A 57671-nucleotide genomic window follows, 5' to 3' on the forward strand; every position below is an offset into this window, starting at 1 on the left:
TCCCCCGCATCATCAACCCCGCGGTTGCCCTGCGGAGGTGAATCATGTTCCTCAAATCGCGTCGAGGGCCGACTTCTTCAGCAACCTGCTAAAGGGGGTTGTCCTCGGGCGTGGCAGCCGCCGCGGCTGCCTCCGCCTCGGGGACCGTCTGCGGCGCCGGGCGCGTCACGCGGCGATAGGCGGCCCGCCGCGCGCCGGGCACGTCCAGCCCATAGGGATCCGGATGCAGCAGGACGCGCCCGGCCGGGTCCGGCCAGGCAGTCAGATAGGCGAGCGAGACCTGCACCTCCTGCGCCGGCACGAGTTCCAGCGTGCGCCCAGTGGCCAGCCGGGCCTGCACCGCCGCGGGGGTCTGGTCCAGCATCCAGGCCGTCAGCTCCCGGATTCGCTCCACACGCACGCAGCCATGCGAAATGGCCCGCGCCTGGCGGGCGAAGGCCGCGGGGCTATTCGTGCCATGCAGGAAGATGCCGTCGGAATCGTACAGCCCGATCCGGATCGGCCCCAGCGGGTTGGTCGGTCCCGGGGGCTGGATCAGCCGCCCGTTCACCACGCGAAAGCCGGTGATCCCGGTGGCCCGCACCTCCGGCTCGATGCTCGCAGGCACGTACCACGGAGGATTGCAGCGGGCCGAGGTGACGAAGGTGGCGAGCTGCGGCGTGGCCGTCCGCCGCGCCCCGACGATGACGCGCGACCGCATCACCTCCCGCCCGCTGTCATAGGCGATCAGCTCGGCGGCCGCGATGTTTACCAGGATCAGCCGCCCCGCCGAGAGGTCCACCGCCAGGTCGCCCAGCCGCTCCAGCGTGCGGTCGATGGCCACCCGCCCGGTCCGGTTCGCCGCCGGCAGCGCCAGCCGCGCGCGGCGCAGATGCTCGCGCATGTCGATGACCGGAGCCGCGACCATGCCCTGGGCGGAAGCCCTTCCCGGGCGAAGCAGGCCGAACGGGGCGGAGGCGAGGAGGAGGGCACGCGTCAGGGAACGGCGGGTCGGGTGCATGGTCGAGCCAAATGGAGAGGCGTTCATGTTAACAGATGACGATGAATGAACCGCTAGGTGCCGGCCCGGTTCCATGCCATCGCGGCCGAGCAAAATCCTGCGATCCCGCCCGTTTCCGGGCCCCCTGTCGCTAGGCCACCCCTTCCGGCATCATCGTCGCCCGGTTCCGCCCCGCCGCCTTCGATTGGTAGAGCGCCTTGTCCGCCGCATCCACGAGCCGGATGGGGGAGGTGTCCGCCTCCGGCACCGCCAGGGCGCCTCCGACGCTGATCGTGACATGCCCGGCCACCCGCGAGGCCAGATGCGGCACCCGCAGCCGCTCAATGCTCCGGCACAGGCCCGTTCCCAGCTCCTCCGTCCGCCCGGGCGTGGCATCGGCGAGCACCATGACGAACTCCTCGCCGCCGAAGCGCGCCGCGAGGTCGGAGGATTGGCGGCAATGCGCCTGGATAGCCTCCGCCACCGTCTTCAGCACCTCGTCCCCGGCCAGGTGGCCGTAATGGTCGTTGTAGCGCTTGAACTCGTCCACATCGATCATCATCACCGCAATCGGGCTACCCTCCCGCGCCGCCCGCGCCCATTCCGCGGCCAGGTACTCGTCGAAATAGCGGCGGTTGCTGAGGCCGGTGAGCCCGTCCACCTTCGTCAGCCGCTGCAGCTCGAGATTCGCCGCCATCAGGTGCCGCTGGCTCTCGCGCAGCGCGGCATAGGCCTCGTCGCGCTGCAGCTGGTTCAGATAGGCGCGGGAATGGTAGCGGACGCGGGCGATCAGCTCGAGCCGGTCGGGCAGCTTCACCAGGTAGTCGTTGGCGCCCACGGCGAAGGCCTCGCTCTTCACCGCCGCCTCCTCCTTGGTGGAGAGCACGATCACCGGGATGTCCCGCGTCGCCGGGGACTGGCGGTACTGCCGCACCAGGTCCAGCCCGTTCACGCCCGGCATGACAAGGTCCTGCAGGATCACCGTCGGCCGCACCTCCGCCGCCACCTTCAGCGCGGTGTTCGGATCGGAGCAGTAGTGGAACCCGATGCTCGGCTGGCTCGCCAGGATGCGGCGCAGCGCCTCGCCGATCATCAGCTGGTCGTCCACCAGCAGCACCATGATCGCATCCTCGTCCGGCGGGCGGGGGCCCATCGCGCCGTGCTGGAAATCGGTGTTCATCGCATCGGTTCCTTCCCGGCCTGGCGGGCCATGGCGGTCATCAATCCTGCGGCGATGTGGGGCAGGGGGAGGATCTCGGCGGCCGCGCCGATCTCGGCCGCCGCCTTCGGCATGCCGTAGACGGCGCTGGTCGCCCGATCCTGGGCGATGGTGTGCCAGCCCCTGCCGCGCATGGCCTTCAACCCTTGCGCCCCGTCGCGCCCCATGCCGGTGAGCAGCACGCCCACCGCATCGCCCTTCCAGCGTTCGGCGACGCTATGGAAGAACACGTCCACCGAGGGGCGGTAGACATAGTCTCGCGGCTCGGCCGCATAGCCGAGCTGCGCCGCCGCCTTCAGCAGCAGATGGTCCTCGCTCCCGGCCAGCAGCACCGTGCCGGGCCGCAGCGCGTCACCCTCCCGCGCCAGCCGCACGGGCATAGGCGCCTGCTCGGCCAGCCAGGCCGCCATCCCCTCCGCGAAGCGCTCGTCCACATGCTGGATCACCACGACGGGCGCCGGAAAATCCGCGGGCAGGCCGCGCAGCAGCGTCGCCAGCGCCGCCGGCCCACCCGCCGAGGCGCCGATCGCCACCAGGGGCTGCCGCAGCCCCGGCGCCGCCCCGGCCGGCCGCAGCGCCGCCGCGGCCCCGCCCGGCTCCCGCACCAGGCGCCCGATCGCCGTGATCTTGCGCAGGAGCGGCGCCGCCCCCTCGCGCGGGTCGCCCAGGCCGAGATGCGGCGTGTCCACCGCATCGAGCGCGCCATGTCCCATCGCCTCGAACACGCGGGAGACATTGGCATCCACGCTCGCCGTCACCAGCAGGATGGCGCAGGGCGTCTCGGCCATGATCCGCCGCGTGGCCTCCACCCCGTCCATGCCTGGCATGACCAGGTCCATCAGCACCAGGTCCGGCAGGTCGGTCCGGCAGAGCGCCACCGCCTCCGCCCCGCCCGGCGCAGTCCATGCCACGCGGTGCTCGGGCGCCAGAGCCAGCACCCGGCGCAACACCTCCGCCGCCATGGGCATGTCGTTGACGATCCCTATCCGCAAGGTGGCATCCCCGCTTCGCGCCCCGCTCATGGCGGCCGATCCGCCATCACGGCTGGGCCTCGCCGATCAGTTCGGCCACAGCCTGAACGAGGGTCTCGTCGTGAAAGCTTCCCTTGGTCAGATAGTAGTCGGCCCCCGCCTCCAGCCCGCGGCGCCGGTCTTCCTCGCGGTCCTTGTAGGAGACGATCATCACCGGCAGGTCGCGCAGCCGGGGGTCGCGGCGGATCATCGTGACCAGCTCCATCCCGTCCATCCGCGGCATGTCCACATCGGTCACGACCAGGTCGAACCCGCCGGAACGGGCGGCGTTCCAACCATCCATCCCGTCCACCGCCACCTCCACCTCGTAGCCGCGCTGGGTCAGTAGCTTTCGCTCCAGCTCGCGGATGGTCAGCGAATCATCCACCACCAGCACGCGCCGGCGCGGCCGCCCCGCCGCCGGGCCGGCGGCGGCAACCCGGCCCAGCCGCCCGGCCGCGACAAGCTTCTCCACGCCCCGGATGAGATCCTCCACGTCGAGGATCAGCACCGGCGCGCCATCCTCCATCACCGCCGCCGCCGCCACCCCCGGGATCTTGCCCAGCCGCGCATCCAGCGGCCGCACCACCAGCTCCCGCCGGGCGAGCAGGCGGTCCACCGCCAGCCCGTAGCTGCTCCGCTGGTCGCCGATGACGACGACCGACACCTCCTCCCCGCCCAGCGCGGCCTCCGCCCCGCCGAGGAGCTGCCGCGAGTCGACCAGCCCCACCCGCCGGCCGTCGAGGTCGAAATGCTGCTGCCCCTCCAGAACCTCGATGGCGGCGCGCGGCAGCTTCATCGCCCGCTCGATCCCTGCCAGCGGCAGCGCATAGGGCTCGCCTCCGATCTCCACCATCAGGGTGCGGATCACCGACAGGGTGAGCGGCAGCTCGAAGCGGAAGCGCGTGCCCTGCCCCGCCGCGGTGGCCACGCGGACATTCCCCCGCACCTGCCGCGCTGCCGCCTGCACCGCATCCAGCCCCACCCCGCGCCCGGAGATCTCGGTCACCTCCGCCTTCATGCTGAAGCCGGGCAGGAAGAGGAATTCCAGAAGCTCCGCCTCGCTCAGCTGCACCACCGTCTCCGCGGGGGCCAGCCCCCGCGCCCGGACCGCCGCCCGCAGCGCCTCCAGGTCGATCCCCCGGCCGTCATCGGCGACGACGATCTGCAGCATCCCGGCATGGTGGCGGGCCTCCAGGCGGATCACCCCCTCCTCCGGCTTGGCCGCCGCCCGCCGCTCCTCCGGCGTCTCGATCCCATGGTCGATGGCGTTGCGCAGAAGATGCCCGAGCGGCGCATCCAGCCGCTCCAGGATGTCCCGGTCCACCGGCGTTCCACCGCCCAGGATCTCCAGCCGCACCTGCTTGCCCAGCTCGCGCCCGAGGTCCCGCACGCTGCGCGCATAGCGCCGCACGCCATCCTCGAAGGGCCGCATCCGGCTGGCCAGCGCCTCGTCATACAGGCGGTGGGCGATCTGCAGCGCGCGGCGGTCGATCTCCTCGAATTCGGCCAGCCGCTCCGCCAGGCTCTCCTGGCAGGCCACCAGCCGCCCCCGCGCCGCTGCCAGGGCGGGCTGCACCGGCCCGGCCTCCTCCGGCGGCATCGCCTCGCGCAGCGCGTCGAAGGCACGGGCGGCGTCGAAATGCAGCCGGCGGAGCCGCATCAGCCGGTCGTTGAACGGCCGGAGCCGGCGCGCCTCCATCAGCGCCTCGCCCGCCAGCCCCAACAGCCGGCTGAGGCTCTCGGCCGTGATCCGCAGCATCCGCTCGGTGCCGTCGGTGCCCTCGGGCGCCGCGGGGCGCGTGGCGGCGGCAGGGGCGGGGGCGGCGCTCTCCTCCGGCGCAGGGGGAGCAGCGATGGGGGGAGGAGCCCCGGCAGGGGTTTCCCCCGCCACGCCCAGCGCGGCGAGCAGCGCATCCACCTCGGCCCGCGCCGACCTCCCGGCCGCCTCCGGGCTCTCGGTCGCGCGCGCCATCGTGCCCAGCAGGTCGACGCCGCGCAGCAGCAGGTCGATCTGCCCGCGCCGCAGCACCACCTTCCCGCGCTGGGCGGCGACGAAGAGGTCCTCCATCGCATGGGTGAGATCGACTGCCGGCGTCAGCTCGATGATCCGCGCCGCGCCCTTCAGCGAATGCGCGGCCCGCATGCAGGCCTCCAGCGGCGCCGCCGCCGAGGGGTCGCGCTCCAGCTCCAGCAGCCCCGCCGTCAGCGCCTGGCCATGCGTCTCCGCCTCCAGCCGGAACAGGTCCAGCAGCGAGAACTGGCTGTAATCCTCCCCGCCCCCGCTCATGCGATCCGCCGGTTCAGGCTGGCGAGCAGGAGCTCCCCATCGAGAAGCCCGACGCTCCGCCCCTCCCAGGACAGGACATGGCGCACATGGCTGGAGGCGGCCCGGGAAACCGTGTCGGGCGGCGGGGACAGCGCATCGGGCGCGTAGCGGTGCATCCCGTGCACCTCGTCCGCCGGAAAGACGAAGCGGCCCGCCTCGGGCCCGATCACCAGCAGGCGCCGCGTGCCCGTGCCGCCGCCCTGGGCCAGTGCCTCCAACCCCAGCAGCACCGAGAGGGAGACGCAGATCAGCAACGCGCCATGAATGTTCGTCACCCCGAGCACGACGCCGTCTCGCCGATGCGGCAGCGAATGCACCGGCCGCATCTCGGCCACCTCCTGCAGCATCCCCGTTGGCAGGGCCAGCCATTCAGCGCCGATGCGGAAGATCATCGCGGAACGCGCGGCCCTCGCCGCCTCCCGCCTGGCGAAGTCGAGCGAAAGACCGGACAGCGCGCTGCCCCGCGCGACATGCCCGGTCCACTCGGCCAGATACCCCTCGGGCGGCGGCCGGTCGAGCAGCGCCGCCGCGGCGCGGCCATGAGTGGGACAGTTGCGGCAATGCACATGCGCGCGCAACTCGGGGCAGGAGGCGTCCCCCGCGACTCCCACCCGCCCCCAGCAGGGATCGATCCCCGGATTCATCCCGGGCCCCATGCTCAGCCGGCGCTCCGCCGAGCGGCCCGGGCCATCCGGTCACGCAGCATCTGCGCCCCCGCATCGTCGCCGCCCTGTTCGAGCAGCAGGGCGAGATGCGCCAGCGCCTCCCCATGCTGCGGATCGAGGTAGAGCGCCTTGCGGTACTGCGCCACTGCCTCCGCCCGCCGCCCCTCGGCGTCGCGCAACAGGCCGAGCAGGTGGAAGGCATCGGCCGAGGGACCGCCCTCCCGGATGGCCGCCTCGCATTGCCGCACCGCCTCCGCCAGATGGCCGGCATCCGCCAGGCGCTGCGCCTCCGCGAGACCCGCGCGCGGGGCGGGAGCCGGCCTGGGTATCGTCGCGGGAAGCACTGGCAGGGGAGACACCGCCACGGGCGGCGCCGGGCGGAAGGCACGCAGCGCCGGGGCCTGCTGCGGCATGGGTGGCAGCGACGGGATCGGCCGCAGGCGGCGCGGTGCGGCCTCCACCGGGCTGGCAACGGCCTGGAGGGATGTCCCGGGCGCCTTGCGGAAGGCGAAGGCCATGGGCAGCTTCAGCCAGACGAAGTCTCTTCGCGAGGGAAGCGCCGTCTCGGACGGGCCGAGGAACAGGAACCCCTCGGGCGCCAGCAGGCCGTGCAGCACCCGCAGCGCCGCCTCCTGCGTCGGGCGGTCGAAATAGATGAGCAGGTTGCGGCAGAAGATCACGTCATGCCCGCCGCCGCCGGGCAGGAAGCCCGGCTCCAGCAGGTTCCCCCGCAGGAAGCGCACGGGCCTCCGCACGGCCTCGGAGGGGCGGAACCCGCCCTCCGCCGCCTCGAAATGCCGCTCACGGAACCCGGTCTCCGCGCCGCGGAAGGCGTGGCGGCCATAGATGGCATGCTGCGCCCGCGCGATGGAGCGCGCGCTGACATCCACCGCATCGATCGTGAAGCGGTCCAGCGGCACCCCGGCATCCAGCAGCGCCATGCTGATGGAATAGGGTTCCTCGCCCGTCGAGCAGGGCAGGCTCATCAGCCGGGTGCGCCGCCCGGAAGCGCTCCGCTCCCGCACCAGCCGGGCCATCACCTCGAAAGCGCCGGGGTCGCGGAAGAACCAGGTCTCCGGCACCACCACCGCCTCGACCAGCGCCTGCAGCTCCGCCGGGGATTGGCGCAGCAATGCGCCATAGGCCTCGACATCCTGCAGGTCGCAGGCTTCCTGCCGCGCCCGCACCGCGCGGCCGACGCCGGAGCCGCCGAGCGACGCGGCATCCAGCCCGATCCGTTCCTTCAGCAGGGCCTCGATGGCGGCGAGCATCAACCGGCCTCCGCCGCCTGCTGGAAGAGCAGGTCCTTAACCTCCGCCGACAGCAGGGCCCGCGGGTCGATCCACTGGATCATCCCATCCGGGTCGGGCCGCACGGGCCCGAGAAGGGGAGCCTCGCCGCCGCCCACGCCAGGGTCCACGAAATCACCAGGCTCGCAGCGCAGTGTCTCCGTCGCATGCTCCAGGATCAGCCCGAGCCAGCGCGGCGTCCCGTCCGGCGTCCCATCGCGCAGAAGGACGATGCGCGTGCTGAGGCGCGAGGCGGCCGGCCGCCCCTGGGCCAGCGCGCTGAGGTCGATGACCGGTACCGGGGCCCCCCGATGGTCGATAAGGCCCGCGACCCCGCGGGGCGCCCCGGGCAGCGCCTTGATGCGGACCATCGGCAGCACCTCGCCGATCCGGCCAGCCTCGATCGCGTAACGGTCCTCCCCCAGCCGGAACAGAAGGAACAGCATGCGCGCGCCGTCAGGACTGCAGCCGGAAGCGGGAGATGCTGCCCCGCAGGCCACCGGCCACCTGGTTCAGCTCGTCGATCGCCTGGCTGGACTGCTGCAGCGATTCCACCGTCTGCGTCACCGCCTCCCCGAGCTGGGAGAGCGCGTCGCTGATCTGCCCGGCCCCGACCGCCTGCGCCTGCATGCCCTCGCTCACATTCTCGAAGCGCGGCGCGAGGCCCTGCACCTGCTCGATGACGTTCGAAAGCTGCCCGCCCACGGCCTGCGCCTCCAGCACGCCGCGGCGCACCTCCTCGGAGAACTTGTCCATCCCCATCACGCCGGCCGAGACCGCGGACTGGATGTCCTTCACCATCTGCTCGATATCCGTGGTCGCGACCGCCGTCTGGTCCGCCAGGCGCCGGATCTCGGTCGCCACCACGCCGAAGCCCCGGCCATATTCCCCCGCCTTCTCCGCCTCGATCGCGGCATTCAGCGAGAGCAGGTTGGTCTGGTCCGCCACCTTCGTGATGGTGGTCACCACCTGGTTGATGTTGCCCGCCTTCTCGTTCAGCACGCCCAGCTTCGCGTTGATCGAACCGGCCGCCGCGGCGACCTGGCCGAGGATCTCCTCCATCCGCGCCAGCCCCGCCCGGCCCTCCCCGGCCATGGAGGCGGCGTGGTCGGACACGGCCGCCACATCCTCCATCGTCCGCACCAGCTCCTTGGAGGTGGCCGAGATCTCGCGCGAGGTCGCGCCAATCTCGCTCGTCGTGGCCGCGATCTCATTCGCCGTCGCCTGCTGCTGGCGCGAGGTCGCGGCGGTTTCGGTGATGGAGGTGCTGACCTGGATGCTGGAGCGCTGAACCTGCCCGATCAGCGCGGTGAGGTCGTCGATCATGCGGTTGAAGGCGCGCGCGAGCACGCCGAACTCGTCCCGCCGGGTGATCACGACGCGGCGGCTGAAGTCGCCCTCCCGCATCAGCTCCGCCGCCTCGACCAGCCGCCCTAAAGGCAGGGTGATGGCGCGCAGAAGGAAATAGCCGCAAATGGCCGCCAGCAGCACGGCCACCGCGAGGGTCAGCGACATGCCGAGCTGCGCCGCATCGCTTGAGGCGACGATCTGCCGGGTGGCCTTGTCCGCCTCGGTTTTGTTGACCTCCATGAGTGCCACGAGGGCGGCCTGGAAGTTCCGGTTCGCCGGTAACAGCCGGCCGGTCAGAGCCGCGCGAGCCTCGTCGTCGCGATCCTCCCGGCTGAAACGCAGCACCTCGGCCTCGGCCGCCACGAAGGCCGGCTCCTGCGCCTTCAGCGCGGCCAGCTGCTCCCGATCGGACTGATCCGCATGGAGGCCCTCGTAGAGCCTGGAAAGCGTCTCGATGGAGGCGCGGTTCGCCTGCATCCGGGCCTCCAGCTCCTGGCGCTCGGCCTGGCCGTCGAGCAGCACATGCCCCTCGATCATCGCGAAGCGCTGCGCCCAGGCCAGGGTCAGCTGGGAGCTGACATACAGGCCGGGGGTGGTCTCGCGCTCCACCAGCTCGGCCTCGCGCTCGATCTCGGCCAGGCGGAGATAGCCGATCGCCCCCATCGCCATCATCAGGGCGATCACCACCACGAAGCTGAGGGTGATCAGCCAGCGCACCGGGAGGTGGCCGGCGGCGCCGCGCGCCCCGGCCCGTCCCTGGCCCTCCGCTTGCCGCCGCGGCTCCGCGCCCTCCGGCGCCCCGCCCGCCGGAAGGCTGGAGCCCCCGAACCCGCCTGATCTGGACCGGTCCATCCGCCCACAACCCCGAATTGATGCTAAGCCCCGGGCAATCAATCAGGGATAGCAGCTCGATGCAAACCGCGGGCAGCCAGCCCCCGGTCGTCTCAGGGGCTGAGATAGAGCGAACGCAGGCCCAGCCGCCGGATGGTGTTGCGGGTCAGCGCCTCGATCTCCCGCCGGTCGGTCGTCTCGGGATGGACCGACAGCCAGGCGGCGACGAGGCGCTGCCAGAAGGTGGAGAGGTCGTGCAGCCGGTCACGCAGCCGGTCCTGCTCGGCGACGAGTTCCTGGATGTCCCCAAGGGCCCCGCCCCGCCGCAACACGGCCTCGGCCTGCCTTTGAAGCAGCTCGGCGGCCAGGCGGGGCCGGGCCAGGATCGGCTCGATGCCGACGAGCGCATGGGTCAGCAGGTCGCTCGCCCAGCGCCGGTCCGCCGCCAGGCTCCGCCGCGTCTGCCCGACGATCCGCTCCATGGAGGCATAGCCGGGCTGGCTGGCCACGGCCGCCAGCACCCGCGCATGCGCGTTGGTCAGGCGCTGCAAGCGCCGGGCGACCGGCGCGATCCACTCCATCGAGAGGCCATCGACCGTCACGCAATGCACCAGCGCGCGCTCGAACATGTCCCGCCCGGGCTGCACGCGCCGGATGGCGTCGGACAGCGCGCGGCCCTCCTCCCCGGTCTGGCGGGCCAGCGCCTCCATCAGCGAGGTAGTGGCGGCATAGAGGTGATGATCCGCCGGCATCACGGCCTCCGCGTCCCGCAGCAGCAGCGGCACGGGGTCGCCGGGCGTCACCACCTCCACGAAGCGCAGCGCCGCCGGCACCAGCCGCAGCAGGCGGAAGTCTCGGCCGCCCGGCGCCAGTTCCAGCATCCGGTGCGCCGCTTCGAAGGGCACGACCAGGCGCAGGTGCTCGAAGCGCCGCACGACGCACATCTCGCCCGAGGCATCGCGCTCGAAGGCGAGCTTGCCGCCGAGGATCCACGGGGCGGTGAAGTCGAAATGCGCGGGCGGCCAGGCCTCCCCCTCCGTCTGGCCCGGAAAGCTCACCGGGTCGAAGCTGCGCGGATCGGGCAAGGGGCGGGGCGAGTCGCGGGGCGAGTCGCGGGGCAAGGGGCCGGCCGGGGTTCCGGGCCTCCCGCCCGGCGGCGCGGCGGGAGAGGAGCCCTTCCGGGAGGCGGGTTTCGTCGCGGGCACGCCCGCAATCTGGGCGCCAATCCTTAACGGCTCATGGAACGGTGCGCGCCCGTTCCGCCCGCGGAATTCACGCCAGGCCTATGCCCCGCGCCCGCAACGCGCGAGAATAGGGAGGACAGCCCAATGTGACAGTTCGATGTCAGCGAACTTGCGATCACGCTCCGCCGCCCCGGCTGGAAACGCCGCTTCCAGGCCGGCGTTCGATGCGACCATGACGAGCCCGACAGAGCCCCGCCCCACGGAGCTGGAAATCAAGTTCCACCTTCCGGAGGGCGCCGAAGCGGCGCTCGGCGCCCACCCAGCCCTGAAGCCCGGCCGCGGCAAGGCCCCCCCTCCGAGGGAGGAGGTGACGACCTATTTCGACACGCCGGACCATGCCCTCGCACGGGCCGGCGCCAGCCTGCGCGTGCGCCGCAGCGGGGGCCGGCACGTGCAGACGCTCAAGCTGCGCGGCGGCGACACGCCCTTCGGGCGCGGGGAATGGGAATGGCCCGTCCCGGATAGCCGCCCCGACCTCTCCCGCCTCGCCGAGACCCCTTTCGCGAAGCTTGCGGAAGAGCAGGAGGCGCTGGCGCCGCTCTTCACCGCGGAGGTCACGCGCGCCGTCCGCCTCCTCCGGCGCGGCGACTCCCTGATCGAGATGACGATCGACCGCGGCCGCCTCCGGGCCGGCGAGGCGCAGGAGCCGATCGGCGAGATGGAGCTGGAGCTGAAGGAGGGCCGGCCCGCCTCGCTCTACCGGCTGGCGGAATCCCTGCTGACCGACCTGCCGCTGCGCCTCGGGACAGAAGCCAAGTCGGATCGCGGCTGGTGGCTGCTGACCGGCCAGCCGCGCAAGGCGCCCAAGCTCGCCGCGCCCGACTTCCCGCCCGACGTCAGCGCCGCCGAGGCATTCCGCCGCATGGCCGGCGCCACCCTCGCCACCCTTCTCGCCAACCAGCCCGCCGCGGCCTCCGGGGCCATGGAGGGCGTGCACCAGATGCGCGTCTCCATTCGCCGGCTGCGGGCGGGGCTGTCCCTCTTCCGCCCCTGCCTGCTGGAGGAGAAGGAAGCCCTCTTCACGGAATCCCTCCGCGGGCTCGGGCGCATGCTCGGCGAAGCGCGGGACTGGGACGTGTTCTGCGAGGAAACCCTGCCGCGCCTGGCCGGGGACGGCGTGCCCGCCCCCCTGCTGGACGCGCTGCGCGGCCCGGCCGGGGCCGAAAGGCGGGCCGCGCATGAGCGGCTCGCCGCCGAATTCGACGGCACCGGCCTGACCCGGCTCGTCCTCGGCCTCGCCGCCTGGGTCGAGGATCCCGCCGCCCTGTCCGGCCGGGAGGATGGGGGCGCCATGGCGGAGCCCCTGGCCGACCTGGCGCCGGAGCTGGAGGAGCGGCTGGACCGGCGCGTGCGGCGCCGCGGCCGCCGGATCCGCCATCGCTCGGACGAGGAGCTGCACGACCTCCGCAAGGCGCTGAAGAAGCTTCGCTACGCCGTCGAGTTCCTGGCCCCCCTGCACCGGAAGAAGCGGGTGGAAGCGTATCTCGACCGTTGCAAGGACCTGCAGGAGCAGCTTGGCGCTCTCAATGACGCCGCCATGGCGGTGCGCCTGACGGAACACCTCGCCGGCTCCGGCGCGGATCTCGACCCGTCGCTGGAGGCGGTGAAGGCCTGGGCCGGGGAGCGTCGGGGCGCGGCGCTGGAGAAGCTTCCCAAGGCCTGGCGCCGCTTCAAGGACGGCTCACTGCCGCGCCTGAAAGCCGACTGAAGCCGGGCCTTCCCCCCTTTCCCGCCCTGGGAACCGGGCGCGGGCGTCCCGGGGGCAGCCCTGGAACCGGCATGATCCCCATGCGATGTTGCCCCCGGCGCTCTGCCCGGGGCTCCATCCGAGGAGAGACATGGCTGCCCAGACCCCCGCCGCGACCGAGGAGACAGGCCGCCTTCCCCTGACGATCCAGGTCTCCCGCGACCTCCAGGCGCGGATCGGGCGCGGAGAGCTGCGGCCCGGCGACCGCCTGCCGACCGAGCGGGAGCTGATGGCCCGATACGGGGTCAGCCGCACCGTGGTGCGGGAGGCGATTTCCTCCCTCCGCGCCGGCGGGCAGATCGAGACGCAGCAGGGCCGCGGCGCCTTCGTGCTCTCCCCCGCGCCGCCCCCGCCCCGGCTGGATGCCTCCGAGATCGGGCCGCTCGAGGATGTGGTGAAGCTCGTGGAGATCCGGATCGCGCTGGAATCCGAGGCGGCGTCGCTGGCCGCCCAGCGCCACAGCGCCGCGCAGTTGGCGGAGCTGGATGCCATCTCCGCGGCCTTCGCCGAGGCGTTGGAGGAACCCGACCGCTCCGCCGCGCATGACCAGGACTTCCATCTCTGCGTCGCGCGGATGTCGGGCAACCTCTACTTCGCCGAGCTGCTCTCCGGCCTCTCGCCTAACCTGCTGCCCCGGGCGCGGGTGGACCTGCACCGGGGCGATGCGCGGGCGAAGGCCGACTATCTCCGGCGCCTGCTGCAGGAACATGCCCAGATCCGCGACGCGATCGCCCGCGCGGATGCCGATGAGGCGCGGGCCGCCATGCGGCTGCACCTCTCGAACAGCCGGGAGCGCCTGCGCCGGGCGCTGGAGGCCGCGCGGGGGCCCCATTGAGGCCGGCCTTCACCACTTGTCTGACAAGTTAGCCGCTTGTATGACCTCCCCTCCGGAGGAGCCAAGCCCATGCCCCAGTCCTTTACGCCCGAACAACTCAAGGCCGTCCTGCCGACCGGCCTTCTCTCCTTCCCGCTCACCGATTTCCACGCCAATGGCGACCTGAACCTGGAGGGCTACCGCGCCCGCCTGGAGTGGCTGGCGCCCTATGGCACCGCAACCCTCTTCGCGGCCGGCGGCACGGGCGAGTTCTTCTCCCTCACCCCGCGTGAGTTCTCCGATGTCGCCCGCGTGGCGGTGCAGACCTGCGAGGGGCAGACGCCCATCGTCGTCGGCGCCGGCCATGGAACGCGCATCGCGATCGAATACGCGCAGGAGGCGGAGAAGCAGGGCGCGGCCGGCATCCTGCTGATGCCGCCCTACCTCACCGAGACCTCCCAGGCCGGGCTGCGCGCGCATATCGCGGCGGTGTGCCGTTCCACGAAGCTCGGCGTCATCGTCTACAACCGCGCCAATTGCCGGCTGGCGCCGGACACCCTGGCCGCAGTGGCCGAGGAATGCCCGAACCTCATCGGCTTCAAGGACGGCGTCGGCGACATCGAGGCGATGGTCGCGGTGTACAACCGCATGGGCGACCGGCTGACCTATCTCGGCGGCCTGCCGACCGCGGAGGTCTATGCCCAGGCCTATCTCGCCATGGGCGTGCCCACCTACTCCTCCGCCGTCTTCAACTTCATCCCCAAGACCGCGAAGCAGTTCTACGACGCCGTCGTCAACAAGGATCGAGCGACGGTCGACCGCCTGCTGCGCGACTTCTTCTTCCCCTATCTCGCCATCCGCAACCGCCAGCCGGGCTATGCGGTCAGCATCGTCAAGGCGGGCGCCACCCTCGTCGGCCATTCCGCCGGCCCGGTGCGCTCGCCCCTGAGCGACCTGAACCAGGCCGAGCTCGACGCCCTGCGCCCGCTGATCGAGCAGCTCGGCCCGCAATAGCGGCCGAACCCCGCCAGTGCCGGGGCCTGCCCCGGCGCTGGTGGCGTGATCCCGGCCGCGGCCCTGCGCTGGATCAAGGCCACGCCGGCCGGGCCGCGCCATCCTCCCGCACCGGGAGGAGAAGCCGCCATGCAGGACCGTATCGCCGCCGAGATCATCCGCGACCAGAACCCGCTGACCCTGCCGCCGGATGCCACGGTGACGCAGGCCTGCGCCGCCATGCATGACCGGCGCGTCGGCGCCGTGCTCGTGGTGCAGGACCGGGACCGGCTCGCCGGCATCTTCACCGGGCGGGACGCGGTGCGCTGCCTCGCCCGAGGGCTCGACGGGACCAGCACGCTCCTCTCGGAGGTGATGACCCGCAACCCCGTCACCCTTTCGCCGGGCCAGGACGCGATGGACGCGCTGCGCCTGCTCCAGGATGCCGGCTTCCGCCACCTGCCGGTCTGCCAGGATGGGCGGGTGCGGGGCATCGTCTCCCGCTACGACCTCCGCGCCCGGGAATATGCCCGGCTGGATGACGAGACGCGCTTCTTCGAGATCCTGCGCTGAACGGTGCAGCGCCCTTCGGTGACGTGCCACCCGGTCCGCCGGGCGCGGCGGCAGGGCGCATGGACGCGCCGGCGTCCCTCAGCTCTGTACCCGGATCCCGTTCTCCTCCAGCACGCGCCAGGCACCTTCGGCATCGTCCGCGAAACCGGCCAGCTCCAGGTCGTCCGGCCCCACCATGCCGGCCTCGCGGAGCGCCTCCCAGTTCACCAGGCCACGCCAATAGGCCTGGTCCACCAGCAGGATGGGCACCTTCCCCATCCGCCCGCTCTGCCGCAGCGTCAGGATCTCGAACAGCTCGTCCAGCGTGCCGAAGCCGCCGGGGAACACCACCAGCGCCCGCGCCCGCATGGCCAGATGCAGCTTGCGGATAGCGAAATAGTGGAACTGGAAGGTGAGCTCCGGCGTGGTGTAGGCGTTTGGCGCCTGCTCATGCGGCAGCCGGATGTTGAAGCCGATGGCCGGGGCGCCCGCCTCATGCGCACCACGGCACGCCGCCTCCATGATGCCTGGCCCGCCGCCGGTCGCGATGACGTTGTCGCGGATGCCCGCCACCGGGTGCAGCGCACCGCCGCGCTCGGAGACGATGCGCCCGAACCGGCGCGCCTCCGCGTACCAGAAGGGCTGCCGCCCCGGCCCGTCCTCCCGCACGCGGGAACCGCCGAACACCACCACGGTCGAGCGCACGCCCCAGGCGCGCAGCCCCTCATCGGCCTTCGTGCACTCGATCTGCAGCCGCACGCCGCGCATGGCGGGGCTGAGCAGGAAGTCGCGGTCCAGCACGGCCAGGCGGTAGCTCGGCCGGTCCTTCGGCCGCGATGGCGTGGCTCGGCGCCGGCGCATGCGATCTCGCTCCGGAATGGGCGGTGGATGAAAACAACGGATCCGATGCGCCATGATGCCATGGACAGGCGCATCGCGGAACGCGGCCATGGCGGAGGGCGGAAATGACGGTGGGGCTTAAAGTCTGCGGCGCGGCCCGGACGGTCACGGGGCTCTGCCTCCTGTTCCAGGCGCCGGATGCGCGCTTCCTCGTCGATTGCGGCATGTTCCAGGGACCGAAGACGCTGAAGGGGCTGAACTACGAGCCCTTCCCCTTCGATCCGCGGAGCCTGGACTTCGTCCTGCTCACCCACGCGCATATCGACCATAGCGGCCTGCTGCCGAAGCTCGTGAAGGAGGGGTTCCGCGGCCGCATTCACGCCACCCCGGCGGCCATCGACCTTTGCTCCTGCATGCTGCCCGATGCCGGGCATGTGCAGGAAAGCGAGGTGGAAATCCTCAACCGCCGCAACCGGCGCCGCGGGCGCGAGACGGTGGAGCCGATCTACACCGCCCAGGATGCGGAGCGCGCCCTCTCGCATTTCAGCGCCGTGCGCTATGGCGAATGGCTCGCCCCCGGCGAGGGAATCCGCGCCCGCTGGTGGAATGCCGGCCATATGCTCGGCTCCGCCTCGATCGAGATCGAGTTCGCCCTACGCGGCCAGAGCATGCGCGTCCTTGTTTCCGGCGATATCGGCCCCGACGAAGGTGGCCTGCACGGCACGCCCCAGGGGCCCACGGGGGGCATCGACCATGTGATCGCCGAATCCACCTATGGCGACGAGGACCGCGCCGCGGTGGCGCCGGAAGCCCGCCGCGCCACGCTGCGGGCGCTCGCCCGCCGTGCCGCCGACCGGGGCGGCAACCTGCTCATCCCGACCTTCGCGGTCGAGCGCGCGCAGGAGGTCATCCTGGACCTCGTGCAGCTCATGCAGGCGGGCGAGATTCCGGAAGCCCCCATCCATCTCGATTCCCCGCTGGCGACGCGAGCCAGCCGCGTCTTCCGCCACCACGCCGGCGCACTCCAGGACGGTCAGGCGATGCGGGACGCGCTGGGCTCCCCGCGGCTGCGCCATGTCGCGGATGGCGAGGAGAGCCGGCGCCTCGCCCGGCAGGAGGGCTTTCAGATCATCCTCGCGGGCAGCGGCATGTGCGAGGCGGGGCGCATCCGCCAGCACCTGAAGGCTCGGCTGTGGGATCCCCGCACGGTCGTTGCCCTTGTCGGCTTCCAGGCCGCCGGCACGCTGGGCCGCCTGTTGCAGGACGGCGCCCGCCGCGTCCGAATCCAGGGCGAGACAATCCAGGTCGCGGCCACCATCCGCAGCATCCAGGGCTATTCCGCGCATGCCGATGGGCCCGAGCTGGGCCGCTGGCTCGCGGCGCGCGGTCCGGTCCATGGCGGCGTCTTCCTCGTCCATGGGGAGCCGGAAGCGATCGAGGGGCTGGCGAAGCGCGTGACCGGCCGCGGCATCGCGCCGGAGGAGGCGGTGATCCGCCCGCTGCTGGACGAGGCCTTCCTGCTGGAGCCCGGCGCCGTGCCGCGGCGGGACGATGCCGCGGCGCCCGGGCGCCGCGCGGCCGCGGAGTCGGTCGGCCAGCCCGACTGGCACAACGCCCGCGCCGCCCTCCTCCTCTCCATCGAGGAGGCGCTGGACAAGGCCCCGGACGACCGGACCCGCGAGGCGCTCCTCGAACGCCTTCGCCAGGCCCTCCACGCTCCCGGCACCCCGTGAGTCCGGGTGGTTGAGCCATCCACCCCCGCCCCCTAGTCTCCCCGCAACAACCAGGGGGAGGATGCGATGCGCGGCCATTGGTGGAACCGGATGCGGCGCTGGGGTGCCGGGCTGCTGGCGCCGCTGGCGCTGGCCCTGCCGGGCGCGGCCCTCGGGCAGGAGAGCTACCCCTCCCGCCCCGTCCAGCTCGTCGTTCCCTACCCGCCCGGCGGCAACACGGACCTGATGGCGCGCGCCCTGCAGCCCGCCCTGTCCCAGGCCCTCGGGCAGAGCGTGGTCATCGTCAACCGCGGCGGCGCCTCCGGCACCATCGGCGATGCCGAGATCGCCCGCGCGCGGCCGGATGGCTACACGATCGGCCTCTCGCCCAACACGCCGCTGACGGCGCAGCCGCATCTCGTGCCGCTCAGCTACTCGCTGGACAGCTTCCGCTTCCTCTGCCTCGTTTATGACAACCCGCAGGTGCTCGTCCTCGGGCGCGAGGCGCCCTTCCGCGACATCGCCGGCATGGTCGCCTTCGGCCGCAGCAAGAAGGAGGCGCTGGTCTATGGCTCGCCCGGCCAGGGCAGCACCCAGCACATCCTGATTGCCCGGCTGCTCCGCGCGGCGGGGGTGGAGGCGCTGCACGCGCCCTTCACCGGGGCGGGCCCGATGGCGCAGGCGGCGCTGGGCGGGCAGATCATGGCCTTCGTCGAAAGCCCCTCCATTCCCGTCTCCACCGGCCTGCCCGTCGCCGGCGTGTTCAACGCCGCGCGCCTCGCCGCCCTGCCAGATGCGCCGACCGTGACCGAGGCCGGCTACCCCATTGTCGGCAGCTCCGCCGGCGGCCTCATCGCCCCCGCCAGCCTGCCGGATGCCGCCGCCGCCGTGCTCCAGCGCGCCTGCGGGGAGGCGGTGGGCAGCGAGAGCTTCCGCACCGCCGCCACACGGCTGAACTCCGTGCCGAGCTATGCGAGCGGCGCCGAGTTCCGGGACCGCTTCGTCGCGGAAAGCGACAGCAACCGGCGCGTGCTGCAGGAAATGGGGATCGCCCGCGAGTAGTCCTTCGGCACGCAAGGTCCGGAGAGGGCGGCGCCCTCTCCGGGATCACGCGTCCGAGATCAGCGCCCGGATCCGGCTGGCCAGCTGGTCCATCTGGAAGGGCTTACTGAGCACGTGCATGCCTGGCTCCAGATGGCCGCTCCCGAGAACGGCGTTCTCGGCATAGCCCGTGATGAACAGCACCTTCAGCCCGGGACGCAGCACGCGCCCGGCATCGGCCAGCTGGCGCCCGTTCATGCCCCCGGGCAGGCCGACATCCGTGACCAGCAGGTCCACCCGCGCATCGGACTGCAGCACCTGCAGCCCGGCCGCCCCGTCGCCCACTTCGATCGCCGTGTAGCCCAGTTCCTCCAGGACCTCGGCCACCAGCATGCGGATGGTGGGCTCGTCATCCACCACCAGAACGGTCTCGCCCTGCTCCGCCCGCAGCGCCGTCGCCAGCTCCGGCGCCGCCTGATCGGCCTCCGCCTCGCCGAGGTGGCGGGGCAGGTAAACGCGCATGGTCGTGCCGCGGCCCACCGCCGAATGGATGCGGATCTGCCCGCCGGACTGCTTCGCGAAGCCATAGATCATGGAAAGGCCGAGCCCCGTGCCCTGTCCGATCGGCTTGGTCGTGAAGAAGGGGTCGAAGGCCCGGGCGACCACATCCGGCGGCATGCCCGTGCCCGTATCCGTGACGGAGATCGCGACATACTGGCCCGGCGCCATGTCCCGCTGCCGCGCGGTGCGGTCGTCCAGCCAGGCATTCCCCGTCTCGATGGTCAGGCGACCGCCATCGGGCATGGCATCCCGCGCATTGATGCACAGGTTGAGCAGGGCGTTCTCCAGCTGGTTCGGGTCGCACAGCGTGGGCCACAGCCCGGCCGCCAGCACCGTCTCCACCTGGATGGCGGGGCCCATGGTGCGCCGGACCAGCTCCTCCATCCCGGCGATGAGCCGGTTCGGCTGCGTCGGCTTGGGCGCGAGTGTCTGGCGGCGCGAGAAGGCGAGAAGCCGGTGCGTCAGCGCCGCGGCGCGGTTCGCGGCGCCCTGCGCGGCCGTTACGTAGCGGTCCACCTGCTCCAGCCGCCCCTGCGCCACCCGCGCCTTCAGCAGCTCCAGGCTGCCGATGATGCCGGTCAGCAGGTTGTTGAAGTCATGCGCCAGCCCGCCGGTCAGCTGGCCGACCGCCTCCATCTTCTGGGACTGGCGAAGCTGCTCCTCGGCCAGGCGCAGCGCCTCGGCCTGCTCCTTCTCCGCCGTCACGTCGCGGCCCACGGCGTTGATCAGCCCCTCGCCGGAGGCCGCGGACCAGCTGATCCAGCGATAGGTGCCGTCCCGCCCGCGCAGGCGGCTGTCGAAGCGCGCCAGCCTTTCCTCCTGCGAAAGGGTGGAAAGCTCCGCCCGCACGCGCCCGGCATCGTCCGGGTGCAGCAGGGTGAAGAGGTTCTGCCCGACCAGCTCGGCCTCCGACCAGCCCAGCGCCGCCTGCCAGGCCGGGTTCGTCGCCGTGATCTCCCCGTCGAAGCGCGAGACGAGGATGATCTCGGCCGAGAGCCGCCAGAGCCGGTTGCGGTCCGCCGTGCGCTCCGCGACGCGCGCCTCCAGCCCCTCGTTCAGCCGCCGCAGCGCCACCTCGGCACGCTTGGCGTCGGTGACGTCGTAGATGACGCCGATGAAGCGAAGGTCGGAGGTCTCGGTGTCGCGCTGGAATTCGCCGCGCCGCGTCAGCCAGCGCATCTCCCCCGTATCCGGGCGCGTGATGCGGAACTCGGCCTGGCTGACGGTCCCGATCCTCGGCTGTGCCGTGAGGTCGATCACCGGCGCGTCCTCCGGATGGACCACGGCGTTGATCGTGCGCAGCGGCAGGTCCTGCGCGGGCTGCAGCCCCAGCAGCTGGCAGAACTGCGAGGAGACGGAGGCGGTGCCGAAGCCCCTGACATACTCGAAGGTGCCCACCCCGCCCGCGGATTGCGCGATCCGCAGCCGCTCCTCCGCGCGCTTCTGGTCGGTCACGTCCACCAGCGTGCCCAGGAAGCGCCCGCCGGCCCCTGCCTCGCGGAAGCAGCGGCCGCGGGCATGCACCCAGCGGATCGCGCCATCGGGCAGGATGATCCGGTATTCCTTCGAGAAGACCTCCGCCCCGCGCAACACCCCGCCGACGGCCAGCCGGATGCGCATCTGGTCATCCGGATGGATGATGGAGAAGAAGGCGGCAGGCGCCACGCCGCGCTCCGCCTCCACCGGGCTCAGCCGGCAGAGCGCGGCGAAGCGCGCATCGCCGAAAATGCGGCGCTCCTCCGTGTGCCAGTCCCAGGAAGCCATCACGCCGGAGGTGGAGAGCGCGACCCGCAGCCGGTCATTCGCCTGGTCCAGCGCCTCCTGGCGCAGGCGCAGCTCCGCCTGCACGCCCGGCGCCTCCCGTGCGGCGCTGACATCCGCCTGGGTGCCGAGGAAATAGGCCAGCCGCCCAGCCTCGTCGCGCACCGGCACGATGACGAGGCTGTTCCAGAAGAGGCTGCCATCGCGGCGCCGGTTCAGCAGCTCGGCCTCGAAGGGCTGCCCCTGGCGCAGGGCTTCGCCAATGGCCGCACGGACCTGCCCATCCGTCCCGGGTGCCTGGAGCATGCGGCAGTTGCGCCCGATGATCTCGCCGGGCGCGTAGCCCGTCAGGCGCGTGAAGGCGGCGTTGACGAAGACGACGGGGGTATCGGCCTGGCGCGGGTCGCTGACCACGATGGACAGGCCAGACCGCGCCATTGCGTCCACGAGGGGCCCGGCCAGGCGCCGCAGTTCGGCAGGGACCTCCGACGGCGTTCCCGCCCCGGCCCCGCCGCCCGGCCCGGCAGGGGCATCCGCGCCCACGGTGGTGCCCCCGGTCGTGCTAGGCACCATGCTCCACCTCGTCGCGCATGACGCGGTCGATGAAGTCGCCCACCAGCTGCTTCAGCGCGCCGAGGGAGGGGAGATCCATCACCATGGCGATGTAGCCGCGGATGCTCCGGTCCCGGACGGAGAAGTTGATGTAGAGGAAGAGCACCAGCCCTTCCTCCGGTGAGAGCTCCGACGTCCCCAGGAGCTCCCCGCCATGGCCGCGCATCACCTGCGGCAACGACATGGTGAGCGAGCCCTGCAGCATGTTCGCCATGGTGGCCAGGCAGCTGTTGAGGATGACGTTGCCCGTCTCGGCCAGCGCCTCCTGCTCCATGTCCGCCACCTCTTCCGCCGGCATCGCCTCGCCCACCACGGCGCGCACCAGCTCCAGGCTGTTCGCCTGCGGGAAGATCAGCAGGGCACGGCCGCGGAAGGCGCCGGCGAAATCCTGCCAGACCGCCACCAGCTCCCCGCCCTCCCGCTCCCGGATGAGCGTGGCCGCCCGGCCGTGCCCGATCACCTCGATGGAGGGGACGGAAAGCAGCACCTCGCCGCCGACCATCTTGCGCAGGCTGGCCGCGGCGCGGCTGACGCCGATGTTCACCAGCTCGGTGAGGGCATCGCGCTCCAGCTCGTTGAGCACGATGTCCGGCATCTTCAACGCACGCCCGCGCGCAGCCGAAGCGTGGCGCCCGAGACGAAGCCGCGCAGCCCCTCCTCCGTTACCGGCTTGGCGACGAAGGTGGCGTTCACGGCCCGGGCGCGCGCGATCACCTCGTCCTGCACATTGGCCGTGATGATGGCCAGCGGCATGGAGGGGTGCAGCGCCCGCAGCTCCGCCGCCAGCGCCAGCCCGTCCTTGCCGGGCATGTTGAAGTCGAGCACCGCGACGTCCACGCCCCCGGCTGCGACCCGCGCCAGGGCCTCGTCGGCATTGCTCGCCTCCACGCGCTCCCAGCCCGGCTCGAGGGCCTGGATCGCCTTGCCCGCCACGATCCGTGCGAGCTTGCTGTCGTCGACGATCAGGACCGTGGTGGCCATGCCTATGCTCCAGGAGGGGTCGCGCCCGGGAGCGTCGCCCGTCCCCAATCCGCCTTACCGCCTGCATCCTAGCCCGGAGGCGGCCCTGCCAAAAGCGGGGCCAGCCAACGCTCCGTGAAAGGGTCGCCCGGTGGCCCGGCCAGCGGCGGGCGCAGGGCCAGCAGCACCTGGACGACCGCCGCGTGCAGCCCACCGGCGGCGGACAGGTCCACCACGCGCCCCGGCTCCTCTTGCAGGAAGGAGAGCAGGGGCTCGGCATCCTCCACCCGGCACGCCCCTTCCAGGCGAATGACCGGTCCATCCAGCCGCACGCTCATCCGATGAGCCCCGGCATGTCGAGCACCATCAGGACCTGGCCATCCCCCATCAGGGCCGTGCCCAGCAGGCCCGGCATGCCCGAGAGCAGCCCCGGAAGGGGCCGCAGCAGCACGTCGGCCCGCCCGGCGAAGCCATCCACCTCCACCCCCACGCGGGCGGCGCCGCTCCCCACCACCGCCATCCGCACCATCTCGCCGCGCGGGGTGCCCGGGAGGTCCAGAAGCGCCGAGAGCCGGACCAGCGGCACCGTCCGGTCCCGCAGCACGAAGGCCTCGCCCTGGCGCAGGGGCAGGATCCGCCCGGCGGGGATGCGCGCGGTCTCCGCCACGGCGTCGGATGGCAGGCCGAACACCTCCCCCCCCAGCCGCACCAGCAGCACGGTGGTGACGGCGGCCCCCTGGGGCAGCAGCAGGCGGATGGTGGAGCCCGCGCCCGGCCGGCTGGCCAGGGAAACCCGCCCGCCCAGCGCCTCCACCGCCGCCCGCACCGCGTCCATCCCCACCCCGCGCCCGGACAGGCTGGTGACCGCGGAGGCGGTGGAGAAGCCCGGCCGGAAGACGAGTTGCACGGCCTCCTCATCGCCAAGCGCGTCGATCGCGGCCTCGGGCATCAGGCCCCGTGCCTTCGCCGCCTGGCGGATCCGCGCCGGATCGATGCCACGCCCGTCATCCGCCACCTCGACGAGGATCCCCTCCCCCTCGCGCCGGGCCTCCAGCGTGATGCGCCCGGCCGCTGGCTTCCCGGCCCCGGCCCGCGCCTCCGGCGGCTCGATCCCGTGGTCCACGGCATTGCGCAGCAGGTGCAGCAGCGGATCGAACAGCCCGTCCACGATCGCCTTGTCGGCCTCCACCGCCTCGCCGCGGATGTCCAGCACCACCGTCTTGCCCAGCTCCGCCGCGGCGTCCCGGACCAGCCGCGGCAGGCGGTTGAAGCTGCGGGCCAGCGGCGTCATCCGCACGCCCAGCACGGTCCGGTGCATCTGCTCGGCCAGCGCCTCGATGCCCGCCTGGCTCTCGCCCAGGGCCCGGGCCAGGCGCGGATCGGCCTCGCCCAGCTGTGCCACGACCTGGGCCACGAGATGCGCCAAGCCGTTCTTGGCGACGATCATCTCGCCGACCAGATCCATCAGCGCATCGATCCGCGCCGCATCCACCCGCAGGCTGCGTCCGCCCAACCCGGGCGCGCCGCCCGGGGCGGAGGCCTCCTCCGAGGCAGAGGCGGGGGCCGAAGCGGGGGCGGAGGGAGCGATTGCGGCGGTGGCGATCTGGTCCGCCACGAAGCGGAAGGCCTGCCGAAGCTCCGCCTCCCCGGCCGTGCTCAGCAGCTCGATGACGAGATTGCAGGCGAAAGGGTCCATCGCCGCGCCGTCGGGCCAGGGCTGACGGGCGCCCAGGCGCAGGGCGATCATCTCCGGCACCGCGCGCAGGAGGGCCATGGGGTCGTCGCCGAGGAAGAAGCAATCGGCCGCCGGCACGTAGCGCAGCGCGGTCACCTCCTGTCCCGCCGCATGCGCAGCCGCGACCGCCGGGGCCTCCGCCGCGGCCAGGGCGATGGCCCAGGAGGCGTCGGATGGTGGTTCCGCGGATGCGGGCTGCGCTCCTGAGTCTTCCTGAAGGGGTGCCCGCAGCGCTTCCTCCAGCCCGCGCCCGCGCCCTGGCGCATCCGCCGGGAGGGTCCCCGTCCGGGCGAGCGCCTCGATCCAGGCCTCGCTCGCGCCGATGCAGTCCAGAAGCGCGTCGATCACCCCGCGCCCGACGCCGAGTCGCCCGGCACGCACGGCGTCCAGCAGGTCCTCCGCGGCATGCAGCGCGCGCTGCATCGGCTGCAGGTCGAACAGCGCCACCGAACCCTTCAGCGTGTGCACGGCGCGGAAGGCGCTATCGAGGCGCGCGGCGTCCGCCGGGTCGCGCTCCAGCGCCAGCAGGTCCTCGGTCGCCTGCTGCGCCAGCTCGCGCCCCTCGATCAGGAACTGTTCGAGCAGCTCGCTCATGCCGCCACCGGCGGTTGCTGCGGGCGCTGGTACACGACCGCGTCCTCGAATCGGCGCACGGCGAAGCGCCCGGAGATCCGCGCCATGGATTCCGAATGGCCAAGGCAGAGGAAGCCGCCCGGATTCAGCGCCTCGAACAGGTTGCGGGAGGCGGATTGCCGCGATTCGTCATCGAAGTAGATCAGCACGTTGCGGCAGAAGACCACATCGAACCGGCCCTGCGCGGCCATGCTGGCGGCATCCACCAGATTCGCGGCCGTGAAGCGCACGGATTCCCGCAGGTCCTGGATGATCCGCCGCTTGCCCTCACACGGCGGCTCGAAGTAGCGCTCCACGACGTCACGCGGCAGCCGCCCCAGAGCCCGCTCGCCATATTCGCCCTGCATCGCCGCGGCCAGCACCTCGGTATCCAGGTCGGAACCGATGATCTCGATGTTGTAGGCATCGACCATCGCCCAGTTCTCCAACAGCCAGATGGCGATGGAATAGGGCTCCTCCCCCGTGGAGCAGGGCACCGACCACAGCCGCACGAGGTCTCCCGGCCCGCGCCGGGAGACGACCTCCGGCAGCAGGGAGCGGCCGAGGCAGCGGAGCTGGTGCTCCTCGCGGTAGAAATAGGTCTCGTTGACGGTGAAGCTGTTGATCAGCTGCTCCGCCTCGGGCGGGCTCGCCCGCAGCAGGGCCATATAGGCCTGGAAGCCCCGCACGCCCGCCCGCTCCATGCCCTGCGCCAGGCGGCGCTCGATGTAGTAGCGCTTGCTCTCGCCATAGGAGATGCCGGTGCGGCGATAGAGGAAGTCGCAGAGCCTCCGGAGATCCTCGGCGCTCAGGGGCGCGGGCTCCTTCACGGCGCCCAGCCCATCAGCCGGTCCGCGATGGCGTCGAGCGGCAGCACGGCCTCCGCGCCGCCGGCATGCACCAGCGCCCCCGGCATGCCCCAGACCACGGCCGTCTCCTCCGCCTCCGCGATGGTCCGGCCGCCGCCGGCCCGCAGCCGCGCCATCGCGCCCGCGCCGTCATTCCCCATCCCCGTCATCAGCACACCGACAAGGCGCCCGGGGGGCAGGTGCTGCATCGCGCTCTCCACCAGCCGGTCCACGCTCGGGTGCCAGCGGTGCTCCGGCAGGGAAGGCGCGGCCATCACCACCAGCCCGCCGGGCCGCCGCCCCAGAATGATGTCCGCATCGCCCCGGCCGACATAGACCAGCCCGGGGCGCAGCGGCACGGGTTGCGTCACCTCCACCACCTCCAGGGCGCAGAGCTTGTCCAGCCGCCGGGCCAGCGGGCCGGTGAAGGCGGCGGGCATGTGCTGGGCCACCAGGATGGGCCAGGGAAAGGAAGCGGGCAAAGGCGCGAGCAGCGCATCCAGCGCCGGTGGCCCGCCGGTGGAGCAGCCGACCAGCACCACCTTCTCCGCGATCCCGAAGGCCTGCGCCGCGGCCGGCGGCCACGGGGCCTCCGGCGGCAATGCCTGCTGCGGGGCCTGCTGCGGGGCCTGCTGCTGGGCCGGCTGCTGAGGCGAGCGGTCCGGCACCGCCGGTCCGCGCGGCTCCGCCGCCGCCAGCCCGGCGCGCAGCCGCACGCGCTCGGTCAGGCGAAGGCTTCGCCGCAGCCGCGCGCCGGCTGCCGCCCGCACCTTCTCCACCAGCAGCGGCCCCAGCTCATCCATCGCGAGGGACACCGCGCCACCGGGCTTGGCCACGAAATCCACCGCACCCAGCTCCAGCGCCTGCAGCGTCTCCACGGCCCCCTTCTCGGTGACGGAGGAGACCATCACCACCGGGCAGGGCCGCTCCAGCATGATGCGGTCGAGGCAGGCGAGGCCGTTCATGCGCGGCATCTGCACGTCCAGCGTCACGACATCCGGGCGGAACTCGGGCAGCAGCTCCAGCGCCTCGGCGCCATCCCGCGCGAAGGCGATCTCGAAGTCGCCCTCCGCCCGGAACACCTGCCCCATCAGGCGGCGCATCAGGGCGGAATCATCCACGACGAGGAGGCGGATCACGAGGCGGGTGCGGCCCCGGATTCGCCCCTGGATCTGGCCCCGGATCTGCCGCCCGAACCGGCCCTCGCCTCCCCCGCGGCCGCCTTCGCGGCGATCGCGGCCAGCAGGTCGCGCTCCGCGGCGTCCAGCAGGGCCTTCGGCTCGATCAGCAGGATCATCCGGCCGTCCCGTTCCACCGTCGCGATCCGGTCAAACACCGTGGCTTCGCCCGCCGCCAGCTCCGGTGCCGGCGCCAGCGCGGCGACGGGCAGGGAGAGCACTTCGGTCACCGCATCCACCGCGAAGCCGGCACGCAGCCCCTCCAGCGTCACCACCACGATCCGCCGCCCGCGCCCCTCCGCCACGCCAGCCGTGCCGAAACGCCGCCGCTGGTCGATGACGGGCACCACGCTGCCGCGAAGATTCATCACCCCCTCCACGAAGGCCGGCGCGCGGGGAATGCGCGTCAGGCTTTCGGGCCGCCGCGCCACCTCGTCCACCGCGGCGATGGGCAGGCCGTAATGCTCCTCCCCCAGGCGGAACACGACGAACTGCTCGGCCGCCTCGCCCACCGTCCCGGCCATTCCCTCCGCCTCCCTCGCGTCCGCGAGGATGCGCGACGCCGTCTGGTCATCGAAAAGCCGGGCCGGCGAGAGGACGGAGACGAGGCGCCTGCCCCCGTCCAGCCGCCCGATCGCCTCCACCCGCGCCTCCCCCGCCCCGCGGGTCAGCACGGGTGGAACAGGGTCGATCGCGCTCTCCGGCAGGCGGAGGATGGCCGTCATCCGGTCCACCACCAGCCCCACCGCGGCCCGCCCCATCCGAACCACGAGCACCCGCCCGCGGCCGGCGTCCATCTCTCCTGCCGGCAGGCCGAGCAGGGCATGGGGCGAGACCAGCGGCAGCAGCCCGCCCCGGAAGGCAGTGACGCCCAGCATGGCCTGGCCGGTGCGCGGCACCGCCGTCACCTCCTCCGGCAGGCGGGCCACCGCCACCACCTTGTCCAGGGGCAGGGCATAGTCCTGCCCCGCCAGGACGAAGCCGATCAGTGCCAGCTCCTCCGCCCGCGCTTCGGGCACCGCCCCGGCCGCGGCGGCCCCGCCGGGCGCCTGGCCCGCGGCGCCCCGCCGCGCCAGGCTTCCGAAACCCCGCACCAGCAGCGCGTCCAGCTCCACCCTCCGCGCGCCACCCTCCCCGCCCAGCACGGAGACGGAATCCACGAGCAGCCCGACCGGCGCCCGGCCGTTCACCACCACGATGCGCGCGGCCGCAGAGGGCGGCGCCGCCTCCAGCTCCATCAGCTGCGCCAGGGACGCGACCGGCAGCACCGCGCCGCGCAGGTTGATAAGGCCGAGCAGGCCGGGCGGCGCATGGGGCACGCGCGTCACCGGGCGCGGGCGCAGCACCTCCTGCACCGCGCCGGCGGGCAAGGCCAGCTCCTGGCCGGCCACCATCACCGTCAGGGCCTCGGCCGCTCCGGCCGCCTGCGCCGAGGGCTCTCGCGCCGAGGGCGCCACGCCTTCAGCCCTCCGTCCGGAGCTCGTCGGCCAGGCTCGCGATCTCCTCGATGGCGGCGGCCAGCTCCTCCACGCCCTTGGCCTGCTCGCGGGCGGCGGTGAAGGCCTCGCTGGCGGCGCCATTGGCCTGTTCCGCCGCGGCCGCGATCTGCTGCGTGCCGGCCAGCACCTCGCGCACGGCGTCGAGCACCGCCCCGGCGCTGGCCAGGATCTCCTCCGCGCCCTCGCGCAGCGTGCCCAGCTCCGCCTCGGCCCGGCCAAGCCGCCCGGCCGTGTCCCGCAGCTTCCCGGCCTCGCCCAGCGAGGCGGCGGCCATCGAGTCCAGGTCGCGCCGCACCACCTCCACCTGGTCGCGGATGTCGCGCACCACGTCCTTCATCCGGTCGGCATTGCCGGAGGCATCCCGCGCCAGCTCGCGGATGTCGGAGGACACGACCGCGAAGCCACGCCCGGCCTCCCCCGCCCGCGCCGCCTCCACCGAGCCGCTGACGGCCAGCATGTTCGTCTGCACCGCCACCAGCGCGATGGCATCCACGATCTTCTCGATCCGTCGCCGGGCCGTCTCCAGCGCGGCCACCAGCCCGGCCACGGCATCGCCTTCCTGCAGGGCCGCGTCCAGGCTGCGGCTCAGCCCCGCGATCGACTCCGCGCCCTGCCGCAGCCCGGGCGCGAGCACCTCCAGCCGCTGCGCCGCCTCCGAGGCGGCGCCCCGCGTGGCCATGGCTGCGCGCTCGATCTGCGCCATGGCGGAGGAGGATTGCTGCGTGGCGGCGGCCTGCGCCTGCGCGCCCCGCGCGATCTGGCCCAGCGCCGTCATGATCTGCCCGGCCGCGCCCGACAGCTCCTGCACCGTCGCCGAAAGCTCCTCGGCGGCCGAGGCCACCTGCTCCGCCCGCCCGCTGCCCGCCTCATCGGCCTGCAGCCGCTCGGCCATCGTGGCCAGGGCGCGTGCCGTCTGCTGGCTTCCCTCCAGCGCGGTGGTCTGCTGCCCCACGGCGCGCTGCGCCTCCGCCGTGGCGGCGGACTGCTCCTCGGCCGCGCTGGCCACCTGCTCCGCGCCGCGCTGCGCCTCGCGCGTCCCGCCCTCGGCTTCCACGGCCGCGACCAGGATGGCCTGCCCGCCTTCCGTGATCGCGTTCATCCCCAGCCGCACCTCGTCGAGCACGGCGACGACCGCGCGCCCGCTCCGCGCCTCTGCCGTCGCCGTCTCGGCTGCCTGGCGGATGCGGTCGGCGATGACCCGCACCGCGTCGCGGGTGGAGGCCACGAGCCCCTGCACCTCGCGGGCGCTCGATTCGGACAGCTCGGCCAGGGCGCGCACCTCGTCGGCCACCACGGCGAAGCCGCGGCCATGCTCGCCGGCACGGGCCGCCTCGATGGCGGCGTTGAGGGCGAGGAGATTCGTCTGGTCCGCGATGTCCCCGACCACCGCCGTGATCTCGCCGATGCGCGCGGCCTGGCTTTCCAGCGTGGCCACCACCTCCACGGAGCGGAGCTGGCGCGCCGCGCGCTCCTGCACGAAGGCGGCCGAGGCCTCGACCTGCGCCCCCACCTCGGTCAGCAGCGCCTGCAGGGCGGCGGTCATGCGGCGCGTGCCGTCCGCCCGGTCCCGCGCCTGGGCGAAGGCGGCGCTCAGGCTCGCGATGGTGCCCTGGCTCTCCTGGGTGGCGCCGGCGGCCTCCTCCGCGGCGGAGGCGATCTGCTCCAGGGCGCGCCGCAGCTCCTCGGCCGCGGCCGAAGCCTCGGTGACGCCCGCCGCCAGCTGCTCGGACGCCGCGCCGATTCGCTCCGCCGCCTTCTGCCGCCTTGCCCGGGACCGATCCTGCGAACGGCGCGCCGCCAGCCCGGCCGCGGAGGGCGTGGCCGGGGCGGGGGCGGGTGCCGGAGCCCCATCCTGCGGCAGCGAAGGCGCGCTGCTGCCCCGGTTGAGTGCGGACGTCTTGACCAGCGCCATGGATCCTCCAGCGGGACGGCTCCGCCTGCCGTTCCCAGCATATCCACCCCGGCCCGCCAGGCACATAGATGCAGGAGGAAGAGAGTGGCAATGGCGCTCCGCCCGCCCGGGCGCCCGGCGGCCATCACCCAGGTTAAGGCGTGCGGCGGGCGACCCCCGTATCGCTGACGCCCCGAGATCGCGGATCAGCGCATGCAAGCGACCACACGGCCGGCCCCGGGACGGGGCGCATGAGCGACGGCCCGGTCAGCCAGCCGGTCAGCCAGCCGGTCAGCCAGCCGGTCGGTCAGGCGGGCGGTCAGGGCAGTGCGAAGCGCGGCCGCCTGGCCGCCCGCCCGCTGCAGGCCCCCGGCCGCGCCGCCATGGCGCCCGGATGTCACCCGCTCGGGCTTGGGGGCCGGCGGGACGGCCTGCTCCGCATCCCGGACGCCCCCGACGACGCGGCGTTGCCCCTCGTGGTCATGCTGCACGGTGCCGGCGGCCATGCCGCCGGGACGCTCCCGCTGATCGAGGGGGTGGCCGGAAGGGCCCTCGTGCTGGTGCCGGAAAGCCGGGGCCCGACCTGGGACGTGATCCTGGGCGGCTACGGGCCGGACGTCACCTTCCTCGACGAGGCGCTGCGGGCGGTGTTCCAGCGCCACCGCGTGGACCCGGCGCGCATCGCCCTGGCCGGCTTCTCCGACGGCGCCTCCTATGCGCTCTCGCTGGCTCTCGCGAATGGCGACCTGTTCACCCACGCCCTCGCTTTCTCGCCCGGCTTCGCCGCGCCGCCGGAGGCCGTGGGGCGCCCGCGCATCTTCGTCTCCCATGGCGTGGAGGACGACGTGCTGCCCATTGGCCGGTGCCGCCGCCGGCTCGTCCCGAACCTCCAGGCGGCCGGCTACGATGTCCGCTACCGCGAGTTCTCCGGCGGCCACTCTGTTCCGGAGGAGCTGGCGGCGGAGGCCATCGGCCTTCTGGCCGGGCCCTGAGCGCCTGGCCGATTAGGCCCCGCCCGTCTCCAGCACCACGCGCCGCTGCACCTCCCGCCAAGTCCAGGAAAGCCCCTCGGCATCCGGCCCGGCCCGGTGCCGGGTCCGTCGGCGGCGCGACTCCGCCTCGCCGGCCTCTGCCACGAGCCGGGCCGCGAGGCGGTTGATCTCCTGCACCCGCGCCTCCCGGCGCGGGTGCCATTCCGGCACCAGCTCCAGCAGCGGCCGGCAGGCCCGCCCATAGGCCTGATGCACGTCCAGCAGGACGATGCGCCGCGGCAGCCCGGCCTCGCGGAAAAGAGTGTCGAGCCAGTCCTGGTCCCAGGCCGGGGCGTCCGAGAAGACCAGCACCTCCCCGGGCGGCAGGGCCTGCAGAAGGCGGAGCGCCACCTCCATCACCGGCCGCCCCTCCTGGAGCAGGACTTCGCGGGAGATGCCGTGAATGCATTCTGAAGCCGCGGCCCAATCCGTCCACCCTTCGGCCGGACGGATGAGGTGCGCCTCGGCCACCTCCTCATCCGCACGGAACCAGCCGACCTCGATGGGATGCGAGTTCGCGCCCAGGCTCGAAGCCTCGAAGTCGATGAAGGCGATCAAGGACGGTCCCTCCACGGCATGTGCGTGCGAGGTCAACGGAAGGGACGCGTGAGATCCAGCTCCCAGGTCTCCCCGACAAGGACATGGCCGAAGCTGTGATGCGGCTCCGCCTTCACGCAGCGGAACCCCTCGCCCTCGTAAAGGCGACGGGCCGGAACCAGAACGTCATTCGTCCAGAGGGTCAGCCGGCGATAGCCGAGTTCGCGGGCGGAGCGGATGCATTCCTCCACCAGCCGCCGCCCGACCCCGAGGCCGCGCATCGCGGGCTCGACATAGAGCAGGCGCAACTTGCCCGCCTCTTCCGAGGCCCGCATGAGGAACACCGACCCCACCACCGCCCCTTCTCGCTCGGCGATCCAGCATCGCTCGCGCGCCGGGTCGAAATTCCGGATGAAGCCGGCGACGATCTCGGCGGCCAGGGCCTCGTAGCTCCCGTCCCAGCCGTATTCTTCGGCATAGAGCACGGTCTGGCGGTGGACGATCCAGCCCATGTCGCCGGGCCGGTGGGGCCGAAGAAGATAGGGCGCCGGGGCGGTGGCCTCCCCGCCGAGAAGCCTCTCCGCCTCGCCCAGCGCCGCCACTAGGCGCTGCTGCGCCGCCGCATCCAGCGCGGCCAGCATGGCACCGACCTCCTCGCGCGACCGGGCATCGACCTTGTCGAAGGCCGCCTTCCCCGCCGGCGCGAGGGAGAGCAGGTTTTGCCGGGCGTCCGAGGCGGAGGGGCGTCGCTCAACCAGTCCACGCTCCTCGAGGCTTCGCAGGACGCGGCTGAGATAGCCTGAGTCCAGTTCGAGCGCGGAGGCCAGGCGGGAGGCGGTCGTCTCGCCTTGCGCGACCTCGTAGATAATCCGCCCTTCGGTGAGGGTGAGGGCACTGCGGAGCAAGCCTTCATGCAGCACGCCGATCCGGCGCGTATAGAGGCGGCTGAAGCGCCGCACCGCTTCGACGCGGCGGGCAAGGACGGCATCGGGCATGATAAGCTGTCGCGCCCTTTGGCTTGATGCCTGCAAATGTCACCCAAAAGGTTGCTATTAGCAACCAAGTCCGCAGCTGCCCCGGCCCGCATGGTGGCCGTCTCCCTGGGCCGGCTGGCCCGGCCGGGCTAGAGAGGCCACGAGGAACGATAAGGTTATGCCATGAGGAACCCCGGCGCCCGGGTCTCCAACGTTTGGGCCGTCGTGATCGCCGCTGCGGTCACCGCCTCCATGGCGATGGGCATCCGCCAGACCTTCGGCCTCTTCCTCCTACCCCTCGGGGCGGAACAGGGCATCTCGGCCGTCGCGCTCGGCCTTTCGGTGGCGCTGCACAACCTGACCTGGGGTCTCGTCCAGCCTATCACCGGCGCGTTGGGGGACCGCCACGGCGCCGGGCGCGTCGCGGCGGTGGGCGGGCTGCTCTATGTCGCGGGGCTCGGCCTCGTGGCGCTGCATCCCTCGGCGGTCACGGCGGTGCTGGGCATCGGGATCATGACCGGGATCGGCGTGGGCTGCACCGGCACGGGCAGCGTGGTGGCGGCGGTGGGGCGCGCGGCCTCGCCGGAGCAGCGGGGCAGCATGATGGGCATCGCGGCCGCCGGCGGCTCGGTCGGGCAGGCCCTCCTCGTTCCCTATGCGCAGATCGGCATCGGCTGGTACGGCGCCGCCGCGGCGCTGGGCGCCATGGGGCTGGCGGCGCTGATGATCCTGCCGGCGGCCCGGGTGATGGAGTGGAACCCGCGCAACCCCGCCGCGCCCCGCCGCCCCCTCTCCGACCTGCCGCGCTTCGCTCGGGAGGCGCTGCGGGAACGCGACTTCGCGCTGCTCACACTGGGCTTCTTCGCCTGCGGCTTCCAGCTGGCCTTCCTCACCACCCACCTGCCCGCGCACCTCGCGCTCTGCGGCATGCCGGTCTGGCTCGGCGCGACCTCGCTGATGCTGGTGGGGCTGTTCAACATTCCGGGCTCCTGGCTCTGCGGCAAGCTGGGCAACGTGATCCGGCCCGAGGTGGCGCTGGGCGGCATCTACCTGCTCCGCACCGTCGCCATCGCCCTCTTCGCCCTGCTGCCGGTGACGGAATGGGGCACGCTGCTCTTCGCCGCCGTGCTCGGCTCCATCTGGCTCGGCTCCGTGCCGCTCACGGCGGCCGCCATCGCGCGGCGCTTCGGGGTGGCGGATCTCGGCGCGCTCTATGGCGTCTGCTTCTTCAACCACCAGATCGGCGGCTTCCTCGGCGCCGGCGCCGCCGCGCTGCTGGTGGACCGCACGGGCAGCTATGCCGCCTTCTGGCCGGTGATGATCCTGGTCGGCCTCGGCGCCGTGGCGGTGAACTGGGCGACGCGCGGCCCGATCCGGGCCACCGCCCCAGCCTAGCCACCCGGCCTAGGCCGGCGCCGCCAGGGCGGGCAGACTGCCCCGGTGTCTGTCCCGCGCCGTTCCGCCGCCCTGGCGGCGCGGCGCACAGAGCCCCGGAGCGCCTCATGGCCTATGACCCGACCACGCACCGCCCGCTGACCTTCCATGACGCGGTGCCCGGCTTCCTCGCCGGCCGGGACACGCCCCGGGATTATCTCGAGCGCTGCCTGGCCACCATCGAGGCGCGGGAGCCCGAGGTGCAGGCCTGGATGGCCCTGAACATCGAAGGCGCCCGCGCGGCCGCCGATGCCGCCACGGCGCGGTACCGGGCGGGACAGGCGATCGGGCCGGTGGATGGGATGCCGATCGGCATCAAGGACATCCTCCAGACGCATGACATGCCCACCAGCCTCGGCATCGCGGGCAATGAGGGGGCGCGCGCCCGGCAGGACAGCGCCTCGGTCTGGGCGCTGCGCGAGGCGGGGGCGGTGATCCTGGGCAAGACCGTGACCACGGAACTGGGCGGCGCGCATCCCAGCAAGTCCCGCAACCCCTTCGATGTCAGGCGGACGGCCGGCGGTTCCTCCAGCGGCTCGGGCGCGGCGGTCGGGGCGGGCATGGTGCCGGCGGCGCTGGGCACGCAGGTGGTCGGCTCCATCATCCGCCCGGCCGCCTTCAGCGCGAATGTCGCAATCAAGCCCAGCTTCGGCGCCCTGCATCGCGGGGAGCGGCAGGGGCTGAGCCAGAGCTGCCTGGGCGTGCATGCCGGCGCCGTCGAGGACATGTGGCACGTGGCCGCCGAGATCGCGGCGCGCGCCGGCGGCGACCCCGGCCATCCCGGCCTGGGCGGCACACTGGCGCCGCCGGCGCCGCGCCGGCCGGGGCGGCTGATCGTGCTGGAGAGCGAGGGCTGGGCCGCCACCGAGGCCCCGACGCGCGAGGCCTTCGAGGCGCTGCTGGAACAGCTGGCCGACGACGGGGTGGTGCTGCTCCGCCGCGCCGACGACCGGCTGATCGACGCCTTCGAGCGGAGCATCGCCGAATCGGTGACGATGAGCATGGGGCTGGTGGCCTTCGAGAACCGCTGGGGCCAGGCGAACCTGCTGCGCCTGTTCCCGGACAGCCTGAGCGACACCACCCTGGCCCAGATGAAGCATGCCACCGCGATGACGGTCTCGGATTACCGGGACCTGCTGGCCCGGCGGGCCGAGGCGCGGCTGCGCCAGGCCACGCTCGCGCCGCTGGCGGACGGAATCATCACCCTCTCCTGCACCGGCCCCGCGCCGCTGCTGGAGGAGATCGTCCACCGCCCCACCGGGCGCACGGGGAACACGGCCTTCAACGCCTGGACATCCCTGCTCGGCTGCCCCGCGGTCACCCTGCCGCTGCTGGGCGTGGCGGGCATGCCGGTGGGCGTGCAGGTGGTCGGGCAGCCGGGCCAGGACGAGGCGGTGGTGGGTATGGCGCGCTGGCTGGGCGAGGTGGCGCGGCCCGTGAACCGCTGAGGGCGCGGCGATTTGATTTTTGCGCCGGAATGTCCCTAACGCGTCCTCGCGCTCCAACGCGAGGATGCCATGCATGACCCGCTTCTCCGCCGCCGCGCCCTGCCCCGCCTGGGGGTCGGCCTGATGGCCGCCCCCGCTTCGGCGGCGCCCGGCACCGAGGGCTTCGCGCCGGATCTGGAGGAGAAGCTCGCGGCCGGGCTGCGTTCCGGCCTGCTGCCCGGCCTGCATGCCCTGCTGGTGGCGCGGCACGGGCAGGTGGTGCTGGCGCATTATGGCCAGGGGCCGGATGAGAGCTGGGGCCGCCCGCTCGGCGAGGTCCGCTCCGGCCCCGAGGTGCCGCATGACCTGCGCTCGGTGACCAAGAGCGTGGTCGGGCTGCTCTACGGCATCGCCCTCGCCCGCGGCGCCGTGCCGCCGCCGGAGGCGCCGCTGCTGGCGCAGTTTCCCGAATACCCCGACCTCGCCGCCGACCCCGCCCGGCAGGCCCTGCGCGTGTCCGACGCGCTGGACATGACCATGGGCCTCGCCTGGGACGAAAGCCGCCCCTACACCGATCCGGCGAACAGCGAGATCGCCATGGAGAACGCGGCGGACCGCTACCGCTACGTGCTGGAACAGCCGGTGGAGCATCCGCGCGGAACGCGCTGGACCTATTCCGGCGGCGCCGTGGCGCTGCTGGGCGCGCTGATCGCGCGCGGCACCGGGCAGTCGCTGCCGGATTTCGCCCAGGCGGCGCTGTTCGAGCCGCTCGGCTTCGAATCCGGCGGCTGGGCGGCGGGGCGGGACGGCGTGCCCTCCGCTGCCTCGGGTCTGCGACTGACCGCGCCCGCCCTGCTGCGCATCGGGGAGATGGTGCTGGCCGGCGGCGCGTGGGAAGGCCGGCGGGTGGTACCGGAGGCATGGCTCGCCGCCATGACCCGCCCCGCCGTGCCCACCGGGGACGGGCTGCATTACAGCCGCCTCTGGTATCTCGGCGGGGGATATGTGCCGGGCCTCGGCGGGCCGCGCCCCTGGCTCGGCGCCTTCGGCAATGGCGGGCAGCGCCTCTACCTCATGCCGGCGGCCGGCCTCGCCATGGCCTGCTTCTGCGGCCTCTATAACCGGCCGGAGCAGGCGGCGACGCCGCTGCGGATCTGGCGGGAGATCGTGCTGGCGAACCTGGTGCGGGGCTGAGGCGCGCTCACCTCGCCGCGTCCACCCGGCTGCCGCGCAGGAAGATGCGCACGGCGTGCTCGATCCGGCCGGTCAGCACCTCCCGCGGAAGCGAGACCTCCAGCCCGGCCATGAGTTCGTGGTGAAAGGCGCCGAGCGCCATGCCCACCAGCATCCGAGCGGCCTCGGGCGCCCCACCGAAATCGTAGCCGCCCGCGGAGGCGAGCTGAGTGAGGTACTTCTCAAGCTCCAGCCGCGCCATTTCCGGGCGCGGCTCGGTCCAGTCCGGGCCCAGCAAGGAGGTGCGGCCCGCCTCGGCCATGGCGATCCGCATCAGGGCGATCGAGCTGTCGCGGAGCAGGATATCCGCCATGCGCAGCAGAAAGTCCCGCAAGGCCTGCTCCGGCGACTGATGCGGATCGACGGGAAGCCGTGCCACCTCCTCGCGCCGCCGCTCCATCACGGCCCGGAACAGGTCGTCCTTCGAGGCGAAGAGCTTGTAGACGGTCTTCTTCGAGCAGCGCGCGCCCGCGGCGATGGCATCCATAGTGGTGACATGGAAGCCCTGGGCGACGAAGGCGGCTTCCGCGGCCTGCAGGATGCGCTGGCAGGTGATGCCCAGCCCATCCGGAAGCGCGTCACGTCCCCTTTCGCCTTGCTCTGTCACCGCGTCCTCTCCTCCTGAAACACAATGTTGCAGCGCACAAGGGTGCTTGACACCCTCCAGGAAACGGCAGAGTTTCCGCGCTCGGAAACTAGCCCGTTTCCATTCGCCCGGGCAAGTGCCGCAGAGACGGACCGTGACGGACCCATGATGATCGCTCCTCGCACAGACGCCGCGCCCCTGCCGCCCGTCGGGGCCTCCGGTTCCGGACGCCGCGCCGCCCTCCTCCGCGCGATCGCGGCCGCGGCGGCCCTTGCCCTGGCCGGCTGCGACGACAAGGCGACAGCACAGGGCCAAGCCGCCCCGCCCGCCCCGACCGTGACCGTCGTGACGCTCGCCCCTCAGCAGGTGGCGCTGCAGACCGTGCTGCCCGGGCGCACCACCCCCTTCCAGACCGCGGAGATCCGGCCCCAGGTGGGTGGCGTGGTGCGGGAGCGCCTGTTCCGCGAGGGGGAGCAGGTGACGGCGGGGCAGCCGCTGTTCCAGATCGACCCCGCCCCCTATCGCGCCTCCCTGGCCAGTGCCGAAGCCACCCTGGCCCGCGCGCAGGCCGCCCTCGAATCCGCCCGGGTCACCGTCTCCCGCTACCGCCCGCTGGTGGCACAGAACGCGGTCAGCCGGCTGGACTACGAGACCGCGGTGGCAACCCAGAAATCGGCCGAGGCCGACGTGGCCTCTGGCCGGGCCGCGGTCGAGACCGCGCGAATCAACCTGGGCTACACCCGCGTGACCTCACCCATCGCGGGGCGCACGGGGCGCTCCTCCGTCACGGTCGGCGCGCTGGTCACGGCGGACCAGGGTACCTCCCTGCTCACCGTCACGCAGCTCGATCCCATCTATGTCGACGTCACCCAGCCCACGGCGGCGGTGCTGCGGCTGCGGCGGGACCTGGAGTCCGGCAAGCTGCGCCGGGACGCGAACGACAATGCCGAGGTCCGGCTCCTGCTCGAGGACGGCACCGAATACCCCGAGGCCGGCACGCTGCAGTTCTCCGAGGTCACGGTGAGCACCGATACCAACACCGTCACCCTACGCGCCCAGTTCCCCAACCCGCAGGGCATGCTGATGCCGGGCATGTTCGTCCGCGCCCGGCTGGAGCAGGGCCAGGCCCAGTCCGCCCTCCTCGTTCCGCAGCAGGGCGTGACGCGGAACCCGCGGGGCCAGCCCGTCGCGCTGGTGGTGCAGGCCGACGGCACGGTGGCGAGCCGCACGCTGGAGATCGGCCAGGCCATCGGGAACAAGTGGCTGGTCGAGGGTGGCCTGCAGGAGGGTGACCGCGTGATCGTTGAGGGCACGCAGCGCGTGCGCCCCGGCGCGAAGCCCCAGCTGCGCGAGATGAGCGCCCAGGCCTTCGACCAGCAGGTGGCCGAGGAAGCCCAGCGCGCCATCCAGGTCCGGGGAGGCTGAGGACAGGCCATGGCCCGCTTCTTCATCGACCGCCCGGTCTTCGCCTGGGTCATCGCGCTCGGCATCATGCTGATCGGCGGGATCTGCCTGCGCGGCATGCCGATCGCGCAGTATCCCAACATCGCCCCGCCCGCGATCCAGATCTCGCTCACCTATTCCGGCGCCTCGGCCGAGACGGTCCAGAACACTGTCGTTCAGGTGATCGAGCAGCAGATGACGGGGCTCGACGGGCTGCTCTACTTCAGCTCGGACAGCAACCGGGACGGCAGCGTCAGCATCAAGCTCACCTTCGCCCAGGGTACCAATCCCGATATCGCCCAGGTGCAGGTGCAGAATAAGCTGGCCCTCGCGGAATCCCGGCTGCCCGAGACGGTGCAGCGGCAGGGCATCCGCGTGGCCAAGGCCAGCAGCAACTTCCTGATGGTGGTCGGCTTCATCTCCCGCGACGGCACCATGAACAATGCCGACATCGCGGATTACATCGCCTCCGCCGTGCAGGACCCCATCACCCGCACCCCGGGCGTGGGCGACTTCAACCTGTTCGGTTCGCAATATGCGATGCGGATCTGGCTCGATCCGGACAAGCTGAACGCCTATGGGCTGAACCCCTCTGACATCAGCACCGCGGTCGCCGCGCAGAATGTTCAGGTCGCCTCGGGCGAGATCGGCGCGCTGCCCGCCGTGCCGGGACAGCGGCTGACCGCCACGCTGATCGGCCCTTCCCTTCTCAACACGCCCGAGCAGTTCGGCGCCATCCTGCTGAAGACCAAGGCCGACGGGTCCCAGGTGCGGTTGCGGGACGTGGCCGAGGTGATGCTCGACGCCCAGAGCTTCAGCCCGAGCAGCCTGTTCAACGGGCGCCCGGCCGCGGGCATCGGCATCCAGCTGGCCAGCGGCGCCAATGCGGTGGGCACCGCCACCGCCGTCCGCGCCACGCTGGAGCGGCTCCGCCCGAGCTTCCCGGCCGGGCTGGAGGTTGTCTATCCCTTCGACACCACGCCCTTCGTGCAGATCTCGATCGAGGAGGTGGTGAAGGCGCTGATCGAGGCGATGATCCTCGTCTTCGTGGTCATGTTCATCTTCCTGCAGAACTTCCGGGCGACCCTGGTGCCGACGCTCGCCATCCCGGTCGTGCTGCTGGGCACCTTCGCGGTGCTCTCCTTCGCGGGATATTCGATCAATACACTCACCATGTTCGGCCTGGTGCTGGCCATCGGCCTGCTGGTGGACGACGCCATCGTGGTGGTGGAGAACGTGGAACGCGTGATGGAGCAGGAGGGGCTTGGCCCCCTCGAGGCCACGCGCAAGTCCATGGACCAGATCTCGGGCGCGCTGGTCGGGATCGCGCTCGTGCTCTCAGCCGTGTTCCTGCCGATGTTCTTCTTCGCCGGCTCCTCCGGCGTGATCTACCGGCAGTTCTCGCTCACCATCATCACCGCCATGACCCTGTCCGTGGTCCTGGCGCTCACCTTCACCCCCGCCCTCTGCGCCACACTGCTGCGCCGGCCGAAGCATGGCGAGCGGCGGGGCTTCTTCGGCTGGTTCAACCGCAACTTCGACCGCACGAACCGCGGCTACATCCGCGGCGTCGGCTACATGGCCAACCGCGCGCTGCGCTTCATGCTGGTCTATGCCGTGATCGCGGGCGCGATGGGCGTGCTCTACATGCGCCTGCCCTCCTCCTTCCTTCCGGCGGAGGACCAGGGCGTAATGTTCGTCCAGATCACCGCCCCGCCCGGCGCCACGGCCGAGCGCACGCAGCAGGCGGTGAATGCCGTGAACGACTACCTCCTGAAGGAGGAGGGATCCCGCGTGGAGGGCCTCATGGCCATCTCCGGCTTCAGCTTCGGCGGCCGTGGCCAGGCCTCCGCCATGGCCTTCGTCCGGCTCAAGCACTGGAACGAGCGTACCGCGCCGGCGGATTCGGTCTCCGCCATCGCGGGGCGGGTGATGCGCCACTTCTCCACCTACCGGGACGCGCAGATCTTCGCCTTCTCCCCGCCCGCGGTTTCGGAGCTGGGCAATGCCACGGGCTTCGACATGCAGCTGCTCGACCGCGGCGGGCTGGGCCATGCGGCGCTGACGGCGGCGCGTGACCAGCTGCTGGCGGCCGCCGCGCAGAGCCGGGTGGTGGTGGGCGTTCGCCCGAACAGCCTGAATGACGAGCCGCAGGTGAAGCTGGAGATCGACTGGGAGCGGGCGACATCCCTCGGCCTCTCCGTCGGTGACGTCACCAGCACCCTCTCGGCCGCCTTCGGCACCAGCTATGTCAACGACTTCCTGGACCGCGGCCGCGTGAAGCGCGTGTACATGCAGGGCTCCGCGCCCGCGCGCATGCTGCCGGAGGACCTGTCCAAGTGGCATGTCCGGAACAGCGCGGGGGAGATGGTCTCCTTCGGCGCCTTCGCCTCGGCGCGCTGGGAGGTCGGCTCGCCGAAGCTCTCCCGCTACAACGGCACGGATTCCATCGAGATCCTGGGCGATGCCGCCCCGGGCCAGAGCACTGGCGCGGCCATGGCCGAGATGGAGCGGCTGGCCGCCCAGCTGCCCGCCGGCATCGCAGTGGACTGGACCGGCCTTTCCTATGAGGAGCGTGCGGCGGGGTCGCAGGCGATGGCGCTCTACGCCGTCTCGCTGATCGTCGTCTTCCTCTGCCTGGCCGCATTGTACGAAAGCTGGGCCATCCCGGTCTCGGTGATGCTGGTGGTGCCGCTCGGCGTGTTCGGCGCCGTGGCGGCCACCATGCTCCGGGGCATGTCCAACGACGTGTACTTCCAGGTGGGCCTGCTCACCACCATCGGGCTCTCGGCGAAGAACGCCATCCTCATCGTGGAATTCGCGAAGGAGCACTTCGAAGCGGGCGAGAGCCTGCTGGATTCCGCCATCCATGCGGCCCGGGAACGCCTGCGGCCGATCCTGATGACCTCGCTCGCCTTTGTGCTCGGCGTGGTGCCGCTGGCCATCGCCACGGGCGCGGGCGCGGGCGGGCGCACCGCCATCGGCACGGGCATCATCGGCGGCGTCGTCACCGGCACGGTGCTGGCGGTGTTCTTCGTGCCGCTCTTCTTCGTGCTGGTGCTGAAGCTGTTCCGGACGAAGCGCCGTAGCGAGGCCCGGCCTGAGCCGGCCACCACCCCTGCACCCGCCGCGCCCGGGGGGGAGCACTGACATGGCCCGCCCGCTTCCCCTCCTCGCGCTCGGTGCCGCACTGCTGGCCGGCTGCTCGCTGGACCCGGGCTATGAGCGCCCTGGCGCGCCGGTGCCCGCGCAGTGGCCGCAGGGCGCCGCCTATGGCGCCCCGCAATCGGGCGAAAGCACCGCCGACAGCATCGGCTGGGAGAGCTTCTTCCTCGACCCCGGCCTGCGGCGCCTGGTCGGCCTCGCGCTCGAGAACAACCGGGACCTGCGGGTGGCGGCGCTGAACGTGGAGGCGGCCGAGGCGCAGTACCGCGTGGAGCGCGGCGACCTCTTCCCCTATCTCGGGGCCAGCGGCGCGGCGGATTACCTGGGCACGCCGGTCACGGGGAGCGATGGCCGGACCCGCTCCGTCACCAGCCGGAGCTTCAGCCTGGGGGCGGGCTTCACCGCCTGGGAAATCGACCTCTTCGGCCGCATCCGCAGCCTCTCCCGCGCGGCGCTGGAGGCCGCCTTCGCCCAGGCCGAGACAAGGCGGGCGACGCAGATCAGCCTCGTCGCGCAGGTGGCGGATGCGTATCTGGCCCTGCTCGCCAGCCGCGAGCTGCTGGCGCTGACGCGGCAGACGCTGGAGAGCCAGGAGGCCTCCTACCGCCTCACCCAGGCCACCGCCGCGGGCGGCACCACCACCGCTCTGGCGCTGCGCCAAGCCCAAACCTCGGTGGAGGCGGCGCGTGCCAACCTCGCCCTCTACACGCGCCAGGTGGCGCAGGCGGAGAACGCACTGGCGCTGCTGCTGGGCCAGCCCGTTCCTGCCGACCTTCCCGCGAGCACGACCCTCGCCTCCCCGCTGGTCACGGCGGATCTTCCGGCCGGCCTCTCCTCCACCGTGCTGCTGCGGCGGCCGGACGTGCTGGCGGCGGAGTACAGGCTGCTCTCGGCGAATGCGAATATCGGGGCGGCCCGCGCCGCCTTCTTCCCCACCGTCAGCATCACCGCCTCGGGCGGCACGGCGGGCACCGCGCTGTCGCGGCTGTTCCAGGCGGGCTCGGGGTCTTGGGCCTTCTCGCCGCAGATCAGCGTGCCGATCTTCACCGGCGGCATCAACGAGGCGACGCTGGACTACACGAAGCTGCAGAAGCGGGTCGAGATCGCGAATTACGAGAAGGCGATCCAGACCGCCTTCCGAGAGGTGGCGGATGCGCTGGCCGCCCGGGGCACCTATGGCAGCCAGGTGGAGGCCCAGCGGCGCCTGGCCGAGGCCTATGCCGACAGCTACAGGCTGGCCGAGCTCCGCTTCCGCAGCGGGGTGGACAGCTACCTCACCGTCCTCGATTCCCAGCGCAGCCTGTACGGCGCGCAGCAGGCCCTGATCACCTTGCGCCAGGAACAGCTCTCAAGCCTGGTCACCCTGTACAAGGTCCTGGGCGGCGGCTGGCAGCCCGTGGCACCTGCCCCACGGTCCTGAGGCAGGGCGGCGGGCCGCGCCGCGCCGGCCTGTCGTCCCTCACAAAAACGTTATTTCACTTCCGCATCCTACGCCAGGCCTCCCGTTAAAGGCGAGTTAAACTGCGCCTGGTTTCCACGGGCCGAATCTGCGTCCGGCGGGCTGGGGGGAAGCAGGACGTTATGGCGACGGAGTTCCTTGTCTCGGATGTCGCGAGCCTGAATGCGGCCATCGCCAGCATTTCTTCCGGCGGGGCGGATTCCAATCCCGATACGGCCTACAGCATCACCGTCACGGCCGACATCCTCCTCGCGCAGGAAATGCTCGCCATCAACCTCGCCGCGGGCAGTTCCCTCACCATCGCGGGCGGCGGCCATGTGCTCGACGGCGGCGACGCGCATCGCGGCTTCTTCGTCTACAGCGGCAGCGTCCGCATCGAGGACCTGTCGATCCAGAACACCCTCGCCGAAGGCGGGGATGGAGGCGGGGGGCGGGGACGGGGCGGCGGCGGCGCGGGCCTCGGTGGCGGGCTGTTCGTGGCGACCGGAGCGGATGTCACCCTGCGCGACGTGACCTTCGCCGACAACGCGGCGCGCGGCGGCGCGGGGGGTGCGGTCAGCACCGGCTCGGCCGGCGGCGGCGGCGGCGGCATGGGCGGTGACGGAGGGGACAACTTCCTCTCCAATGGAGCGGGCGGCGGCGGCATCGGCAAGGGGGCCGCGGGGGCGGATGCCGGTGTCGGCACCACCACGACGGGCATCGTCCCCGGCCTGGCCTCGGGCGGCGGCGCCGCCGGCACCGAGCCGAACAACGTGGACCTCCACACCGCGGGCGGGGGCGGCGGCATCGGCGGCGCGCCCGGCACCACCGCCGGCGGCACCGCAGGGGGCTTCGGCGGCGGGGGTGGCGGCGGCAGCCTGAATTACAACTCCGCCACCGGCTATAGCTGGACCGCCGGCGGGAATGGCGGCTTCGGTGGCGGCGGCGGGGGCGGCGGGGATGCCGCCGGCGGCAATGGCGGCTTTGGCGGCGGCGGGGGCGGCGGCCTCGCCAACCCCGGCGAAGGCGGCTTCGGCGGCGGGAATGCCAGCCAGTATGTGGGCGGCGGCGGGCTGGGCGCGGGCGGCCAGATTTTCGTGCAGGAAGGCGGCAGCCTCACCATCGAAGGCGGCAGCCTGTCCGGCGGCACGGTGGCCGGCGGGGCGGCGGGCGGCACGGGCGCGGGTGCCGGCTCCGCCTTCGGCAGCGGCCTCTTCCTGCAGGGCAGCGGCACCGTCCAGCTCGCCGGCAGCGAGGACGGGGCGCTGACGATCGCCGACCTCATCACCGACCAGGCGGGATCGGTCTCCGGCGCCAGCGGCGCCTATGCGCTGTCCATCACCGGCGGCACCGTCATCCTCACCGCCGCGAACACCTATTCGGGCGGCACCACCATCGGCGACGCCACGCTCATCGCCGAAGGCGCGGCGCGGCTCGGCCGTGGCGCCGTCACCTTCCTCGAGGGCGCGGACAGCACGCTGCATGTCGGCACGCTCAATGCCGGCAACATCCTCGTCAACTTCGACCTCGGGGACACGCTGGACCTCGACAACTTCGATTTCACCGGCGGCACCACCGCCAGCTTCGACGGCACGCGGCTCACGGTGTCCAGCGGCGCGCAGACCACGGTCGTCACGCTGCAGGGCGTGGAGGCGGGTACGCGCTTCCTCGTGGGGGAGGACAGCGACGGGAGCGCGCTCATCACGGTCTTCGACCCCGACGCGCCGGTGGAGACGAACTTCACCGTGGGGAGCGCCGATGCGCTGAACCTCGCCCTCAGCCTCATCGGCGAAGGCGGCCTCTACGCCCAGGCCGGCACGGCCTACACCATCACCCTCACGGCCGACCTGCTCCTGGTCGAGGATCTCTGGGCCATCGACCTGCTGGCGGGGTCCACGCTCTCCATCCAGGGCAATGGCCATGTTCTGGACGGCGCGGGCCTTTATCGCGGGCTGTTCGTCGCGGAAGGCGAGGTCTCGATCGAAAGCCTGACCATTCAGGATGCCCGGGCCAAGGGCGGCAACGGCGCCGCGGGCTGGGCCGGCGGCGGCGGGGGCGCGGGGCTGGGCGGCGGCCTTTTCGTCGCCTCCGGGGCGCAGGTCACGCTCCATGATGTCAGCTTCCTCGACAACCGGGCCGTCGGCGGGAACGGCGCCTATTACAACAGCGCCGATGCCGGCGGTGGCGGCGGCGGCATGTGGGGCAACGGCGTCGCGGGCAACGGCGCGACGGCGGGCGCGGGCGGCAGCGGCGTGCGCGGCGCGGATTTCGGGGCTGGAACGACGGGCGGCCTCGCCAGCTCGACCAGCAATGTCCCGGCTCCGGCCGAGTTCGGCGGCGGCGGCGGCGGCGGCGGCACCAATCCCGGCCGCATCACCGTGGGCTATAATGGCGGCGCGGGCGGCTTCGGCGGGGGCGGCGGCGGCGGCGGCCCGACCGGTGGGGCGGGCGGCTTCGGCGCGGGCGCCGGGGCTTCGGGCTCCGTGAGCTTCAGCAGCACCTCCTATTGGGGCGGCGGCGGTGGCCTCGGCGCCGGCGGGCAGATCTTCGTCCAGGAAGGCGGCGTGCTCACCCTTTCGGGCTCGGCCAGCCTGGAGGGCGGTGCCGTCACGGGCGGTACGCGGGGCTCCAGCCGCGCGGGCAACGGCTCGGCCTTCGGCGACGGCATCTTCATCCAGGGCAGCAGCACCCTCCATCTCGCGCCCGGGCCGGGGGAGACGCTGCTGATCGATGACGTCATCGCGGACCAGTCCGGCTCCGGCGGCACCGGGACGAGTGCGGGTGCGGCCAGCCTGATGATCACTGGCGGCGGCACGGTCCGCCTTTCCGCCGCGAACACCTATGCCGGCGGCACCACCCTCGGGGATGCCACGCTGGAGATCGCGGAGACGGGTACGGCCGGCAGCGGCGCCGTGACCTTCGCCGGCCCCGAGGACAGCACGCTGAGGATCGAAAGCAGCAGCTTCGGCAACTTGCTGGAGGGTTTCAGCCGGGGCGACGTGATCGACCTTCAGGCCATTTCCTTCACCAGCCCCGCGGGCTTCACCCGGAACGGGGAGGTCGTGACGGTCTTCGACGGCACGACCACGCTCGAGCTGCATCTGGTGGGTGCCGCAGGTCCGCTGATCATGGATCAGGATGGGGATGGCAGCGCGCGCCTGCGCGTGGGGCAGGAGGCGGTGGTCACGTCTCCCGGCCGCACCGACTTCCAGCCTTCGGGGCTGATCGAAGTCGCGGCCATCACCTTCGCCGCCGGGGCCCATTCCGAGGCCGTGCTCGCGGATGCGCAGCTCTGGTCGATGGTGCAGGTCACGGGGGATGAGAGCGAGAACCGCGTCACGGTGAACATGGTCGCGCCCGGCAGGCTGGATCTCTCGGGCTGGCGCTTCGCCGAATGGTCCATCGGCCTGGATATCCTGGCTATCAACGGCACGGATGGCGCGGACGACATCACCGGCACGGAGTTCGATGACCGCATCACCGGCGGGCAGGGCAATGACAGCCTTGCCGGCGGCACCGGCGACGACTCCTATTTCGTCTCCGGCATCGGCACCACGGTGTCCGAGGCGGCGGGCGGGGGCGTGGATACCGTCCTGGCCCTGGTGGATTTCACCCTCGCCGAAGGCTCGGCGGTGGAGGTGCTGCGCGCGGTGGGGGGCGGCGGGCTTCAGCTGGCCGGTAACGAACTGGCCAATTGGCTCGTCAGCAGCGGCGCTGGCATCGGCGACGCGCTGGCCGGCGGCGGGGGCAATGACAGCTATGTCGTGCGCAGCGTCGCCGACACGGTTCTCGAGGGGATCGGCCAGGGCATCGACACCGTCATCGCGGGCGTCAGCTACACGCTGGCGGCCGGATCCGAGATCGAGGTGCTCCGCGCCGATCCCGGCGCGGCGGGTCTGGCGCTGACGGGCAACGAATTTGCCAACCGCCTCGTCAGCGGCGGCGCGGAGGACACGCTGGCCGGTGCCGGGGGCAACGACCTCTACTACGTCGACAGCGCCGGGGACGAGGTGCTGGAGCAGACCGGAGAGGGCATCGACACGGTCTTCGCCAGCAGCTCCTGGACCCTGGGGGCCGGGCAAGCGGTGGAGATCCTGCGCGCGAATGCCGGGGGCGAGGGCATCACGCTCACCGGCAACGAGCTGGCCAACATCCTGCACAGCGGCGCGGGGCTGGACGTGCTCGCCGGCGGCGCGGGCAACGACACCTACTATGTCGGCGATTCCGGCGACACCGTGCTGGAGATGGCTGGCGGCGGCACGGATACGGTCTATGCCGGCAGCGATTTCACGCTCGCCCCGGTGCAGGAGATCGAGGTTCTGCGTGCCAGTGCCGGCAGCACCGGCCTGGGCCTGACGGGCAACGCCTTCGCCAACCGCATCATCGGCGGCGCTGGTGGCGACACGATCGCCGGCGGCCTGGGCCAGGACACGCTGACGGGCGGCTCGGGCGAGGACAGCTTCGTCTTCACCGGCCTGGCCGATAGCCCGGCGAGTGCGGCGCGCGACTACATCAGCGACTTCGTCTCCGGCGAGGACCGGATCGACCTTTCCGCCATCCAGGCGGTGGAGGGTGCGGATTCCGACCAGGCCTTCACCTTCCTCGGCACCGGCCGCTTTACCAAGCAAGCGGGCCAGCTGCACCAGATCACGGCCGGGTCCAACACCATCGTCGAGGGCGATGTGAACGGCGATGGGCGGGCCGACTTCCAGATCCTGGTGAAGGGCCTGCTCACGCTGCAGGAAGGCGACTTCGTGCTTTAGTGGCCGGTTCGCCTTCTCGCTCAGCCCCGCCGGAAATCCAGAACGCGGGAGCGATGCGAGGCGAGGCGAAGCTGGCCGCCGGGTTGCAGCCAAAGGAGAGGCCGTGCCCGCCAGGGGCCATGCCGCCGGTCCGCCAGCGCCCGCCCGCCCGGCAGGGGGCGCAGGGCCTCGGCGCCGCGCGGATGGATGCCCGGCATGCGCGCCGCGCCATCGGGCCGCACCTCGAGCGATACGTCGAAGGCATCGTTCCGCCAGGTCCCGACCAGGGCCGGGTCCAGCGCCGTTCCGCCCGGTACGGGCAGCAGGCGCCGGGCGACGCCCCCGATGCGCCCTTCGATCGCGCCGCCCTCCCCCAGGCGGAGCGAGGCTTCCAAATAGGCGGGCAGGGTGCGCGCGCCGGCTCCATCGGCGAAGAGCCGGTCGGTCACGCCCATGAAGGTCACCGTCTCGCCCTCCACCTCCGCCCAGGCCTCGCCCGATGCCTCGGCATAGAGGCCGGGGGGAAGGGCGGCGGGCTGGGGGAGCGGGCGGGCGGTCATCGCGGCCATCACGCGCAGGGCGAGCCAGAGCGGGTCCGTATCCTCGCGGTTGGAGAGAAGGGCGACGCCGCAGCCCAGCGCCGGGGCCATGAGGAGATGCGTCTTGATGCCGGGGAGGGAGCCGCCATGCCCGATCAGCTCAAGCCCATCCAGCGACAGCGCGGAAAGACCCGTCCGGTAGAAGCTCTCCGCGCCATCGGGGAAGCGGCGCGGTGCCGAGAGGCGGGCGAGCATGCCGGCCAGGGGGCCGCGCCCGGCCAGCAGGGCGGAACCCCAGCGTGCCAGGGCCTCCGCGCTGCCCGCCAACCCGCCGGAGGGGGAGAAATGCAGGCCGTACCGGCCGCGCCGCCACCCCATGCCGTCATGCCAATAGGGCGTGGCGAGGCCCGGCACGGGGGAGGCTTCGTCCTCGGGGAAGGCCACATCCTCCAGGCCCAGCGGCGTGAGCACGAGGCGGCGCAGGGCCTGGGCGTAGCTCTCCCCTCCCCGGGCGCCTCCCCTGGCCGCGAAGGCGGCGGCCACCAGCCGCCAGCCGGTGTTGGAATAGGCCATCTCCACCCCCGGCGGGCCTCCCGTGCCCGGCAGGCGGCGGCAGAGCTGCAGCAGCTCGGCCTCCGAAAGGCCGGCGGTGAAGGGGACGCCGAGCAGCCAGAGCGTCTCCATCAGGTCCGGAATGCCGCCGGTCATGTCGAGCGCCCGTTCGAGCGGGACGGCGGCCAGGGACGAGGGCAGGCCGGGCACCAGCTGGCCCAGCGGCGCCGCCCCGTCGAAGCCGGCGAGCAGGGCCGTGGCGGCGCAGAAGGACTTGCTGATGGAGGCCCAGCGGCTCGGCGTGGCGGGGGTGAAGGGGATGCCGTGCTCCAGGCTGGCGAGACCGCCGGCCGCCGCCCCGCGGATGCCTTCCGTGTCGAAGAGGACCATGGCGCCGCCCGGCCCGGCCTCCCCGGACCAGGCCGCCGCGATGGCGTTTGCTTCGGCGATGGCGCGGGACAGCTCGGGTTCGTTCATGCCCGCATGCTCCCGCGCCGCGTCGCGGATGGCCAGATCGGAGCCACCCGGGGCAGGCCTGCCAGAGAATGTTCGCGCCCGGTTCCCGGCACTGCTACAACCCCGGCTTCCAGCCCGGGCTCCCGCGGTGCCGCCCGGAAGGACCCGGCCGGTCCCCCTCGCCCGGCATGCCGCACCCTCCCCGCAGATTCACGACAAGGCACCACCATGGCCAATCTCCCGCCCCTTCCGCCCGCCGGCCGAGCGCCCCAGGGCGGCAAGAACGCCGCTTCGGGCAAGGCGAACCCCAAGGATGCCCGCGCGGGCGGGGGCGGCGGCAACGGCGGCAAGCAGGGCGGCGTGAGCAGCGCGACCCAGAGCAACCGCAAGCAGGGCGACCGCTAAGAGCGCCAGCGCGACGCCGCGCGGCGAGGCGGTTCAGTCCTTCGGTTCAGTCCTCTGGGCGGTCGCTGAGGGCGGGCGCGGCCACGGCCCCGGAAAGGCGCGTCCCCTCCCCCAGCCGGATGGTTCCGTCCGCCTGAGGTACGGCGAGGGGCGCGACCAGGATCTCCGCGCTGTTCCCGCTCACCCCCAGGGCGCGCGCGACCGGCGGGGTGATGTCGAGCAGCCGCCCCGCGCTGGCCGGGCCGCCTGGCCGGACCTGGATGATGGTCGAGCGCCCGTTCCGCAGGTTCTGCACCCGCGCGGTCGTGCCCTGCGGCAGCACGCCGCTCACCCCCACCGCCGGCATGGAGGCCAGGGCCGGGTCGTCCAGCACCCTGGCCTGGGTCTGCCGTGCCTTGCCGGAGCGGTCCGCGGGCTGCCGCGGCGGCGACGGGCGCGGGGCCACCTCGATGATGGCGCCGCCGCCGCGCTCCTGGGGGGCGGCGGCCGCCCCCTCGACCAGCAGGAGGGAGACGAGCGCCGCGGCCAGCCCTGCCATCTTGCGGCGCATCATGCCTCTCCTCCTGCTCCGGGCGGGTCCCAAGGGCGTTCCTCGGTCACGATCGTCACGCCAGCATCGCAGCATCCGGTTTCGTCGCCGTTGCCGATGACCCTCCGGTATGTCGTCGCTCGCGGGGCCGATGAGAAGACCGGGTTGTAACCGGCATCGGCTCCGTGAAGCGTGTCCTTCGGGCCATCATGGCTGCTCGATCCGCCCACGACATGGAAGGTGGGCGCCCCCGGAGCCAGGCGACCCCGCTCCGGATCGGGCATAGGGGCGCTTGCCGGGCGCAGCCTCCCTGCCCAGGATCGCCCCGGGGCTCCTGCCCGCGCCGCGGCTCATCCGCTCGGGCCCGCTTGCACGGCGCGCCACGAATCGAGCCCTGGGGAGGACGACATGGCCGACATCCAGGACGAAGCCATCCAGCAGGGCATGGACAGCTTCGTGGCGACCTTCGGCCGCGTGCCTGAGAATTTCCAGCTTCTCGCGGAACACGCGCCGGGCGCCTTCGCCGGCTATGGGCTGATGCGCAGCTTCGTGATGCGGGACCATGGGGATGGCGGCGCGCTGGACCTGAAGACGAAGGAGCTCATCTTCGCCCTGCTCGACACGCTGGCGGGGCAGACCACGGGGGCCAAGAACCACGCGGCGGCGGCGATGCGGCTCGGCCTCACCTTGCCGGAGCTGGCGGAAGGGCTCGTGCAGGTCATGATGGTCGGCGGGATCACCACCTGGAATCTCACCGGCGCCGCGGTGATGAAGCACTGCAGGGACATCGAGGGCTGAGGCAGCCCCGCCGGGCCGCCCCCCCCCTGTCGCGCCCGGCCCGATGCGGGATACCGTCCCCTCCGGGGAGGACGCGAGGAACATGGGTGCTTGGGCTTGGATCGGGCCGCGGCTCGAAGGCGTTCCGGCAGGCGGGCCGGCAGGCTCGTCGGCACGGGAGCGTGAGCGGCAGGGGATCGCCGGGGCCGTCGCGGCATGACGGGGGCGAGCGGCGGCGTGCTGTCCGGCCTGCGCGTCGTTGAGGTCTCCGCCTTCATCGCGGCGCCGATCGGGGGCATGACCCTCGCGCAGCTGGGCGCGGATGTGATCCGGATCGACCCGATCGGGGGCAATATCGACTATCGCCGCTGGCCGCTCTCGCCCGGAGGCACGAGCCTGTACTGGACCGGGTTGAACAAAGCCAAGCGCTCCGTCGCGCTCGCCCTGAACCGGCCCGAGGGGCAGGAGATCGCCCGTGCGCTGATCTGCGCGGGCGGCGAGGAGGCCGGCATTCTTCTCACCAACCTGCCCGCCAGCGGCTGGATGAGCCATGCCGCGCTTTCGGCGCACCGGCCCGACCTCATCATGCTCCGCCTGATCGGCAATTCCGACGGATCGGGCGCGGTGGACTACACCGTGAACAGCGCCACCGGCTTTCCCATGGCGACGGGCCGCGGGGAGGAGCCGGTGAACCATGTGCTGCCGGCCTGGGACATCGCCGCCGGCCTTTATCTCGCCACCGGCCTGCTCTCGGCCGAGCGGGTGCGCCGGCGGGAGGGGCGCGGGCAGGAGGTGGTGCTGGCGCTCTCCGATGTCGCCTTCGCCTCGGTGGCCAATCTCGGCTACGTGGCCGATGTGCAGGTGAACGGCGCCGTGCGCCCGCCCATGGGCAACGAGCTCTACGGCGCGTTCGGGCGGGACTTCGCGACGAAGGACGGGCGGCGCGTGATGATCGTCGCCATCTCCAACCGGCAATGGCGCGCGATCGGCAAGGTGACGGGCCTTGCCGAGAAGCTCGCAATGATCGGGCCCATGCTGGATGTGAACCTGGACGAGGAAGGTGGGCGCTTCGAGGCGCGGCACGCCATTGCCGCCGTGCTCGCCCCCTGGTTCGCGCGGCACAGCCTGGCCGAAGTGGCGCGGCTGTTCGAGGGCAGCGGCATCCTCTGGGGCCCCTATCAGGATTTCGGGCAGCTGGTGCGGGAGGACCCGCGCGTCTCCACCGCCAATTCCCTTTTCGCAGAGATCGAGCAGCCCGGCGTGGGTCGGATCCTGGCGCCGGGCGTGCCGCTCGCCTTCTCCGCTAACCCCCGCCCGGCTCCCCGCCCGGCTCCACGCCTCGGCGAGCATAGCGACGCGGTTCTGGCCGAGGTGCTGGGCCTGTCCACCGCCGCCATCGGCAAGCTGCACGATGACGGGGTGGTGGCCGGACCCGATGGAGGCTGAGATGAACGCTCTGACCGACGACATCGCCCTTTCCGACTACGGGGCCGCCCTCGCCGCCGCCGAACGCCTCCTCGAGGAAGGCCGCCGCGCCGTGGAGACCCTGGTTGCGCCCACGGGCAGGCCCGATGCCGCGCTGATGGACCGGCACCAGTTCGCCCTGCATGGGCTCGCCTGGCAGGTCGCCTATGTGGAGGCGCTGCGCCAGACCCTGCGCTGGGCCCGCCGCCTGGCCGAGACCGGGGCGCTGCGCCGGACCGAGGCGGCGATCCTGCGCCTGGGCTTCGCGGAGTATTCCGCCCAGCTGGCCGGCGGCATCCCCATGAGCCAGACGGAGGTGGTCCGCCCGTCCGATCTCGGCATCCCGCCCGAAGCCGTGGCGCGATTCCTGGCAGAGCCCGTGCTGGCGCGCCTTTCCGCCCCGGCCGGGCTCGAGGCCGCGCGGCTCGTTCTGGCCGGGGCCGTCGCGGCCGGCGATTACGGTGCGATCGGCCTGGAAGACGAGGCGCTGGAGGCCACGCGCGACAGCTTCCTGCGCTTCACCGCCGCCGAGGTGACGCCCCATGCCCAGGACTGGCACCAGCGGGACGAGCTGATCCCGCTCGACCTGATCGGCAAGCTGTCCGAGATGGGCGTGTTCGGCCTGACCATCCCGGAGGAGTTCGGCGGGCTCGGCCTGGGCAAGGTAGCCATGTGCCTCGTCTCGGAAGCGCTGAGCGGCGGCTATATCGGCGTCGGCTCCCTCGGCACGCGCTCCGAGATCGCCGCCGAGCTGATCCGCCTCGGCGGCACGGAGGAGCAGAGGCGGCGCTGGCTGCCCAGCATCGCATCCGGCGAAACGCTGCCGACGGCCGTGTTCACCGAACCGAACACCGGATCGGATCTCGGCAACCTCCGCACCCGCGCGGTGCGGGAGGGCGATGTCTACAAGGTCTATGGCGCCAAGACCTGGATCACCCATGGCTCGCGATCGGACCTGATGACATTGCTCGTCCGCACGGGCCCGGCGGATTCCGGCTACAGGGGCCTCTCCATGTTCCTGGCCGAGAAGCCCAGGGGCACGGAGGAGAACCCCTTCCCCGCCCCGGGCATGAGCGGCGCCGAGATCCCGGTGCTCGGCTATCGCGGCATGAAGGAATACGAGATCGGCTTCGACGGCTTCGAGATTCCGGCCTCCTCCCTGCTCGGCGGGGTGGAGGGCCAGGGCTTCCGGCAGCTGATGGAGACCTTCGAAAGCGCGCGCATCCAGACAGCGGCGCGCGCGCTGGGTGTCGCGCAGAACGCGATGGAGCTTGGCGTGGCCTATGCCACCACGCGCGAGCAGTTCGGCCGCCCGATCCTCCACTTCCCCCGCGTGCATGCCAAGCTCGCCTGGATGGCGGCCGAGACGATGATGGCGCGCCAGCTCAGCTACTTCGCCGCGCGCACCAAGGATTCCGGCCAGCGCTGCGACATGGAGGCGGGCATGGCCAAGCTTCTGGCCGCGCGCGTCGCCTGGTCCAATGCGGATTCCGCCCTGCAGATCCATGGCGGCAACGGCTATGCGATCGAATACCCGATCAGCCGCGTGCTGTGCGACGCGCGCATCCTCTCCATCTTCGAGGGGGCGGCGGAAATCCAGGCTCAGGTCATCGCGAAGGGTCTGCTGGGCCGCGTGAACTAGGAAGGCCGGGGCGTTTCACCGCTGCGCGATGGCCTGCCTCCGCGGCATCGGAGCATCCCGTTGCTCCAGGTGCCGACGGAGGAGAGCCATGTTGCGCAGGTTGGCGCGAAAGAAGACATCGCCGACGGCGCCCGCCACCGGCACGGCGCTGATGAGTGCGTCGAGGCCGACATTGCCGATCATCCGCAGCAACGTGCCGGGTGAGACGCCGAGCCGGCGGGCCTCCCAGATCACATAGGCGGAGACCGCCGTGGACACGGCCGGCCCGAGGGCCGGCACAAGGCTGAGAAGGGCATCGGCCCCGAAGCGGATTCCCAGCCCCGGGATCCGCCACTGGCTGTCGAAAAGGCGCGCGATCGTCTCCAGGCGGCGCTGCCGCCTTTCGTCCTGTGCCGCGAGCCCCGGCGGGAAGCCGGTAGGGGTCCTGCCGCTTCGCATGATGCTCCTGCCGACAGGGCCGATCCCGCCGCGACCTGCATAACGTCCGCAGAAGGGGCATCGTTGGTGCGGGTGGCGGAGGTGCTCGGAGCGGCCCTATACCGCGCGGTGCAGCCCGGTCTTCACCTGGTCGGCGCCGGGGATCCGCGTCACGAGGACCTTGTCGATCCGGTTGTGGTCGAGATCGACGACCTCGAAGCGCCAGGCGCCGATATCGACCTGCTCCCCCGTCTTGGGCAGGCGCCCAAGGCTGGCGAGGACATGTCCGGCCACGGTCTGGTAGTCGCGGCCGGTGGGGAGGCTCACGCCGAGATGCTCGGCCATCTCGTCGGCGGGCAGCCAACCCGCGAGCAGCCAGGACCCGTCCTGGCGCTGCACCGCGCCGGCATCGTCGGAATGGTCGAGATCCGTCCGGAACACGCCCGCGATGGTCTCCAGCAGGTCCGCCGGGGTGACGAGGCCCTCGAAGTGGCCGTACTCGTCATGGACGAACACCACCGGAACCTCTGCCGCCTGCAGCAATGCCATGGCATCCAGCGCGCCGGCCGTTTCGGGGATGACCTGGACGGGGCGGATGAGCGCATGCAGGTCGAGCGGCTGCCCCGCCATGGCGCGGGCCAGCAGCTCGCGGGTCTGGATGATGCCGATGAGCGCCTCGGTCGATCCCTCGCCGACCGGCAGGCGGGAGTGGTGGGTATTGGACAGGATCTCCCGGATGCGCGCCTCACTGGCCGTGATGTCCACCCATTCGACCTCGGTGCGTGGCGTCATGATGCCGCGCACCGGCCGGTCGCCGAGCCGCATCACGCCGGAGATCAGATGCCGTTCCGCGCTCGCGATGGTGCCCGAGCTCTCGGCATCGGCGACGAGGGAACGGATCTCCTCATCCGTCACCTTGCTCTCCTGCTGTGGTCCCACCCCCAGGACGCGGAAGACCAGGCCGGTGGAGGCGTCGAGAAGCCAGGCCGCCGGAAGCGCGGCACGCGACAGGAACGACATCAGCGGGGCGATGAAGCTCGCGAAGCCCTCCGGGTTCCGCATGGCGAAGCGCTTGGGGACCAGCTCGCCGATCACGATGGACAGATAGGTCACCACCGCGATGACGAGGCCGAAGCCGAGCGGATTGGCGACGCCCGCCGGCACGCCGAATGTTTGCAGCCAGTTGGAGAGGCGCCCCCCGAGGGCTTCGCCGGAGAAGGCGCCGGCGAGGATACCGACGAGGGTGATGCCGATCTGGACCGTGGAGAGAAAGCGACCGGGATTCTCGCGCAATGCGAGGGCTGCCTGGGCGCCCCTATTGCCGGCATCGGCCATGGCCTGGAGCCGCCTGGGGCGGGATGACACCACCGCCAGTTCTGAACATGAGAACACGCCGTTGAGCAGGATAAGGGCAACGACAATGGCGATCTCGATCATCGCGGATCTAGATCACGCCAGGATGCCCGGCCGCAAGCCGGGAAGGCCCGTTGCGGCGGCACCGCGACGCCCCTCGGCCGGACGGGCCGTCCGCGCCGGCCTGCTCTCCCGATTGTGGGGTGCCGCCCCAGCCCGGGCGGCGATCTACTCGCGCCCATGCACAGCGCCGTTCCAGCCGATTTCACGTCGTCCCCGGAGGATTCCGCCTGGATGGCGGCCGCGCGCCCCGCGGCCCGTTTCCTCTGCGACGCATTTTTTCGCATCCCGGAGGATGTTTACGTCGGCCCGGATCACGCCATCACGCAGGAGGACTGGAGGGGGCTGCGTGTCCCCGTACCCGCACCGAACCTTCCCCTCCGAATGCCGGGAAAGGTGGCGACCACCGACCTTCTCGGCCGCGAGGAGGGGTTGGCTGAACACGGCGCGCGCCTCCTCGAAGTGGCCGGAGCGCATGGCAAGGCCGCCAGCATGACCCGCCCTTCTCCCTACTTCACCGTGGCGCCCGCCATTCTGGGCCCGGATGGCCTGCTGGCCACGTGGCCCTGGAGCGACACCCTGCCCGAAGCCGTACTTGCCCTGGAGGCCCTGGCCGCCGCGGATCGCGCAGCCCCCGGCACCATTCTCTGGGATGACGAGGACCAGGGCTGGCACCTGCGGATCATCGGTGCAGGCGCGAGCGCCTGCCTGGTGGAATGGGATGCCGAGGGCCCTCCGCCGGCCGAAGACGCCTGGCGGGTGGATGCCGCCGAGCTGGCCGGGCAGGCGGCATCGGCGCTGGAGCGCCTCCGGACCGTGCATGCGCGCCTGGTGAAGCGGCTCGGGCGGGATCTCTGGTCATAGGCTTCGCGCCGAAGGGTGCCGGCCCCTTCGCCGCCCCAGGTCGCCCCCCCCCGGGCGGGGAGGCGGGTGCCCTTCATGCCGCGGCCATGTCCCTAGGCGCGCTGCACCCTTGCGCCCGCGCGGTCGCTCCCGGAGGCGCGGATGAGCGCCTGCATATTGGCCCAGCTCCTGTCCCAGGAGATGTGGGAGAGCTGCTGATCCACCCGCTCCAGCCAGGCCTCGCGCGGGCGGGACATGACGTGTTCGAGGGCCAGGACCGCGGCCTCCGCCGTTCCGGCGATCTCGACCAGCCCCGTCTCCCCCCAGGGCCGGATCACATCGGTGATCGGGG

At 72.4% G+C, this 57671-nt stretch carries 46 protein-coding genes (1 of these 46 running past the window's edge); 19 read left to right on the top strand and 27 right to left on the bottom strand.

Annotated elements, in window-relative coordinates:
- Positions 1-88 precede the first annotated feature (88 nt).
- From BUB97_RS20230 to BUB97_RS20270, 9 genes are all read right to left on the bottom strand, one after another.
- A complete protein-coding gene (locus tag BUB97_RS20230) occupies positions 89-1000 on the bottom strand; it encodes a L,D-transpeptidase family protein (protein WP_073138146.1) in 912 nt (303 codons plus the stop codon).
- Between the two features lie 130 nt (positions 1001-1130).
- A complete protein-coding gene (locus BUB97_RS20235; protein ID WP_245818388.1) occupies positions 1131-2159 on the bottom strand; it encodes a diguanylate cyclase domain-containing protein in 1029 nt (342 codons plus the stop codon).
- A complete protein-coding gene (gene cheB, locus BUB97_RS20240; protein WP_277614046.1) occupies positions 2156-3220 on the bottom strand; it encodes a chemotaxis response regulator protein-glutamate methylesterase in 1065 nt (354 codons plus the stop codon). The genes BUB97_RS20235 and cheB (BUB97_RS20240) overlap by 4 nt, the downstream gene beginning before the upstream one ends.
- A gap of 16 nt (positions 3221-3236) precedes the next feature.
- Positions 3237-5498, bottom strand: coding sequence for a hybrid sensor histidine kinase/response regulator (locus BUB97_RS20245; RefSeq protein ID WP_073138148.1), 2262 nt, complete (start codon positions 5496-5498; stop codon positions 3237-3239).
- The gene (locus BUB97_RS20250; protein ID WP_217659723.1) at positions 5495-6193 is read right to left on the bottom strand and encodes a chemotaxis protein CheW; all 699 of its coding nucleotides are present in this window, start codon (positions 6191-6193) and stop codon (positions 5495-5497) included. The genes BUB97_RS20245 and BUB97_RS20250 overlap by 4 nt, the downstream gene beginning before the upstream one ends.
- Positions 6194-6195: 2 nt before the next feature.
- Positions 6196-7473 carry a CheR family methyltransferase gene (locus BUB97_RS20255; protein ID WP_073138150.1) on the bottom strand — a complete coding sequence of 426 codons (1278 nt, stop codon included), beginning with the start codon at positions 7471-7473 and terminating at the stop codon, positions 6196-6198.
- Positions 7473-7937, bottom strand: coding sequence for a chemotaxis protein CheW (locus BUB97_RS20260; protein ID WP_073138151.1), 465 nt, complete (start codon positions 7935-7937; stop codon positions 7473-7475). Before BUB97_RS20260 ends, BUB97_RS20255 begins: the two co-directional genes overlap by 1 nt.
- Positions 7938-7947: 10 nt before the next feature.
- Entirely contained in the window at positions 7948-9693 is a 1746-nt protein-coding gene (locus tag BUB97_RS20265) for a methyl-accepting chemotaxis protein (protein ID WP_086062408.1), read from the bottom strand.
- 92 nt (positions 9694-9785) lie between these two features.
- Positions 9786-10793 (bottom strand): FUSC family protein, encoded by a 1008-nt coding sequence (locus BUB97_RS20270; protein WP_073138152.1) that lies wholly within the window; start codon positions 10791-10793, stop codon positions 9786-9788.
- Positions 10794-11088: 295 nt separating this feature from the next.
- Here BUB97_RS20270 and BUB97_RS20275 point away from each other — a divergent pair, with 295 nt between their 5' ends.
- The 4 genes from BUB97_RS20275 (at position 11089) to BUB97_RS20290 (ending at position 15043) form a co-directional block, all read left to right on the top strand.
- Complete coding sequence (locus BUB97_RS20275) at positions 11089-12624, top strand: CYTH and CHAD domain-containing protein (protein ID WP_073138153.1); 1536 nt, start codon at positions 11089-11091, stop codon at positions 12622-12624.
- Positions 12625-12754: 130 nt separating this feature from the next.
- Positions 12755-13498: a FadR/GntR family transcriptional regulator gene (locus BUB97_RS20280; RefSeq protein WP_073138155.1), complete on the top strand. Its 744-nt coding sequence runs from the start codon at positions 12755-12757 to the stop codon at positions 13496-13498.
- Between the two features lie 69 nt (positions 13499-13567).
- The gene (gene kdgD / locus BUB97_RS20285; RefSeq protein ID WP_073138157.1) at positions 13568-14491 is read left to right on the top strand and encodes a 5-dehydro-4-deoxyglucarate dehydratase; all 924 of its coding nucleotides are present in this window, start codon (positions 13568-13570) and stop codon (positions 14489-14491) included.
- 129 nt (positions 14492-14620) lie between these two features.
- The gene (locus tag BUB97_RS20290; protein WP_073138159.1) at positions 14621-15043 is read left to right on the top strand and encodes a CBS domain-containing protein; all 423 of its coding nucleotides are present in this window, start codon (positions 14621-14623) and stop codon (positions 15041-15043) included.
- A 78-nt stretch (positions 15044-15121) separates the two neighbouring features.
- Here BUB97_RS20290 and BUB97_RS20295 read toward each other — a convergent pair whose 3' ends face one another.
- On the bottom strand, positions 15122-15883 hold the full coding sequence (locus tag BUB97_RS20295; RefSeq protein WP_073138161.1) for an LOG family protein: 762 nt from the start codon (positions 15881-15883) through the stop codon (positions 15122-15124).
- Positions 15884-15987: 104 nt separating this feature from the next.
- Between BUB97_RS20295 and BUB97_RS20300 the strand changes: the two genes are divergently transcribed.
- Positions 15988-17595 (top strand): MBL fold metallo-hydrolase RNA specificity domain-containing protein, encoded by a 1608-nt coding sequence (locus BUB97_RS20300; RefSeq protein ID WP_073138163.1) that lies wholly within the window; start codon positions 15988-15990, stop codon positions 17593-17595.
- Between the two features lie 66 nt (positions 17596-17661).
- Positions 17662-18636 carry a tripartite tricarboxylate transporter substrate binding protein gene (locus tag BUB97_RS20305; protein WP_073138165.1) on the top strand — a complete coding sequence of 325 codons (975 nt, stop codon included), beginning with the start codon at positions 17662-17664 and terminating at the stop codon, positions 18634-18636.
- A 45-nt stretch (positions 18637-18681) separates the two neighbouring features.
- Here the strand turns inward: BUB97_RS20305 and BUB97_RS20310 are convergent, their stop codons facing one another.
- The 9 genes from BUB97_RS20310 to BUB97_RS20350 form a co-directional block, all read right to left on the bottom strand.
- Complete coding sequence (locus BUB97_RS20310) at positions 18682-21510, bottom strand: hybrid sensor histidine kinase/response regulator (RefSeq protein WP_086062410.1); 2829 nt, start codon at positions 21508-21510, stop codon at positions 18682-18684.
- The gene (locus BUB97_RS20315; RefSeq protein WP_073138167.1) at positions 21500-22144 is read right to left on the bottom strand and encodes a chemotaxis protein CheX; all 645 of its coding nucleotides are present in this window, start codon (positions 22142-22144) and stop codon (positions 21500-21502) included. The genes BUB97_RS20310 and BUB97_RS20315 overlap by 11 nt, the downstream gene beginning before the upstream one ends.
- A gap of 2 nt (positions 22145-22146) precedes the next feature.
- Positions 22147-22530 (bottom strand): response regulator, encoded by a 384-nt coding sequence (locus BUB97_RS20320; RefSeq protein ID WP_073138169.1) that lies wholly within the window; start codon positions 22528-22530, stop codon positions 22147-22149.
- Positions 22531-22598: 68 nt separating this feature from the next.
- Positions 22599-22847 (bottom strand): hypothetical protein, encoded by a 249-nt coding sequence (locus tag BUB97_RS20325; RefSeq protein ID WP_073138171.1) that lies wholly within the window; start codon positions 22845-22847, stop codon positions 22599-22601.
- Positions 22844-24838, bottom strand: a complete 1995-nt coding sequence (locus tag BUB97_RS20330) for a chemotaxis protein CheA (RefSeq protein WP_073138173.1) — start codon at positions 24836-24838, stop codon at positions 22844-22846. Before BUB97_RS20330 ends, BUB97_RS20325 begins: the two co-directional genes overlap by 4 nt.
- Positions 24835-25686 (bottom strand): CheR family methyltransferase, encoded by an 852-nt coding sequence (locus tag BUB97_RS20335; protein WP_245818389.1) that lies wholly within the window; start codon positions 25684-25686, stop codon positions 24835-24837. The genes BUB97_RS20330 and BUB97_RS20335 overlap by 4 nt, the downstream gene beginning before the upstream one ends.
- Positions 25683-26843: a chemotaxis-specific protein-glutamate methyltransferase CheB gene (gene cheB / locus BUB97_RS20340; RefSeq protein WP_073138177.1), complete on the bottom strand. Its 1161-nt coding sequence runs from the start codon at positions 26841-26843 to the stop codon at positions 25683-25685. Before cheB (BUB97_RS20340) ends, BUB97_RS20335 begins: the two co-directional genes overlap by 4 nt.
- Complete coding sequence (locus BUB97_RS20345; RefSeq protein ID WP_073138179.1) at positions 26840-28339, bottom strand: chemotaxis protein CheW; 1500 nt, start codon at positions 28337-28339, stop codon at positions 26840-26842. Before BUB97_RS20345 ends, cheB (BUB97_RS20340) begins: the two co-directional genes overlap by 4 nt.
- A gap of 4 nt (positions 28340-28343) precedes the next feature.
- Entirely contained in the window at positions 28344-30293 is a 1950-nt protein-coding gene (locus BUB97_RS20350) for a methyl-accepting chemotaxis protein (protein WP_073138181.1), read from the bottom strand.
- Positions 30294-30523: 230 nt separating this feature from the next.
- On the opposite strand from BUB97_RS20350, the gene BUB97_RS20355 reads away from it, so the two are divergent.
- Complete coding sequence (locus BUB97_RS20355) at positions 30524-31264, top strand: alpha/beta hydrolase (protein ID WP_175562693.1); 741 nt, start codon at positions 30524-30526, stop codon at positions 31262-31264.
- Positions 31265-31276: 12 nt separating this feature from the next.
- Here the strand turns inward: BUB97_RS20355 and BUB97_RS20360 are convergent, their stop codons facing one another.
- Both BUB97_RS20360 and BUB97_RS20365 read right to left on the bottom strand, forming a co-directional pair.
- On the bottom strand, positions 31277-31861 hold the full coding sequence (locus BUB97_RS20360; protein ID WP_073138183.1) for a hypothetical protein: 585 nt from the start codon (positions 31859-31861) through the stop codon (positions 31277-31279).
- A 32-nt stretch (positions 31862-31893) separates the two neighbouring features.
- The gene (locus BUB97_RS20365; RefSeq protein WP_073138185.1) at positions 31894-32835 is read right to left on the bottom strand and encodes a bifunctional helix-turn-helix transcriptional regulator/GNAT family N-acetyltransferase; all 942 of its coding nucleotides are present in this window, start codon (positions 32833-32835) and stop codon (positions 31894-31896) included.
- 162 nt (positions 32836-32997) lie between these two features.
- On the opposite strand from BUB97_RS20365, the gene BUB97_RS20370 reads away from it, so the two are divergent.
- The 3 genes from BUB97_RS20370 (at position 32998) to BUB97_RS20380 (ending at position 36869) form a co-directional block, all read left to right on the top strand.
- Complete coding sequence (locus BUB97_RS20370) at positions 32998-34209, top strand: MFS transporter (RefSeq protein ID WP_073138187.1); 1212 nt, start codon at positions 32998-33000, stop codon at positions 34207-34209.
- A gap of 107 nt (positions 34210-34316) precedes the next feature.
- Entirely contained in the window at positions 34317-35696 is a 1380-nt protein-coding gene (locus BUB97_RS20375; RefSeq protein ID WP_073138189.1) for an amidase family protein, read from the top strand.
- 69 nt (positions 35697-35765) lie between these two features.
- Positions 35766-36869: a serine hydrolase domain-containing protein gene (locus tag BUB97_RS20380; RefSeq protein ID WP_086062412.1), complete on the top strand. Its 1104-nt coding sequence runs from the start codon at positions 35766-35768 to the stop codon at positions 36867-36869.
- Positions 36870-36876: 7 nt separating this feature from the next.
- On the opposite strand, the gene BUB97_RS26350 is transcribed toward BUB97_RS20380, so the two are convergent.
- On the bottom strand, positions 36877-37515 hold the full coding sequence (locus BUB97_RS26350; protein ID WP_073138191.1) for a TetR/AcrR family transcriptional regulator: 639 nt from the start codon (positions 37513-37515) through the stop codon (positions 36877-36879).
- Positions 37516-37659: 144 nt separating this feature from the next.
- Between BUB97_RS26350 and BUB97_RS20390 the strand changes: the two genes are divergently transcribed.
- The 4 genes from BUB97_RS20390 to BUB97_RS27300 all read left to right on the top strand — a co-directional run bounded on the left by BUB97_RS20390 (position 37660) and on the right by BUB97_RS27300 (position 48303).
- Positions 37660-38919: an efflux RND transporter periplasmic adaptor subunit gene (locus BUB97_RS20390; RefSeq protein ID WP_338141789.1), complete on the top strand. Its 1260-nt coding sequence runs from the start codon at positions 37660-37662 to the stop codon at positions 38917-38919.
- A gap of 9 nt (positions 38920-38928) precedes the next feature.
- Complete coding sequence (locus tag BUB97_RS20395) at positions 38929-42087, top strand: efflux RND transporter permease subunit (protein ID WP_073138193.1); 3159 nt, start codon at positions 38929-38931, stop codon at positions 42085-42087.
- Position 42088: 1 nt separating this feature from the next.
- The gene (locus BUB97_RS20400) at positions 42089-43522 is read left to right on the top strand and encodes an efflux transporter outer membrane subunit (RefSeq protein WP_073138195.1); all 1434 of its coding nucleotides are present in this window, start codon (positions 42089-42091) and stop codon (positions 43520-43522) included.
- A gap of 161 nt (positions 43523-43683) precedes the next feature.
- The gene (locus BUB97_RS27300; protein ID WP_073138196.1) at positions 43684-48303 is read left to right on the top strand and encodes a calcium-binding protein; all 4620 of its coding nucleotides are present in this window, start codon (positions 43684-43686) and stop codon (positions 48301-48303) included.
- A 20-nt stretch (positions 48304-48323) separates the two neighbouring features.
- On the opposite strand, the gene BUB97_RS20410 is transcribed toward BUB97_RS27300, so the two are convergent.
- Positions 48324-49850, bottom strand: coding sequence for a serine hydrolase domain-containing protein (locus BUB97_RS20410; RefSeq protein ID WP_073138198.1), 1527 nt, complete (start codon positions 49848-49850; stop codon positions 48324-48326).
- Positions 49851-50057: 207 nt separating this feature from the next.
- Here BUB97_RS20410 and BUB97_RS26355 point away from each other — a divergent pair, with 207 nt between their 5' ends.
- A complete protein-coding gene (locus tag BUB97_RS26355; protein ID WP_175562694.1) occupies positions 50058-50234 on the top strand; it encodes a hypothetical protein in 177 nt (58 codons plus the stop codon).
- Positions 50235-50280: 46 nt separating this feature from the next.
- Here BUB97_RS26355 and BUB97_RS20415 read toward each other — a convergent pair whose 3' ends face one another.
- The gene (locus BUB97_RS20415; protein WP_073138200.1) at positions 50281-50787 is read right to left on the bottom strand and encodes an RlpA-like double-psi beta-barrel domain-containing protein; all 507 of its coding nucleotides are present in this window, start codon (positions 50785-50787) and stop codon (positions 50281-50283) included.
- A 384-nt stretch (positions 50788-51171) separates the two neighbouring features.
- Here BUB97_RS20415 and BUB97_RS20420 point away from each other — a divergent pair, with 384 nt between their 5' ends.
- The 3 genes from BUB97_RS20420 (at position 51172) to BUB97_RS20430 (ending at position 54646) form a co-directional block, all read left to right on the top strand.
- Positions 51172-51561, top strand: coding sequence for a carboxymuconolactone decarboxylase family protein (locus tag BUB97_RS20420; RefSeq protein ID WP_073138202.1), 390 nt, complete (start codon positions 51172-51174; stop codon positions 51559-51561).
- A 195-nt stretch (positions 51562-51756) separates the two neighbouring features.
- On the top strand, positions 51757-52986 hold the full coding sequence (locus tag BUB97_RS20425; RefSeq protein WP_073138204.1) for a CoA transferase: 1230 nt from the start codon (positions 51757-51759) through the stop codon (positions 52984-52986).
- Position 52987: 1 nt separating this feature from the next.
- On the top strand, positions 52988-54646 hold the full coding sequence (locus tag BUB97_RS20430; protein WP_073138206.1) for an acyl-CoA dehydrogenase family protein: 1659 nt from the start codon (positions 52988-52990) through the stop codon (positions 54644-54646).
- 15 nt (positions 54647-54661) lie between these two features.
- On the opposite strand, the gene BUB97_RS20435 is transcribed toward BUB97_RS20430, so the two are convergent.
- Together BUB97_RS20435 and BUB97_RS20440 are read right to left on the bottom strand one after the other, a co-directional pair.
- A complete protein-coding gene (locus tag BUB97_RS20435) occupies positions 54662-55084 on the bottom strand; it encodes a DUF4112 domain-containing protein (RefSeq protein ID WP_073138208.1) in 423 nt (140 codons plus the stop codon).
- Between the two features lie 96 nt (positions 55085-55180).
- A complete protein-coding gene (locus BUB97_RS20440) occupies positions 55181-56500 on the bottom strand; it encodes a hemolysin family protein (RefSeq protein ID WP_073138210.1) in 1320 nt (439 codons plus the stop codon).
- Between the two features lie 372 nt (positions 56501-56872).
- Here BUB97_RS20440 and BUB97_RS20445 point away from each other — a divergent pair, with 372 nt between their 5' ends.
- A complete protein-coding gene (locus BUB97_RS20445; RefSeq protein WP_139281406.1) occupies positions 56873-57340 on the top strand; it encodes a hypothetical protein in 468 nt (155 codons plus the stop codon).
- Between the two features lie 92 nt (positions 57341-57432).
- Here the strand turns inward: BUB97_RS20445 and BUB97_RS20450 are convergent, their stop codons facing one another.
- Positions 57433-57671, bottom strand: the 3' end of a protein-coding gene (locus BUB97_RS20450) for a glycosyltransferase (protein ID WP_139281407.1). 877 nt of this gene lie beyond the right edge of the window; 239 of the gene's 1116 nt are visible here — the last part of the coding sequence; its start codon lies beyond the right edge, outside the window; it ends in the stop codon at positions 57433-57435.

Origin of the sequence: Muricoccus roseus (genome assembly GCF_900141905.1) — a bacterium.
Lineage (GTDB): Bacteria > Pseudomonadota > Alphaproteobacteria > Acetobacterales > Acetobacteraceae > Roseomonas > Roseomonas rosea.

Coding starts and splice junctions, on each gene's coding strand:
- BUB97_RS20230 (WP_073138146.1), bottom strand. CDS start 1,000: ATGCACCCGACCCGCCGTTCCCTGACGCGTGCCCTCCTCCTCGCCTCC.
- BUB97_RS20235 (WP_245818388.1), bottom strand. CDS start 2,159: ATGAACACCGATTTCCAGCACGGCGCGATGGGCCCCCGCCCGCCGGAC.
- cheB (WP_277614046.1), bottom strand. CDS start 3,220: ATGAGCGGGGCGCGAAGCGGGGATGCCACCTTGCGGATAGGGATCGTC.
- BUB97_RS20245 (WP_073138148.1), bottom strand. CDS start 5,498: ATGAGCGGGGGCGGGGAGGATTACAGCCAGTTCTCGCTGCTGGACCTG.
- BUB97_RS20250 (WP_217659723.1), bottom strand. CDS start 6,193: ATGGGGCCCGGGATGAATCCGGGGATCGATCCCTGCTGGGGGCGGGTG.
- BUB97_RS20255 (WP_073138150.1), bottom strand. CDS start 7,473: ATGCTCGCCGCCATCGAGGCCCTGCTGAAGGAACGGATCGGGCTGGAT.
- BUB97_RS20260 (WP_073138151.1), bottom strand. CDS start 7,937: ATGCTGTTCCTTCTGTTCCGGCTGGGGGAGGACCGTTACGCGATCGAG.
- BUB97_RS20265 (WP_086062408.1), bottom strand. CDS start 9,693: ATGGACCGGTCCAGATCAGGCGGGTTCGGGGGCTCCAGCCTTCCGGCG.
- BUB97_RS20275 (WP_073138153.1), top strand. CDS start 11,089: ATGACGAGCCCGACAGAGCCCCGCCCCACGGAGCTGGAAATCAAGTTC.
- BUB97_RS20280 (WP_073138155.1), top strand. CDS start 12,755: ATGGCTGCCCAGACCCCCGCCGCGACCGAGGAGACAGGCCGCCTTCCC.
- kdgD (WP_073138157.1), top strand. CDS start 13,568: ATGCCCCAGTCCTTTACGCCCGAACAACTCAAGGCCGTCCTGCCGACC.
- BUB97_RS20290 (WP_073138159.1), top strand. CDS start 14,621: ATGCAGGACCGTATCGCCGCCGAGATCATCCGCGACCAGAACCCGCTG.
- BUB97_RS20295 (WP_073138161.1), bottom strand. CDS start 15,883: ATGCGCCGGCGCCGAGCCACGCCATCGCGGCCGAAGGACCGGCCGAGC.
- BUB97_RS20300 (WP_073138163.1), top strand. CDS start 15,988: ATGACGGTGGGGCTTAAAGTCTGCGGCGCGGCCCGGACGGTCACGGGG.
- BUB97_RS20305 (WP_073138165.1), top strand. CDS start 17,662: ATGCGCGGCCATTGGTGGAACCGGATGCGGCGCTGGGGTGCCGGGCTG.
- BUB97_RS20310 (WP_086062410.1), bottom strand. CDS start 21,510: ATGGTGCCTAGCACGACCGGGGGCACCACCGTGGGCGCGGATGCCCCT.
- BUB97_RS20315 (WP_073138167.1), bottom strand. CDS start 22,144: ATGCCGGACATCGTGCTCAACGAGCTGGAGCGCGATGCCCTCACCGAG.
- BUB97_RS20320 (WP_073138169.1), bottom strand. CDS start 22,530: ATGGCCACCACGGTCCTGATCGTCGACGACAGCAAGCTCGCACGGATC.
- BUB97_RS20325 (WP_073138171.1), bottom strand. CDS start 22,847: ATGAGCGTGCGGCTGGATGGACCGGTCATTCGCCTGGAAGGGGCGTGC.
- BUB97_RS20330 (WP_073138173.1), bottom strand. CDS start 24,838: ATGAGCGAGCTGCTCGAACAGTTCCTGATCGAGGGGCGCGAGCTGGCG.
- BUB97_RS20350 (WP_073138181.1), bottom strand. CDS start 30,293: ATGGCGCTGGTCAAGACGTCCGCACTCAACCGGGGCAGCAGCGCGCCT.
- BUB97_RS20355 (WP_175562693.1), top strand. CDS start 30,524: ATGAGCGACGGCCCGGTCAGCCAGCCGGTCAGCCAGCCGGTCAGCCAG.
- BUB97_RS20365 (WP_073138185.1), bottom strand. CDS start 32,835: ATGCCCGATGCCGTCCTTGCCCGCCGCGTCGAAGCGGTGCGGCGCTTC.
- BUB97_RS20370 (WP_073138187.1), top strand. CDS start 32,998: ATGAGGAACCCCGGCGCCCGGGTCTCCAACGTTTGGGCCGTCGTGATC.
- BUB97_RS20375 (WP_073138189.1), top strand. CDS start 34,317: ATGGCCTATGACCCGACCACGCACCGCCCGCTGACCTTCCATGACGCG.
- BUB97_RS20380 (WP_086062412.1), top strand. CDS start 35,766: ATGCATGACCCGCTTCTCCGCCGCCGCGCCCTGCCCCGCCTGGGGGTC.
- BUB97_RS20390 (WP_338141789.1), top strand. CDS start 37,660: ATGATGATCGCTCCTCGCACAGACGCCGCGCCCCTGCCGCCCGTCGGG.
- BUB97_RS20395 (WP_073138193.1), top strand. CDS start 38,929: ATGGCCCGCTTCTTCATCGACCGCCCGGTCTTCGCCTGGGTCATCGCG.
- BUB97_RS20400 (WP_073138195.1), top strand. CDS start 42,089: ATGGCCCGCCCGCTTCCCCTCCTCGCGCTCGGTGCCGCACTGCTGGCC.
- BUB97_RS27300 (WP_073138196.1), top strand. CDS start 43,684: ATGGCGACGGAGTTCCTTGTCTCGGATGTCGCGAGCCTGAATGCGGCC.
- BUB97_RS20410 (WP_073138198.1), bottom strand. CDS start 49,850: ATGAACGAACCCGAGCTGTCCCGCGCCATCGCCGAAGCAAACGCCATC.
- BUB97_RS26355 (WP_175562694.1), top strand. CDS start 50,058: ATGGCCAATCTCCCGCCCCTTCCGCCCGCCGGCCGAGCGCCCCAGGGC.
- BUB97_RS20415 (WP_073138200.1), bottom strand. CDS start 50,787: ATGATGCGCCGCAAGATGGCAGGGCTGGCCGCGGCGCTCGTCTCCCTC.
- BUB97_RS20420 (WP_073138202.1), top strand. CDS start 51,172: ATGGCCGACATCCAGGACGAAGCCATCCAGCAGGGCATGGACAGCTTC.
- BUB97_RS20425 (WP_073138204.1), top strand. CDS start 51,757: ATGACGGGGGCGAGCGGCGGCGTGCTGTCCGGCCTGCGCGTCGTTGAG.
- BUB97_RS20430 (WP_073138206.1), top strand. CDS start 52,988: ATGAACGCTCTGACCGACGACATCGCCCTTTCCGACTACGGGGCCGCC.
- BUB97_RS20435 (WP_073138208.1), bottom strand. CDS start 55,084: ATGCGAAGCGGCAGGACCCCTACCGGCTTCCCGCCGGGGCTCGCGGCA.
- BUB97_RS20440 (WP_073138210.1), bottom strand. CDS start 56,500: ATGATCGAGATCGCCATTGTCGTTGCCCTTATCCTGCTCAACGGCGTG.